The following is a 45,078-nucleotide window of genomic DNA, read 5'->3' on the forward strand; positions in this document are numbered from 1 at the left end:
TGGCTGGTGCCCCCCTTCTTCCGGGCCGCCGAGTACGTCACCGTCCTGGCCCTCGCGGCCAGCGCGGACGTGAACGGAGCCCTTCCTGCGGCTTTCGGGCTGGTGGCCGCCGTCGCCTACCATCACTACGACACGGTCTACCGCATCCGCGGTGACGCCGGAGCGCCACCGGCCTGGCTGGTGCGCGCCGTCGGGGGGCACGAGGGCCGCACCCTGCTCGTCGTCGTCCTCGCCGCCGTGCTCACCGCCGCACAGTTCACGGTCGCGCTCACGGTGGTGGCCGTGGCCGTGGCCCTGCTGGTGCTCGTCGAGAGCGTCAGCTTCTGGGTCGCCTCCCACCGGGACGGCGCACCCGCCGTACACGACGAAGGAGAAACCGCATGATCGGCCTCGTGCTCGCGGCCGGCGCCGGACGGCGTCTGCGCCCCTACACCGACAGCCTGCCCAAGGCGCTGGTGCCGGTGGGGCCCGCGGGGATAGAGGACTCGATCACGGTGCTCGACCTGACCCTCGGCAACTTCGCCGAGATCGGGCTGACCGAGGTCGCCGTCATCGTCGGCTACCGCAAGGAGGCCGTCTACGCGCGCAAGGAGGAGCTGGAGGCGAAGTACGGCCTCACGCTCACCCTGATCGACAACGACAAGGCCGAGGAGTGGAACAACGCCTACTCCCTCTGGTGCGGCCGTGACGCCCTCAAGGACGGCGTGATCCTCGCCAACGGCGACACCGTGCACCCGGTCTCCGTCGAGCGCACGCTGCTCGCGGCCCGCGGCGAGGGGCGGCGGATCATCCTCGCCCTGGACACCGTCAAGGACCTGGCCGACGAGGAGATGAAGGTCGTCGTCGACCCTGTCAAGGGCATGACGAAGATCACCAAGCTGATGGACCCCGCCGAGGCCACCGGCGAGTACATCGGCGTCACCCTGATCGAGGGCGACGCCGCCCCCGAGCTGGTCCACGCCCTGAAGACGGTCTGGGAGGCCGACCCCCAGCAGTTCTACGAGCACGGCTACCAGGAGCTGGTGGACCGCGGCTTCCGCATCGACGTCGCGCCCATCGGCGACGTCAAGTGGGTGGAGATCGACAACCACGACGATCTCGCCCGCGGACGGGAGATCGCATGCCTGTACTGACCCGGCTGATCCCCTCGCCGCTCGTCGTCGACATCCGCCCGGGTGCCCTCGACGACCTGGCCTGCGTCCTCGCCGACGAACGCATCTCGCACTCAGGACGCCTCGCGGTCGCCGTCAGCGGCGGCTCCGGCGCCCGGCTGCGGGCCCGCCTCGAACCCTCGCTGCCCGGCGCCACCTGGTACGAGGTCGGCGGCGGCACCCTCGACGACGCCGTCCGGCTGGCCGGTGACATAAAGGCCGGGCACTACGACGCCGTGGTGGGCCTCGGCGGCGGCAAGATCATCGACTGCGCCAAGTTCGCCGCGGCGCGCGTCGGCCTGCCGCTGGTCGCCGTGCCGACCAACCTCGCCCACGACGGCCTCTGCTCACCCGTCGCCACCCTCGACAACGACGCGGGACGCGGCTCCTACGGCGTGCCCAACCCGATCGCCGTCGTGGTCGACCTCGACGTCATCCGCGAGGCCCCGGTGCGGTTCGTGCGCGCCGGGATCGGCGACGCCATCTCCAACATCAACGCCATCGCGGACTGGGAGCTGGCCAACCGGGTCAAGGGCGAGAAGATCGACGGACTGGCCGCCGCCATGGCCAGGCAGGCGGGCGAGGCGGTCTTCCGCCACCCCGGCGGCATCGCCGACAACGACTTCCTCCAGGTCCTCGCCGAGGCCTTGGTCCTCACCGGCGTCGCCATGTCCATCTCCGGCGACTCCCGCCCCGCCTCCGGCTCCTGCCACGAGATCAACCACGCCTTCGACCTGCTCTACCCCAAGCGCGCCGCCAGCCACGGCGAGCAGTGCGGCCTCGGCGCGGCCTTCGCGATGTACCTGCGCGGAGCCCGCGAACAGGCCGCCGACATGGCCCGGGTGCTGCGCCGGCACGGACTGCCGGTGCTCCCGGAGGAGATCGGCTTCACGGTCGCGGAGTTCGTGCGCGCCGTCGAGTTCGCCCCCGAGACCCGCCCCGGCCGCTACACCATCCTCGAACACCTCGACCTCAAGACCGACCAGATCAAGGACACCTACGCCGACTATGTCAAGGCCATCGGTAGCTGAACTCCGCCCGGTCGTCCACCCCGCGGGGGTGAAGGACCGGCGCAGCGGTGAGCACTGGATGGGGCGCCTCTACATGCGAGAGGTGTCCCTGCGCGTCGACCGTTACCTGGTGAACACCAGGGTCACGCCCAATCAGCTCACCTACCTGATGACCGTCTTCGGCGTGCTCGCCGCCCCGGCACTGCTGGTGCCGGGGATCACCGGCGCCGTCCTCGGCGTCTTCTGCGTCCAGATGTACCTGCTGCTCGACTGCGTCGACGGTGAGGTCGCCCGCTGGAAGCAGCAGTTCTCGCTCGGCGGCGTCTACCTCGACCGCGTCGGCGCCTACCTCACCGACGCGGCCGTCCTGGTCGGCTTCGGACTGCGCGCCGCCGACCTCTGGGGCACCGGGCGCATCTCCTGGCTCTGGGCCTTTCTCGGCACCCTGGCCGCCCTCGGCGCCATCCTGATCAAGGCCGAGACCGACCTGGTCGGCGTCGCCCGCCACCAGGGCGGTCTGCCGCCGGTCAAGGAGGCCGCCGCCGAGATGCGCTCCTCCGGCATGGCCCTGGCCCGCCGGGCCGCCGCCGCCTTCAAGTTCCACCGCCTGATCCTCGGCATCGAGGCGTCCCTGCTGATCCTGGTGCTGGCCGTCGTCGACCAGATCCGCGGCGACCTCTTTTTCTCCCGGCTCGGCGTCGCCGTCCTGGCCGGCATCGCGCTGCTCCAGACCCTGCTGCACCTGGTGTCGATCCTGGCGTCGAGCAGGCTGCGGTGACCGCCCCGAAGGTCGGCGCGGTCGTCATCACCATGGGCAACCGCCCCGACGAACTGCGCGCCCTGCTCGACTCCGTCGCCAAGCAGGACGGCGACCCGGTCAGCACCGTCGTCGTCGGCAACGGCTCGCCCGTCCCGGACGTCCCCGACGGCGTCCGCACCGTCGAACTGCCCGAGAACCTCGGCATCCCCGGCGGCCGCAACGTCGGCATCGAGGCCTTCGGACCCAGCGGCCGGGACGTCGACATCATCCTCTTCCTCGACGACGACGGGCTGCTCGCCCAGCACGACACCGCCGAGCTGTGCCGCAGCGCCTTCGAGGCCGACCCCCGGCTCGGCATCATCAGCTTCCGCATCGCCGACCCCGAGACCGGGGTCACCCAGCGCCGCCACGTGCCCAGGCTGCGCGCCGCCGACCCGATGCGCTCCTCCCGGGTCACCACCTTCCTCGGCGGCGCCAACGCCGTCCGCACCCAGGTCCTCGCCGAGGTCGGCGGCCTGCCCGACGCGTTCTTCTACGCCCACGAGGAGACCGACCTGGCCTGGCGCGCGCTCGACGCGGGCTGGATGATCGACTACCGCTCCGACATGGTGCTGTACCACCCGACGACGGCCCCCTCCCGGCACGCGGTCTACCACCGCATGGTGGCCCGCAACCGGGTCTGGCTGGCCCGGCGCAACCTCCCCGCGCCCCTGGTCCCGGTCTACCTCGGGGTCTGGATGCTGCTCACGCTGCTGCGCAGGCCTTCGCGTCCCGCCCTCAGGGCGTGGTTCGGCGGGTTCAGGGAAGGCTGGACCACCCCCTGTGGACCCCGCAGGCCCATGAAGTGGCGTACGGTGTGGCGGCTGACCCGGCTGGGCCGACCCCCTGTGATCTGACAAGCTCGTCCCTGTGGGGGTCCGGCCCCGGTCCCGGGTCCGGACCCCATGTCATGTCCGCACCCGTTGCGCATTCCGAAGACGAAAGTGTTTCCCCTGGTGAGTGAGACAACGCACGACGGCACGGTCGCCCTCGGCACGCCCGTGTCGCCCGACGACGGCCTCACGTCGGCCCAGCTGGCCGACCGGTACGGGCTGTCCGTGAGCGGCGCCCGGCCCTCGCTCGTCGAGTACGTCCGCCAGCTCTGGGACCGGCGCCACTTCATCCTCGCCTTCTCGCGGGCGAAGCTGACCGCCCAGTACAGCCAGGCGAAGCTCGGCCAGCTCTGGCAGGTGGCGACCCCGCTGCTCAACGCGGCCGTCTACTTCTTCATCTTCGGCCTGATCCTCAAGGCCGACCGGGGCATGTCCCGGGACGTGTACATCCCGTTCCTGGTCACCGGCGTGTTCGTGTTCACGTTCACCCAGTCCTCCGTGATGGCGGGCGTGCGCGCGATCTCCGGCAACCTCGGCCTGGTGCGCGCCCTGCACTTCCCGCGCGCCTCGCTGCCGATCTCCTTCTCGCTCCAGCAGCTCCAGCAGCTGCTGTTCTCGATGATCGTGCTCTTCGCCGTGGCCATCGGCTTCGGCAGCATCCCGGACCTGTCCTGGCTGCTGATCGTGCCGGTCCTCGCGCTCCAGTTCCTCTTCAACACCGGCCTCGCCCTGATCATGGCGCGGGCCGGCGCGAAGACCCCCGACCTCGCGCAGCTCATGCCCTTCGTGATGCGGACGTGGATGTACGCGTCCGGCGTGATGTTCTCCATCCCGATCATGCTGGAGGACAAGCCGGGGTGGGTGGCGGACATCCTCCAGGTGAACCCGGCCTCGATCTACATGGACCTGATGCGCTTCGCGCTGATCGAGGGCTACTCGGCCGACAACCTCCCCGACCATGTCTGGGCGCTCGCCGGGGGCTGGGCCCTGCTGCTCGCCGCGGGCGGGTTCGTGTACTTCTGGAAGGCGGAGGAGAGGTACGGCCGTGGCTGAGCACCAGGAGACCGAGCGGGCGGGCGCCCCGATCCCGACGGTCATCGCCGACGAACTGCACATCGTCTACCGCGTCAACGGCGCCAAGACGGGCAAGGGCAGCGCCACCGCCGCCCTCAGCCGCATCATCAGGCGCGGCTCGGACGACACCGCCCGCGGGGTGCGCAAGGTGCACGCCGTGCGGGGCGTCTCCTTCGTCGCCTACCGGGGCGAGGCGATCGGCCTGATCGGCTCGAACGGCTCCGGCAAGTCGACCCTGCTGCGCGCCATCGCCGGGCTGCTGCCCGCCGAGCGCGGCAAGGTCTACACCGACGGCCAGCCCTCCCTGCTCGGCGTCAACGCGGCCCTGATGAACGACCTGACGGGCGAGCGGAACGTCATATTGGGCGGTCTCGCCATGGGCATGTCCCGTGAGCAGATCATGGCGCGCTACCAGGGCATCGTCGACTTCTCGGGCATCAACGAGAAGGGCGACTTCATCACCCTGCCGATGCGCACCTACTCCTCCGGCATGGCGGCCCGGCTGCGGTTCTCCATCGCCGCCGCCAAGGACCACGACGTCCTCATGATCGACGAGGCGCTGGCCACCGGCGACCGCAAGTTCCAGAAGCGCTCCGAGCAGCGGATCAGGGAGCTGCGCAAGGAGGCCGGTACGGTCTTCCTCGTCAGCCACAACAACAAGTCGATCCGGGACACCTGCGACCGGGTGCTGTGGCTGGAACGCGGCGAACTGCGGATGGACGGACCCACCGACGAGGTCCTCAAGGAGTACGAGAAGTTCACGGGCAAGTAGCGCCCCGCACGACCGCAGGCGACGCGGGCCCCGCCGGACCTCTCCGGCGGGGCCCGGTGTCTGCAAAGGAAGCGTCAACTCGGCCCCGGCGCAGGAATCTTGAGGCCAATCGGTGTGTTGTTGTGATCTGCGGGACACCCCGGCGATCCTCGTTGCGTTGTACAACGTAAGCTGGTCCGGTGCTGAATCGCGGCAATCGGGGCGATAACGCGCGACACCCTCGATCGAGCAGGCCGCGCGCACGGTCGGGCGGCGTGTCCGAAATAGTGTGTATTGGGTCCGCAGTGTAGAACGGGAGATGTGACGGCAATGGCTACGGAAACTCCCCGGCTTCGCGCAGCACGTGCCGTCCCCGCCGCGGGCGGCCGGCGATGACCGGAACCCGCACGTCCCGCCCGGCCGACCCGGAGCGCGACACCCTCGACAAGGCCGCCGCCGAGAACTTCCCGGTGGCCCCCTTCTTCCTGCCCCGGGCCTGGCGCGACGACCTCATGGCCGTCTACGGCTTCGCCCGCCTGGTGGACGACATCGGCGACGGCGACCTCGCCCCCGGCGGCGCCGACGCCCGCCTCCTCGGCGTCGCCCCCCGGGACGCCGACGACCGGCTCCTGATGCTCGACGCCTTCGAGGCCGACCTGGACCGGGTCTTCGACTCCACCCCGCACCACCCCCTGCTGCGCCGCCTCCAGCCGACCGTCAGGCACCGCGCGCTCACCCCCGAGCCCTTCCGCGGCCTGATCGCCGCGAACCGCCAGGACCAGCTGGTCACCCGCTACGAGACCTACGACGACCTGCTCGCCTACTGCGAGCTGTCCGCGAACCCCGTCGGCCGTCTCGTGCTCGCCGTGACCGGCACCTCGACCCCCGAGCGGATCCGTCTGTCGGACGCGATCTGCACCGCACTGCAGATCGTCGAACACGTGCAGGACGTCGCCGAGGACCTCGGCCGTGACCGTGTCTACCTCCCCGCCGAGGACATGAAGCGCTTCCACGTGCGCGAGAGCGATCTCGCCGCCGATCACGCCGGCGCGTCGGTGCGCGCGCTGGTCGCCTTCGAGACGGAACGCGCCGTCGGCCTCCTGAATGAAGGCGCCCCGCTGGTGGGTAGCGTCCACGGCAGGCTGAAGCTGCTGCTGGCGGGGTTCGTGGCGGGGGGAAGGGCGGCGGTCCGCGCGATCGCCGCCGCCGAATACGACGTACTTCCCGGCCCACCCAAGCCCGGCAGGTTCCAGCTGCTGCGCGAGGTGGGCGTGACTCTGCGAGGAGAGGGGTGATCCGGACCGTGGAGTCGGAACACGAGGCCGCGTCCGCGCCGGTGCTCGCCGCCTACCGTTACTGCGAGGCCGTCACCGGACAGCAGGCCCGCAACTTCGCGTACGGCATCCGGCTGCTGCCCACCGCGAAGCGGCGCGCGATGTCCGCGCTGTACGCGTTCTCCCGGCGCGTCGACGACATCGGCGACGGCGCGCTGCCCGACCCGGTGAAGACGGAGCGCCTGGAGGACACCAGGGCGCTGCTCACCCGGGTGCGCGCGGGCGAGGTCGCCGAGGACGACACCGACCCGGTCGCCGTCGCGCTCGCCCACACCGCCGACGTCTTCCCGGTGCCGCTGGGCGGCCTGGACGAGCTGATCGACGGCGTCCTGAAGGACGTGCGCGGCGACAGCTACGAGACCTGGGACGACCTGAAGGTCTACTGCCGGTGCGTGGCCGGTGCCATCGGGCGGCTCTCGCTCGGCGTCTTCGGCACCGAGCCGGGCGCCGGGGGAGCCGAGCGCGCGCCGGAGTACGCCGACACCCTCGGCCTCGCGCTCCAGCTCACCAACATCCTGCGCGACGTCCGCGAGGACGCCGAGGGCGGCCGCACCTACCTGCCCGCCGACGACCTCGCCAAGTTCGGCTGCTCGGCCGGGTTCGCCGGGCCCGTCCCGCCGGAGGGCTCCGACTTTGCGGGCCTCGTCCACTTCGAGGTGCGCAGGGCCCGCGCCCTCTTCGCCGAGGGGTACCGGCTGCTGCCGATGCTCGACCGGCGCAGCGGCGCGTGCGTCGCCGCCATGGCCGGGATCTACCGGCGGCTCCTTGACCGGATCGAACGCGACCCGGAGGCCGTGCTGCGCGGCCGGGTCTCGCTGCCCGGACGCGAGAAGGCGTACGTCGCCGTCCGCGGTCTCTCCGGTCTCGACACCCGGCACGTGACCCGGCGGGCCGTCAGGAGGCGTGCCTGATGGGCCGTGCGCACGACGACGTCCGCCCCGGCGCGCGACGGCGGGCAACCTCCCGCCCGCGCGCCGCGTCCCTGACGGCGACGGCGGGCCCCGGCGACGCGTTCCCGTGCCGCGGCCGGGCGGGGGAGGACACACGATGAGCGACGGCAAGGCGGCAGACGGACCGGGCGCCGTTCCCTCCGACAGCCGCGGCAGGGACGCCGTCGTCATCGGCGGCGGCCTCGCCGGGGTCACCGCCGCCCTCGCCCTCGCCGACGCCGGTGTGCGCGTCACCCTCGTGGAGGGGCGCCCCCGCCTCGGCGGTCTGGCGTTCTCCTTCCGGCGCGGCGAGCTGACCGTGGACAACGGACAGCACGTCTACATGCGCTGCTGCACCGCCTACCGCTGGTTCCTCGACCGGGTCGGCGGGACGGCGCTCGCGCCCCTGCAGGATCGTCTCGACGTGCCCGTCCTCGACCTCGACCGCCCCGAGGGACGACGGCTCGGCAGGCTGCGCCGCGACCCCCTGCCGGTCCCGCTGCACCTGGGCCGCAGCCTCGCCGCCTACCCGCACCTCTCGCTCGCCGAGCGGGCCAGGGTCGGCCGGGCGGCGCTCGCCCTCAAAGGGCTCGACCTGGCCGATCCGGCCCTGGACACCCAGGACTTCGCGAGCTGGCTGAGCGCGCACGGCCAGTCGGCGCGGACCGTCGAGGCCCTGTGGGACCTGGTCGGCGTGGCCACCCTCAACGCCGTCGCCGCCGACTGCTCGCTCGGCCTCGCCGCCATGGTGTTCAAGACCGGCCTGCTCTCCGAGCCCGGCGCCGCCGACATCGGCTGGGCCACGGTCCCGCTGGGCGACCTGCACGACCGGCTGGCCCGCGAGGCCCTCGACGCGGCGGGCGTGCGCACCGAGACCCGCACCCGGGTCAGCGCGGTGAGCGCCGGCCCGGACGGGCGCTGGAGCGTCGAGGTGCCCGGCGAGAGCCTGCGCGCGGACACCGTCGTGCTCGCGGTGCCGCAGCGCGAGGCGCACGAACTGCTGCCGCCCGGCGCCCTCGACGACCCCGACCGGCTCCTGGAGATCGGCACCGCGCCGATCCTCAACGTGCACGTCGTCTACGACCGCACGGTCCTCACCCGGCCCTTCTTCGCGGCCCTCGGCACCCCGGTGCAGTGGGTCTTCGACCGCACCGCCGCCTCCGGACTCACCGACGGCCAGTACCTCGCCGTCTCCCAGTCCGCGGTCCAGGACGAGATCGACGCGCCCGTCGCCACCCTGCGCGAGCGCTACCTGCCCGAACTGGAACGCCTGCTCCCCGGTGCCCGCGGCGCCGAGGTGCGGGACTTCTTCGTGACCCGGGAGCGCACCGCGACGTTCGCTCCCGCCCCCGGCGTCGGACGGCTGCGGCCCGGCGCCCGCACCAAGGCACCCGGCCTCTACCTGGCCGGAGCGTGGACCGCCACCGGGTGGCCCGCGACCATGGAGAGTGCGGTCCGCAGCGGCGTCAACGCGGCCGACGCCGCGCTGAGCGCCCTGGGCCGGCCCCGCCCCCGACGTCTCTTCGACGTGGAGGAGGCGGCGTGACGCGCGACCAGCGCGCGGCAGGCCCCCGCACCCCCGGTACCGCAACAAGAGGAGAGACTGTGCCCACTGTGCCCCCGGCCTCGACCGCCGACCCAGAGACCGCGGTGGACGTGACCGCGCTCCTGGAACGCGGCCGGACCCTGGCCACGCCGGTACTGAAGGCGGCCGTCGACCGCCTGGCCCCTCCCATGGACACCGTCGCCGCCTACCACTTCGGCTGGATCGACGCCGACGGCAACCCCGCCGACGGTGACGGCGGCAAGGCCGTGCGTCCCGCCCTCGCGGTGCTCTCCGCCGAGGTCACCGGTGCCGCCCCCGAGGCCGGTGTGCCCGGCGCGGTCGCCGTGGAACTCGTCCACAACTTCTCGCTCCTGCACGACGACCTGATGGACGGCGACGAGCAGCGGCGCCACCGCGACACCGTCTGGAAGGTGCACGGGCCCGCCCAGGCGATCCTGGTCGGCGACGCCCTGTTCGCCCTCGGCAACGAGGTCCTCCTCGAACTCGGCACCGTCGAGGCGGGCCGCGCCACCCGGCGGCTGACCGCCGCCACCCGCGCCCTGATCGACGGCCAGGCCCAGGACATCTCCTACGAGCACCGCGACCGCGTCAGCGTCGAGGAGTGCCTGGAGATGGAGGGCAACAAGACCGGCGCCCTGCTGGCCTGCGCCTCCTCCATCGGCGCGGTGCTCGGCGGCGCCGACGACCGCACCGCCGACACCCTGGAGAGGTACGGCTACCACCTCGGCCTCGCCTTCCAGGCCGTCGACGACCTCCTCGGCATCTGGGGCGACCCCGGCTCCACCGGCAAGCAGACCTGGAGCGACCTGCGCCAGCGCAAGAAGTCCCTGCCGGTCGTGGCCGCGCTCGCCGCGGGCGGGGAAGCCTCCGAGCGGCTCGGCGAGATCCTCGCCGCCGACGCCAAGAGCAGTGACTTCGCGAACTTCTCCGAGGAGGAGTTCGCGGCCCGCGCCGCCCTCATCGAGGAGGCGGGCGGCCGGGAGTGGACGGCGGAGGAAGCGCGCCGTCAGCACACCATCGCCATCGAGGCCCTCGACGCCGTCGACATGCCCGACCGGGTTCGGGCGCAGTTCACGGCGCTCGCCGACTTCGTCGTCGTACGAAAGAGATGATCACTATCGGCCGAATAATCCTCGCGTAGTCGCCGGCCGGTGTCCCGGGACACCCAGCACCGGCCGACGGCGGACCCACAGCAGCAGGTGACTTACACGACTGCACGAAGGGGAAGCCATGACAGCGACGACCGACGGAAGCACCGGGGCCATGCCTCCCCGAGCAGCCGCGGCCAGCGACACCGCAGGCACCACCCCCGAGACGGCCGGGGTGCACCACACCGCCGTAGACGCCGTCCGGCGCGCCACCGACTTCCTGCTCGCCCAGCAGGACCCGCAGGGCTGGTGGAAGGGCGACCTGGAGACCAACGTCACCATGGACGCCGAGGACCTGCTGCTGCGGCAGTTCCTCGGCATCCTGGACGAGGCCACCCTCCGCGCCTCCGCCCTCCACGTCCGCGGCGAACAGCGCCCGGACGGCACCTGGGCCACCTTCTTCGGCGGACCGGGCGAACTCTCCACCACCATCGAGGCGTACGTCGCGCTGCGGCTGGCCGGTGACCGGCCGGACGCGCCGCACATGGCCCGCGCCTCGGCCTGGATCCGGGCCCGCGGCGGCATCGCCGAGGCCCGTGTCTTCACCCGCATCTGGCTCGCCCTGTTCGGCTGGTGGAAGTGGGAGGACCTGCCCGAACTCCCGCCCGAACTCCTCTACTTCCCCAAGTGGTTCCCGCTCAACATCTACAACTTCGGCTGCTGGGCCCGGCAGACCATCGTCCCGCTGACCGTCGTCTCGGCGAAGCGCCCGGTGCGTCCCGCGCCGTTCCCCCTCGACGAGCTGCACACGGACAAGGACCGCCCCAACCCGCCCAAGCCCCTCGCGCCGCCCACCACTTGGGACGGTCTCTTCCAGCGCCTCGACAAGGTGGTGCGCGGCTACCGGACGGTCGCGGTGCGCGGGCTGCGCACGGCCGCGCTGAAGTACGCCACCCGGTGGATCGTCGAGCGGCAGGAGAACGACGGCTGCTGGGGCGGCATCCAGCCGCCTGCCGTGTACTCGGTCATCGCCCTGCACCTGATGGGCTACGACCTCCAGCACCCCGTCATGCGGGCCGGGCTCGAATCGCTCGACCGGTACGCCGTGTGGCGGCAGGACGGGGCCCGGATGATCGAGGCCTGCCAGTCCCCGGTGTGGGACACCTGCCTCGCCGCGATCGCGCTCGTCGACGCGGGAGTCCCGGCCGACCACCCCCAACTGGTGCGCGCCGCCGACTGGATGCTCGGGGAGGAGATCGTCAGACCCGGTGACTGGGCCGTCCGCAGACCTCAACTCCCGCCGGGCGGCTGGGCGTTCGAGTTCCACAACGACAACTACCCCGACATCGACGACACCGCGGAGGTCGCCCTCGCGCTGCGCCGGGTACGCCACCGCGACCCGGAGCGGGTGGACCGGGCCATCGGGCGCGCGGTCCGCTGGAACCTCGGCATGCAGTCCAGGAACGGCGGTTGGGGCGCCTTCGACGTGGACAACACCAGCCCCTTCCCCGACCGGCTGCCGTTCTGCGACTTCGGGGAGGTCATCGACCCGCCGTCGGCCGACGTCACCGCGCACGTCGTAGAGATGCTCGCCGTCGAGGGACTGGCCCACGACCCGCGCACCCGGCGCGGCATCGACTGGCTGCTCGGGCAGCAGGAGCCGGACGGCTCGTGGTTCGGCCGCTGGGGCGTCAACTACATCTACGGCACCGGGTCCGTCGTCCCCGCGCTGACCGCCGCCGGGTTCCCCGGCTCGCACCCCGCGATCCGCCGCGCCGTCGGCTGGCTGCAGACCGTCCAGAACGAGGACGGCGGCTGGGGCGAGGACCTGCGCTCCTACCAGGACGCGGCCCGCTGGAGCGGCCGGGGCGCCTCGACCGCCTCGCAGACCGGGTGGGCGCTGATGGCGCTCCTCGCGGCCGGTGAGCGGGACTCCAGGGCCGTCGAGCGGGGCGTCGAGTGGCTGGCCGCCACCCAGCGGGAGGACGGCTCCTGGGACGAGCCCCACTTCACCGGCACCGGCTTCCCCTGGGACTTCTCCATCAACTACCACCTCTACCGGCAGGTGTTCCCGCTCACCGCCCTCGGCCGCTACCTCCACGGGGAACCCTTCGCGAAGAAGCCCTTCCCCGAGGTCGAGGGGGGTTGATGAGCCCGCAGCCCGCCCCGGCCCCGCTGCTGATCGCCTGCGCGCTCGGCATCGAGCACCTCGCCCTGCGCGCCGGTGAGCGCGGCGGCGCCGGCGGGCCGGTCACCGTGCTGCGCACCGGCATGGGGCCCAAGGCGGCCGACCGCTCGGTGACCCGGGTCCTCGCCGACCCGCACCTCGCCGACGCCGCCGTGCTGGCCACCGGGTTCTGCGCGGGGCTCGCCCCCGGCATGCACCCCGGCGACCTGGTCGTCGCCGAGGAGACCAGGGACCCGCGCGGGACCGTCCCGTGCGTCGGCACCGAACTGCTCGTCAAGGAACTCGTGCGGACCCTGCCGGGACGCACCGTCCACACCGGGCCGCTCACCGGCTCCGACCACGTGGTGCGCGGGCCCGAACGGTCGGACCTGCTCGCCACCGGCGCGATCGCGGTGGACATGGAATCCGCCGCGACGCTCCTGAGCGCCGTCCGTACGGGACCGCGCCCTGTTGCGGCCGTCCGGGTGGTCGTGGACGCTCCAGAACATGAACTGGTCCGAATCGGCACGGTGCGCGGTGGAATATCAGCCTTCCGCGTCCTTCGTTCCGTCCTTCCCGCATTCTTCGAATGGCACCGATCCTTGTTGCTCCCCCGGAGGTGAGCCAGATGGCCATGCCGCTGCGCCAGTCCATCAAGGTCGCTACATACCTGGCAGAACAGAAGCTCCGCAAGCGTGACAAGTTCCCGCTGATCGTGGAGCTGGAACCGCTTTTCGCCTGCAACCTCGCCTGCGAGGGCTGCGGCAAGATCCAGCACCCGGCCGGGGTGCTCAAGCAGCGCATGCCGGTCGCCCAGGCCGTGGGCGCGGTCCTCGAATCGGGCGCGCCGATGGTGTCCATCGCGGGCGGCGAGCCCCTGATGCACCCTCAGATCGACGAGATCGTGCGGCAGTTGGTCGCCAAGAAGAAGTACGTCTTCCTGTGCACCAACGCGATGCTGCTGCGCAAGAAGATGGACAAGTTCACGCCCTCGCCGTACTTCGCGTTCGCCGTCCACATCGACGGGCTGCGCGAGCGGCACGACGAGTCGGTCGCCAAGGAGGGCGTGTTCGACGAGGCGGTGGCGGCGATCAAGGAGGCCAAGCGGCGCGGCTTCCGGGTCACCACCAACTCGACCTTCTTCAACACCGACACCCCGCAGACCATCATCGAGGTGCTCGACTTCCTCAACGACGAGCTGCACGTGGACGAGATGATGATCTCGCCCGCCTACGCCTACGAGAAGGCGCCCGACCAGGACCACTTCCTCGGCGTCACGCAGACCAGGGAGCTGTTCAGGAAGGCCTTCGCGGGCGGCAACCGGCTGCGCTGGCGGCTCAACCACTCCCCGCTCTTCCTGGACTTCCTGGAGGGGAAGGTCGACTTCCCGTGCACGGCGTGGGCGATCCCCAACTACTCGCTGTTCGGCTGGCAGCGCCCCTGCTACCTGATGAGCGACGGGTACGTGCCGACGTACCGCGAACTCATCGAGAAGACCGACTGGGACAAGTACGGGCGCGGCAAGGACCCGCGCTGCGACAACTGCATGGCGCACTGCGGCTACGAGCCCACCGCCGTCCTGGCCACCATGGGTTCGCTCAAGGAGTCGCTGCGCGCGATGCGCGAGACGGTCTCCGGGAACCGGGAGTGACCCGGTGACCGCCGTCTCCCTGGGCGTGCCCGCGCTCCCGCCCCGGCCGATCGCCGAGCGCCGCCCCTCGCGGCGCATCGACGTCGGTCCGGTGGCGGTCGGCGGTGGCGCCCCGGTGTCGGTGCAGTCGATGACCACGACGCGCACCTCCGACATCGGCGCCACCCTCCAGCAGATCGCCGAGCTGACGGCGTCGGGGTGCCAGATCGTGCGGGTGGCGTGTCCGACGCAGGACGACGCGGACGCGCTGTCGACGATCGCCCGCAAGTCGCAGATCCCGGTCATCGCCGACATCCACTTCCAGCCGAAGTACGTCTTCGCGGCGATCGAGGCCGGATGCGCCGCCGTCCGCGTCAACCCCGGCAACATCAAGCAGTTCGACGACAAGGTCAAGGAGATCGCCAGGGCCGCCAAGGAGCACGGCACGCCCATCCGCATCGGCGTCAACGCCGGTTCGCTGGACCGCCGTCTGCTCCAGAAGTACGGCAGGGCGACCCCCGAGGCGCTCGTCGAGTCGGCGCTGTGGGAGGCGTCCCTCTTCGAGGAGCACGGCTTCCGCGACATCAAGATCTCCGTCAAGCACAACGACCCGGTCGTCATGATCGAGGCGTACCGGCAGCTCGCCGCCCGCTGCGACTACCCGCTGCACCTGGGCGTCACCGAGGCCGGGCCCGCCTTCCAGGGCACCGTCAAGTCGGCGGTCGCCTTCGGCGCGCTGCTGTCCGAGGGCATCGGCGACACCATCCGGGTCTCGCTGTCCGCGCCGCCCGCCGAGGAGGTCAAGGTCGGCATCCAGATCCTGGAGTCGCTGAACCTGCGGCAGCGGCGTCTGGAGATCGTCTCCTGCCCGTCCTGCGGCCGCGCGCAGGTCGACGTCTACAAGCTCGCCGACGAGGTCACGGCGGGCCTCGACGGCATGGAGGTGCCGCTGCGGGTCGCCGTCATGGGCTGCGTCGTCAACGGCCCCGGCGAGGCCAGGGAGGCGGACCTCGGCGTCGCCTCCGGCAACGGCAAGGGCCAGATCTTCGTCAAGGGCGAGGTCATCAAGACCGTCCCCGAGTCCAAGATCGTCGAGACCCTGATCGAGGAGGCGATGAAGATCGCCGCACAGATGGAGCAGGACGGCGTCGGAGCGGGGGAGCCGGCCGTCACCGTGAGCTGATCGAGCACGGACCGAAGGGGGCCCGAGCGTGACGATTCTGGAGACCATCCGGGGACCACGCGACCTTAAGGCGCTGTCCGAAGCGGACGTCGGTCGACTGACCGAGGAGATCAGGGAGTTCCTGGTGCAGGCGGTGGCCAGGACCGGCGGGCACCTCGGGCCCAACCTGGGCGTGGTGGAGCTGTCCGTCGCCCTGCACCGCGTCTTCGAGTCGCCGGTGGACCGCATCGTGTGGGACACCGGCCACCAGAGCTACGTGCACAAGCTGCTGACAGGGCGTCAGGACTTCTCCAAGCTGCGCGGCAAGGGCGGCCTCTCCGGCTATCCCTCGCGGGAGGAGTCCGAGCACGACATCGTCGAGAACAGCCACGCCTCCACCGCGCTCGGCTGGGCCGACGGGCTCGCCAAGGCCCGTCAGGTGCTCGGCGAGAAGGGCCACGTGGTCGCCGTCATCGGCGACGGCGCGCTGACCGGCGGCATGGCCTGGGAGGCCCTCAACAACATCGCGGCCGCCAAGGACCGGCCGCTGATCGTCGTCGTCAACGACAACGAGCGCTCCTACGCGCCCACCATCGGCGGCCTCGCCGACCACCTCGCCACCCTGCGCACCACCGACGGCTACGAACGGGTCCTCGCCTGGGGCAAGGACGTCCTGCTGCGCACCCCGGTCGTCGGCGGCACGCTCTACGAGTCGCTGCACGGCGCCAAGAAGGGCTTCAAGGACGCCTTCGCGCCGCAGGGCATGTTCGAGGACCTGGGCCTGAAGTACATCGGCCCGATCGACGGGCACGACATCGGGGCCGTCGAGTCCGCGCTGCGCCGCGCGAAGCGCTTCCACGGGCCCGTCCTCGTGCACTGCCTCACCGAGAAGGGCCGCGGCTACGGACCAGCCCTCGCGCACGAGGAGGACCACTTCCACACCGTCGGCGTGATGGACCCGCTCACCTGCGAGCCCCTCGCACCCGCCGCCGCGCCCTCCTGGACGTCGGTGTTCGGCGAGGAGATCGCCGCGATCGGCGCCGAGCGCGAGGACGTCGTCGCGATCACGGCGGCCATGCTGCACCCGGTCGGGCTCGGCCCGTTCGCCGCCCGGTTCCCCGACCGGGTCTGGGACGTCGGCATCGCCGAGCAGCACGCCACCGTCTCCGCGGCCGGTCTCGCCACCGGCGGGGTCCACCCCGTCGTCGCCGTCTACGCCACCTTCCTCAACCGGGCCTTCGACCAGCTCCTGATGGACGTCGCGCTGCACCGCTGCGGCGTCACCTTCGTCCTGGACCGGGCCGGGGTCACCGGCGTCGACGGCGCCTCCCACAACGGCATGTGGGACATGTCGATCCTCCAGGTCGTCCCCGGCCTGCGGATCGCCGCCCCGCGCGACGCCGCCCAGCTCCGCGCCCAGCTCCGCGAGGCCGTCGCGGTCGACGACGCCCCCACCCTGGTCCGCTTCCCGAAGGAGTCCGTCGGCCCCGAGATCCCGGCCGTCGACCGGATCGGCGGACTCGACGTGCTGCGCCGCGACGCGCGGCCCCAGGTGCTCCTGGTCGCCGTCGGCGTGATGGCATCGGTCTGCCTCCAGGCCGCCGACCTGCTGGCGGCGCGCGGCATCGGCTGCACCGTCGTCGACCCCCGCTGGGTCAAGCCCGTCGACCCCGCACTGCCCGAACTCGCCGCCCGCCACCGCCTGGTGGCCGTCGTCGAGGACAACAGCCGCGCCGCCGGGGTCGGTTCGGCCGTGGCACTCGCCCTCGGGGACGCCGAGGTCGACGTCCCCGTACGGCGGTTCGGCATCCCCGAGCAGTTCCTCGCGCACGCCGGACGCGCCGAGGTCCTCGCCGACATCGGACTCACGCCCGTCGAGGTGGCCGGGCGGATCGCCGCGAGCCTGGCCGCCGGGGAAGCGACGGACGGCACAGTCAAGGAGAAAGCTGAATGAGCAAGGAGTTCGACCTCGGCGCCCTCCTGGCCGAGCGCGGAGCCGAGCGCTACGAGCTGCACGGCAGGTACCTCAACCACCAGCTCCCGCGCATGCTGCGCACCCTCGGCTTCGACAAGGTCTACGAGCGCGGCGAGGGCGCCTACTTCTGGGACGCCGAGGGCAACGACTACCTGGACATGCTCGCCGGGTTCGGCGTGATGGGCCTGGGCCGCCACCACCCGGTGGTCCGCAAGGCGCTGCACGACGTCCTGGACGCCGACCTCGCCGACCTCACCCGCTTCGACTGCCAGCCGCTGCCCGGTCTGCTCGCCGAGCGGCTGCTCGCCCACAGCCCGCACCTGGACCGGGTCTTCTTCGGCAACAGCGGCACCGAAGCCGTCGAGACCGCCCTGAAGTTCGCCCGCTACGCCACCGGCAGGCCCCGCGTCCTCTACTGCGACCACGCCTTCCACGGCCTGACCACCGGCTCCCTCTCGGTCAACGGCGAGTCGGGGTTCCGCGACGGCTTCGCCCCGCTGCTGCCCGACACCCCGGTGCCGCTGGGTGATCTCGACGCCCTGGCACGGGAGTTGAAGAAGGGCGATGTCGCCGCCCTGGTCGTCGAACCGATCCAGGGCAAGGGCGTGCACGAGGCGCCGCCCGGATACCTGCGCGCCGCCCAGGAGCTGCTGCACCGGCACAAGGCGCTGCTCATCGCCGACGAGGTGCAGACCGGCCTCGGCCGCACCGGCGACTTCTACGCCTACCAGCACGAGGACGGCGTCGAACCCGACCTGGTGTGCGTGGCCAAGGCGCTCTCCGGGGGGTACGTGCCGGTCGGCGCCACCCTCGGCCGGGACTGGATCTTCAAGAAGGTCTACTCGTCCATGGACCGGGTGCTCGTGCACTCGGCGAGCTTCGGCTCCAACGCCCAGGCGATGGCGGCCGGTCTCGCCGTGCTGTCGGTCATGGAGAACGAGCAGATCGTCGCGGGCGCGCGCGCCACCGGCGACCTGCTCAGGTCGCGGCTCGCCGCCCTCGTCGACACCTATGAGCTGCTCGCCGACGTGCGCGGCCGGGGTCTCATGGTCGGCATCGAGTTCGGGCGCCCCAAGTCCCTCAAGCTGCGCAGTCGTTGGACGATGCTCCAGGCGGCCCGCAAGGGCCTCTTCGCGCAGATGGTCGTGGTCCCGCTGCTCCAGCGGCACCGGATCCTCACCCAGGTCTCCGGCGACCACCTGGAGGTGATCAAGCTGATCCCGCCGCTGATCATCGGGGAGCGGGAGGTGGACCGGTTCGTCGAGGCGTTCACCGCGGTCATGGACGACGCGCACAGCGGCGGCGGACTGATGTGGGACTTCGGCAGAACCCTGGTGAAGCAGGCGGTGGCCAACCGGTAGCGGAGGGGCGCGCGGCGGACCCGCTCGGGAGGCGTGCGCCCGGCGGGTCCCTGGCTTTTGCCTCTGAGGCAAGGAAATTGCCCCAGGGGCAAAGTTCGGGCTGAATAGAGGGCATGAACGCTCCCGAGACCGATCCCTCGGGCGGGCCGGACACCGACGTCACGCCCGTCGTCGCGCCTCACCTGCGCGAGCTGCGCCGCAGGGCCTCGCTGACCCTGGAGGCCGCGGCCCGCACCGCGGGTCTCTCACCGGCGCACCTCTCCCGGCTGGAGACGGGCCAGCGCCAGCCGTCCCTGCCGATGCTGCTCGCCCTGGCCCGCATCTACGGTACGACGGTCTCCGAGGTGCTCGGCGAGACGTCCGCCGACCGGGACGCCGTCGTCCGGGCCTCGGACATGGAACCGACCGCCGCGGGCGGCTGGACCTACTGGCAGGCCGGGGCCTCCGGGCGCGGCATGCAGGCCCTGCGGGTGCAGGTGCCGCACGGCGCCCAGGGGGACATCGTGCGGGTGCACCCCGGCGAGGAGTGGCTGTACGTCCTCGGCGGCCGGCTCAGGCTCCGCCTCGGGGAGACCACCCACCTGCTCGGGCCCGGGGACAGCGCGCACTTCGACTCGCTGACCCCGCACCGCATCGCCGCCCAGGACCCCGCCGGGGTCGAGCTGCTGTTCGTCCACACCCTGCTCCAGAGCCCCGCGGCCACGCTGTGCCTGGGACCCACCACCGGAGGTATGTCATGACCGACATGGAGGAGAAGTTCCCCCGCGCCCTGTGGGTACGGCTGATCATCTACATCGCCGTGGGGCACCTCTTCGCGGCCTTCATCTACCTGCTGTTCGAGGTGGGCGCCAAGTAACGGGCGGCGGGGTCAGTCGAGCAGGCGCTCGCGCAGCCGCTCCCGCAGCGGCGGGGTCAGGCCGAGCCCCTGCTCCAGGTAGGCGTCGACACCGCCCCAGGTCGACCCGATCGTCTCGAAGGCCGCCGACAGGTACTCCGCGCGGGCGTCGAAGAGGGGGCTGAGCAGCTCCATCACCTCCGGCGTGTAGGCGGACGGGGAGTCGTCCCCGCGCCTGACCCGGTAGCGGCGGTGCTTCGCGTTCGACTCCAGGTAGTCGGCGACGATCGCCTCGCGCTCCACCCCGAGGGCGAGGAGCGTCACCGCCACGGACAGGCCCGCGCGGTCCTTGCCCGCCGCGCAGTGCATCAGCGCGGGCACGCTGTCCTCGGCGAGCGAGCGCAGGACGCGCCCGTGCTCGGCGGTGCGGTCCCTGATGATCGAGCGGTACGAGGCGATCATGCGCTCGGCGCCCTTGCCGTCGCCGAGGATCGTCCGCAGCTGCGCCAGGTCGCCGTCGCGCACCATCCGCCAGAACTCGGCGCCGTCGGCCGGGTCGGAGAGCGGCAGGTTCACGTTGCGCACGCCCGGCAGCTCGACGTCCGGGCCCTCCAGCCGCTGGTCCGCCGCGTTGCGGAAGTCGAAGACGGTGTGCAGGCCGAGCCCGGCGAGGAAGGCCGCGTCCTCGGCCGTCGCGTGCGCGAGGTGGCCGCTGCGGAAGAGGACGCCGTGCCGTACCCGGCGGCCGTCCGTGGTGGGCAGGCCCCCCACGTCGCGGAAGTTGCGTACCTGGGACAGCTCGGGCTCGGTCGACGGGATCTGCTGCGTCAAGGGGGCTCCCTCCCACTCGGGCCCGCCGACGCGGCTCTGAGGAATGGCCGGCGGATCCGCACCCGACGATACGACATACGTACCGGCGCGCCCGGCGACTCCGGAGGCGTCGTCCACCGCCCCCGAGGCCCGCCCGGATCCGCTCGCGGCGCCCCGGAGTGCGCGGGTCCGTACCCTCCTGTCGCGAGAGTGCCGCATGTGGGCCATCTGTCCGTATTAGGTGTGTGGGTGGCGTTTCCAGCGTCTTCGTGTCAACTCGCTCTGGAATGGGGGAGGGTGGCCGAGTGCCGCGTGAGGAGCGTCATAGTCGTGACCGTCCGTGGCCCGTCATGTTCACGTAATTCAGGTTCTTCGCTTGCGAGTTCACGGCGGGCGCGGCGAACGATATCCACGCAGGGTGACGGCGAATTCCGGTAAGGGATCAAGAGAAAGGCGGGAAAGGGGAACCGCGGCTTGTCCGTTCGCGTCTTCGTCGCTTACGTTCGCCACCACTCCGGACGGACGCCCAATCCTGCCGCCGACCGGAATTCCGCATCAATCACCCGTACTCGGCAGGAGCGGGGGACCCACAGGTACCACCGCCTGTTCCGGTCTCCGGAACGGCTCGGGGTAAAGCCGCGTCGCACGACGCGGCCGGGCATCTCCAGTCCGCACCCGACAGCTCACCTCGCAGGCGCCGGAGAGGAATTCGTCATGCCCGCGAAGGGTAAGCACCGCCGTCCGAAGGCCCTGCGCCTCACCCGCTCGATAGCCGTCGCCGGAACCGGTGGCGCCGCTCTCGCCCTCCCGCTCATGGGAGCCGCGAACGCGCACGCCGCCGCGCCGCACTCCGCCGCCCAGCCGGTCTCCGGAAAGGCCGTCGCGGCCCTCCAGACCGCCGGGACGAAGTCGGCCGCGTCCGCGAATTCGACCGCCACCAGGACCTATTCCGTCCGGGTCGGCGACTGTCTCTCGAAGATCGCCGACGAGCAGAACGTCCAGGGCGGCTGGAAGCGGCTCTACGCCGACAACCGCCAGGCCGTCGGCGGGGACCCGTCGCTGATCCGCCCCGGCCTCGAACTCGCCATCGGCGCGAAGGCCGCGACGACCGGTGACACGCCGGCCGACACGTCCGGCTCCTCGAAGACGGCGGACGCGACGGATTCCGCCGCCTCCTCCGACCCGGCCGACTCCACCGGTTCCGGCGACTCCTCCACCGCGTCGGCCCCGCAGTCCTCCACCGCGTCGACCGGCTTCACCCTCCCGGTCTCCGGCGCCTCCGTCGGCACCGCCTACCGCGCCTCCGGGTCCATGTGGTCCAGCGGCTACCACACCGGCGTCGACTTCGTCGTGCCGACCGGCACCTCCCTCAAGGCCGTCGGCGCGGGCAGCGTCGTCTCCGCGGGCTGGGGCGGCGCGTACGGCAACCAGGTCGTCATCAAGCTCGCCGACGGCCACTACGCCCAGTACGCCCACCTCTCCCAGCTCTCCGTGTCGGCGGGCCAGAGCGTGAGCGCCGGGCAGCAGGTCGGCCTCTCCGGGGCCACCGGCAACGTCACCGGACCGCACCTGCACTTCGAGATCCGCACCACCCCGGAGTACGGCTCCGACGTGGACCCGCTCGCCTACCTCCGTACGCAGGGCGTCCAGGTCGGCTGACCGCACCCACCCGAACGCGCCGAAGGCCGGACCCCGATCCCCGGGTCCGGCCTTCGGTGCACGCGCCCCCGGCGCCGCGGTTGCGGCCTCAACCGCCTTGGACCACGTGTTTATTCCTGGCTTGGGCAACACTTTAGGCGTGGCTTATCTCACCGTTCGTCAACCCTTTCCTACGGTCGCGTAGGCCACATTCGACGGTGTTCCATGGCGGACGTGACAGACGATTCGAAGAGTGACAGCAGAGCGGTGATCGGGTCGTACGTCGCGGTGGGGGACAGCTTCACCGAAGGCGTCGGCGATCCCGGCCCCGACGGAGCACTCGTCGGCTGGGCGGACCGGTTCGCGGTCCTGCTCGCCGATCGGCGCCCCGAGGGCGACTTCACGTACGCGAACCTCGCCGTGCGGGGCAAGCTGCTCGACCAGGTGGTCGAGGACCAACTGCCCCGAGCCGTCGAACTCGCCCCCGATCTGGTCTCCTTCTGCGCGGGCGGCAACGACATCATCCGGCCCGGCACCGACCCCGACGAGGTCGCCGAGCGGTTCGAGCGGGCCGTCGTCCGGCTCACCGAGACCTGCGGCACCGTCATGGTGACCACCGGCTTCGACACCCGGGGCGTCCCCGTCCTCAAGCACCTGCGCGGGAAGATCGCCACCTACAACGGGCACGTGAGGGCCGTCGCCGACCGGTACGGCTGCCCGGTGCTCGACCTGTGGTCGCTGCGCACCATCCAGGACCGGCGGGCCTGGGACTCCGACCGGCTGCACCTCTCGGCGGACGGGCACACCCGGGTCGCGCTGCGCGCGGGCCAGGTCCTCGGCGTCGACGTACCGGCCGACCCGGACCAGGCGTGGCCGCCGCTGCCGCCGCGCGGGACCCTGTCGGTGCGCCGCGACGACGTGCACTGGGCGCGCGAGTACCTGGTGCCGTGGATCGGACGGCGGCTGCGGGGCGAGTCCTCGGGGGACCACGTGACGGCCAAGGGCGCGCTCTCCCCCGACGACATCAAGAGCCGCATCGCCCCGGTCGCCTGAGCGGGGGAGCGGCCCCGGTCACCCCTCGGGCGGCAGGTCCAGCTCGCGGACCAGGGCCGCGTCCGCCCACCGCTGGGCCTGGGCGCGGGAGACGCCGCCCGGGTAGGACGTCAGCTGGACCGCGAGGCCGTCGAGGAAGGCCGTCAGGCGCAGGGCGGACGCGGACGGGTCGGCGCACCGGAACTCGCCCGCCCGCACGCCCTCCTCGATCACCTCGGTGATCGCCGCCTTCCACCGCCGGTCCAGGTCCCGGGTCACCTGCTGGAGGACCGGGTCGCGCAACGACGCGGCCCAGCCCTCGATCCACAGGCGCCACCCCTTGGCCTGGCCGGTCGGCGCGTACCAGCGCACCGCCGCGCGCAGCCGCCGCAGCGCCGTCGTGCGGCGGGCCAGGAGTCCGCGCAGATGGGCCAGGTCGTCCTCGGTGGCGTGCGCGAACGCCGCCGCGACCAGGCGTTCCTTCGTGGAGAAGTGGTAGAGCACCAGCGCGTTGCTCACCCCGAGCGCCGCGGCCACGTCGGCGATCCGTACCGCCGCCACGCCCCGCGATTCGATCTGCTCGATGGCGGCCCGCAGCAACTCCGCACGCCGCTCCGCCACGCTCAACCGCACCCGTGCCACGCCGTCAGACTATGCCGTCGCCGTATGCCGGTACGGGGTGACGGCGGTTCCCGGCCACCTGCCCCTCCGGCCCTCCGGGAGGTCGCCTCCCGCGCGGGACGCCGTCGACCCGGCAGCGGGGGTACTGCGGCCGCCCGCGCGGGACTTCGTCACCGGTACCAGCCGAAGCGTTCCGCCAGGACCGGCAGGCGGTCCGCGACCAGGGCGTGGGCGGCGGCCCGCGGCGAGATGCCGTCCCGCTCGGCACGGGCCAGCGTCCGGTCGATCAGGGCCCGCATCGAGCGCCGGGTGTGCGCGAACGCCTGCTCGGCGTCCGGCCCGATGTCGCCGAAGAGGGTCCACCACCACCAGGCGTTGGTACCGGAGTTGACCACCACGTCGGGCAGGACCGTCACCCCGCGGGCCGCCAGCAGCTCCTCCGCCGCGGGCAGCACCGGCATGTTGGCCGCCTCCACGATCCAGCGCGCGGTGACCGCCCGCTGGTTGTCGGCGTCGATCGCGTACGACACCGCGGCCGGCACCAGCACCTCCGCCCCGGCCGACAGCCAGGCGTCGGCGGGCAGTTCGGCGTCCCCGGGGCGCAGCGCCGCGCGGTCGACGGTGCCGTACGCGTCCCGCGCGGCGAGGAGCGCCTCGACGTCGAGCCCGTCCGGGTTGGCGATCGTCCCCTTCACGTCGGCGACGGCGACCACGGACAGCCCGGCGCGGGAGAGGAAGCGCGCCGTCGCCCCGCCCATGGTGCCCAGACCCTGGACCGAGACCCGGGCCCGCGCGTACGGCAGCCCGGCCCGGTCGAGGGCGGCGAGCGCGGACTCGGCCACCCCGCAGCCGCCGACCAGCGCGTCCAGGCCGATGCCGTCCACCTCGACGGCGAAGGCGTCCGCGAGCCGCCGCCTGGCGGCCCGCTCGTCGTCCAGGAGCGGGTACACGGCCTGGATCGACGAGACGAGTCCGGCCTCGGCCGCCGCGCGGTCCACCAGGTCCTGGGTGAGCCCGAGGTCCTCGCCCGTGGTCCAGACGCTCTCGACGGTCGGCCGCATCGCCCGCAGGAAGCGGACCAGGACGCCGTACGCGGCGGGGTCGCGCGGGTCGCAGTCGATGCCGCCCTTGGCGCCGCCGAGCGGGATGTAGCGGCCGTCGGGGTCGTAGTGGAGCGCCTCCTTCATGGTCATGCCGCGGGCGAGCCCGGTCACCTCCTCCAGGGTGCAGCCCGCGCGCATCCGCAGTCCGCCGCTGGCCACCCCGCGCACCAGGCGGTCGACGACCAGGAAGCCCCGGTGGCCCGTGACGTGGTCGGTCCAGGTGATCGACATCAGGGGCGCGGGCGGCGCCGCGCTCGCGGGGGCGGTCGAAGGGGCGGTCACAGGGGGCTCCTCGCTGGCGGCGGCCGGGACACCGGCCGACCGACGGTTACTGAATCGTCGGTCAGTATCGGAAGCGGTGTCGCGCGCTGTCAACGGCGGTGGGCGGGCGGAGCGCGGGCGCGGGTCCGGACGCGGGACGTTTCCCCGTCGTCACGCTCCGTCGTATCTTTGGGCTTTCCTTGGAAACCGCCCGCCGGGCACCCTCCCGCCGGGTGGTGTCGGCGGGGGCGACCATAATGGAATGCCCCACCGTCTCCCCCTGGAGGTACCGTGTCCGGTTTCCGTTCCCTGAGCTCCGGGCTCAGCTCGCTGCAGCCCGCGGCCTTCGGCGCGGACCCGAGCGGCGCGCGGATGGCCCGTATCCGCAGATCACCGCATTTCAAGGACGGTGTCTTCCAGAACCCCGGGGGCACCGCGAGGACCCGCCCCTCCGGCTCCGTCAAGAGCCTGGCCAAGGTCTACGTCGACAAGGAGAGCAGGCCCCGCCGCGCCCCGCAGGGGACCGTGCCGGTGCACGCCACCACCCTCGCCGACATCGCCCGGCCGCCCGCCACCGGGCTGCGGGTGACCTGGATGGGCCACTCCAGCGTCCTCGCCGAGATCGACGGGCAGCGGGTGCTGTTCGACCCGGTGTGGGGCGAGCGGTGTTCGCCGTTCCCGTTCGCCGGGCCCAAGCGCCTGCACCCGGTGCCGCTGCCGCTGGCCGCGCTGGGGCCGGTCGACGTCGTCGTGATCTCCCACGACCACTACGACCACCTCGACATGCCCACGATCAAGGCGCTGGCCGGAACGGACACCCTGTTCGCGGTCCCGCTCGGGGTCGGCGCCCACCTGGAGCACTGGGGCGTCCCCGCCGACCGGCTGCGCGAGCTGGACTGGCACGAGGAGACGCGGGTCGGCGGCCTCACCCTGACCGCGACCCCGGCCCGCCACTTCTGCGGCCGCGGCCTGCGCAACACCCAGCACACCCTGTGGGCGTCCTGGGTGGTGGCCGGGTCCGAGCACCGGGTCTACCACAGCGGTGACACCGGCTACTTCGAGGGCTTCCGGGACATCGGCGCCGCGCACGGCCCGTTCGACGCGACGATGATCCAGATCGGCGCGTACAGCGACTTCTGGCCCGACATCCACATGACGCCCGAGGAGGGCATGCGGGCCCACCTGGACCTCCAGGGCGGCGAGCCGCGCGGAGTGATGCTGCCCATCCACTGGGGCACCTTCAACCTCGCCCCGCACCCGTGGGCCGAGCCCGGCGAGGGCACCCTCGCCGCCGCGCGCGCCACCGGCTCCCGGGTCGCGCTGCCCCGTCCGGGCGAGCCCTTCGAGCCGACGTCCGCGACGGTGCCCGCCGACCCGTGGTGGCGCGGGGTGGCGCTGCCCCCGTCGGGCGGCTGGACGGAGACGGACGCGCCCGCTCCGCTGGCGGACACGGTGAGTGACGTTCAGGGGAAGAATTCCACGGGCACCGGCGAGCCCGAAACGGTCCAGGCGGGCTGACGACCGGACAGAAAACGGCAACCGGCGCGCGCCGGTGAGGGCCGGGGAGCAGTCGCTCCCCGGCCCTCACGCATGTCCGGGGATCGGTTCTGACCAGGTCTGATCGATTGACGCACCCAGTTCATCCGCTCGCACGTCCGGATTATCGATCGACCGTTCGTCAGCTCATACCAGAGGGGGATGCTCGCGGGGGGAGTTTGCGAACTGCCCCTCACGCACGATCCGTTCGCAACTACTGTGAGTGCCCGTCGAGCGGTACCGGGCCGAGACCGACGGCGTCGGCCGTCCCGCGACCTCTCGACCGACATCGCGATGGCACACACCCGACCGCGCCCCACGCGCGTGCCGGGCACCGACGGACCAGTTCGAGGAAACCGATGGCTCACCTCCGCGCACCGGCCCCCCGCGCAGACCGCCGCGAGGGCGGGCGGCACGGGCGGCCGGCCGCCCGCACCGCGCCCGTGCTGCCCGAGGCCCACATACGTTCGCAACTGCGCAGGCTCGCGGTGCTGCCGCCGACCGCGGTGGCCCTCAGCGCCTGCGCCGCCGTGCTGTTCACCGTCCGCTCCACCGGGGCCCAGCCAGGACTCGCCCTCTGGGGCGTGCTCGCGGGGGCCTTCTCCGTGGCCCTCGCCGGCATCCTGATCGCCGCCGTGGCCGCCGACCGCGCCGCCCGCGCCCTGAGCGACCGCGTCCTCGCCCTGCGCAGGGGCAGCGCCCGCGGCGAGGCCGACCTGCGCGCCCTCGTCACCGCGCTGCGGCGCGGCGAGACCCCGCCCGCCCGCGCACCCCGCGGCGGCCCGCCCGACGACGCCGACGACCTCGACCTCCTCGCCTGCGACCTCGCCCGCGCGCACGACGGCGCCGTCACCGCCGTCGTGCAGGCCGCCCAGCTCTCCAGCCAGGCGGGCGACGAACAGAAGCTGGAGGTCTTCGTCAACCTCGCCCGGCGCCTCCAGTCGCTGGTGCACCGCGAGATCTCGACCCTGGACGAGCTGGAGAACTCGATCGAGGACCCCGACCTGCTCAAGGGCCTCTTCCACGTCGACCACCTCGCCACCCGCATCCGACGCCACTCCGAGAACCTCGCCGTGCTCGGCGGCGCCGTCTCACGGCGGCAGTGGAGCCACCCCGTCCCCATGACCGAGGTGCTGCGCTCCGCCGTCGCCGAGGTCGAGCAGTACAGCAGGGTCAGGCTGGTGCCCCCGGTCTCCGGCACCCTGCGCGGGCACGCCGTCGCCGACGTGATCCACCTGCTGGCCGAACTGGTCGAGAACGCCACGGTGTTCTCCGCCCCGCACACCCAGGTCCTGCTGCGGGCCACCCTCGTCACCTCCGGGCTCGCCGTCGAGGTCGAGGACCGGGGGCTCGGCATGCCCCTCGCCGAGCAGCGGAAGATGAACGCCCTGCTCGCCGACCCCGACCAGGTCAACGTGGGCCATCTGCTCGCAGACGGACGCATCGGCCTCTTCGTCGTCTCCCAACTGGCCCGCAGACACGGCATCGAGGTCCGCCTCCAGAGCAACATCTACGGCGGCGTGCAGGCCGTGCTCGTCGTGCCGCAGGAACTGCTGGGGGCGGACGCCGCCACGGTCGCCGGGGGGACCGGCGGCCTGCTGGTCGGCGACGGGTGGGCCGACGCCTCCCTGACCGGCACCGGCACCGGCGCGGGCACCGGCACCGGGAGCCACCGCGCGGCCGGCGGCTGGAACGACGCCGCCCACCGCACCGCCGACGCCGTCCCGGCCGGAGCCGGGGACTACGGCAGGGCGGGCACGCGGCCCGACGCCCACACGGCGGGGCCCGGCGGACACGCGGCGGCGGGCATGCGCCCCGACGCCCACATGGCGGCAGGCGGTGGGCATCCGACGGCGGACGCGCGCCCCGACATCCTCGCGGCCGGGACCGGGGGACACCCGGCGGGCGCCGGGTACTTCGGCGCCGTCCCGCAGGACATCCCGCCCGGGGCCGATCCGCTGCCCGTCCGCGACGCCCATCAGGAGCGCGCCAACCCCGCCGAGGCCGTCCCCGGCATCGGGCCCGACCACCGGCGGCTGCTCGCCGAACGGCCCGCCGAACCCCTCACCCCCCGGGGCGGGCCGCAGCCCGGCGTCCAGGACAAGCCCCATCTGCCCCGGCGCCGCGCCCAGGAGCACCTCGTCCCCGAACTGCGCGGCGGACCCCTGCCCCGCCCGGCCGACGAACCGCCCGTGGACCACGACCCCGGACTCATGGCCGCCTTCCGGCGCGGGGTCGGCCTCGCCGAGGCCCAGCAGCACCTGAAGGGCGACAACCGCGACCCGGGCATCCTGCGCATGGAGTCCGCCTACACCGGGCCCGTGGAGATGGACCGGGAGTCGCTGCTCGCGGGACACGCCCCGCTGGAGGTGCGGCCCACCGGACCCGGCGCCCGCACCCCCGGTCCCGCCCACGCCAGGACCGTCCCCGGTCCTGGACCGGCCCACGGCGCGAGCGACCCGCACGCGGGTGCCGCTCGGGCCGCGGCCGTTCCCCGGCCGGGACAGACCCACGACGCCGCTCGGGCCGCGGCCGCCGTCCCCCGGCCCGCCCCGGCCCACGACACGACCGTCCCCCACCCCCGCCCACCGCCGACCACCCGCACGGACCGGACCCCGCGGCTCTCGACGTCACCACCGTGGGACCGGCCCGCCCGGCCGACGCCCCGACCGCCTCCGCGCGCGGCGGCGCCGTCTTCCACCGGCACGACGGGAACCCCGGCGCCGGATGACCACCCCCGCTCCCGCAGACCTTCGTAACCCAAGGAGTCGATCCACCATGGCGAGCGACGCGCCGACCAGCCAGGTATCCGATCTCGACTGGCTGATGAGCGGCCTCGTGCAGCGCGTGCCGCACACCAACAGCGCGGTACTCCTCTCCTGCGACGGCCTCGTGAAGTCGGTCCACGGCCTCGACGCCGACAGCGCCGACCACATGGCGGCCCTGGCCTCCGGCCTCTACTCCCTCGGCCGCAGCGCCGGGGCCCGGTTCGGCGACAACGGCGACGTCCGCCAGGTCGTCGTCGAACTCGCCTCGACCCTGCTGTTCGTCACCACCGCGGGCTCCGGCACCTGTCTCGCCGTGCTGGCCGACCGGGAGGCCGACGCCGCCGTCCTCGGCTACGAGATGTCCATGCTGGTCAAGAGCGTCCGCCCGTACCTCGCCACCGCCCCCCGCCGGCACGCCGTCGAACCACCGGCGATGAGGCTTTGAGCGTGGCGACGGCCGGTGACGGGCCCTGGCTCGACGAGGCGGCCGGCCGACTGGTGCGGCCCTTCACGGTCAGCAACGGCCGCACCCGGCCGACCATCACCCTCGACCTCCTGTCGCAGGTGATGGTCACCGGGGCCACCCCGCTCGGCTATCTGGGCCCCGAGCACACGCTGGCGCTCGACCTCTGCCGCGCGCCCGTCCCGGTGGCCGAGGTCGCCGCCCATCTGAAGCTGCCGGCGGCGGTCACCAAGGTGCTGCTGTCGGACCTCGTCGACTGCGGGGCGCTGACCACCAAGCCCCCCGTGTTCCACGACAACCCCACCGACCGGGCCCTTCTGGAGGCAGTGCTCGATGGACTACGACGACAGCTCTGACCCCTTCCCCACCGCGCTGAAGATCCTCGTCGCGGGCGGGTTCGGGGTGGGCAAGACGACCTTCGTGGGCGCGGTGAGCGAGATCGCGCCGCTCAGCACGGAGGAGCTCCTCACCACGGTCAGCGCCGCGACCGACCGGCTCGACGGGATCGAGAACAAGGTCGAGACGACGGTGGCCATGGACTTCGGCCGCATCACCCTCGACCCGCGGCACGTCCTGTACCTGTTCGGCACGCCGGGACAGGAACGGTTCTGGTTCATGTGGGACGAACTCTCCGAGGGCGCCCTCGGAGCGGTCATCCTCGCCGACACCCGCCGCCTGGAGGAGTGCTTCGCGGCCGTCGACTTCTTCGAACAGCGCGGCGTCGGCTTCATCGTCGCGATCAACGAGTTCGACGGCGCCCACCGCTACGACCCCGAGGAGGTGCGCGCCGCCATGGACCTCCCCCCGCAGATCCCGGTGGTCCGCTGCGATGCCCGCATCTCCAGTTCGGGCATCCAGACCCTGCTCACCCTCGTGCAGCACCTCATCGCCCATGCGCCGGCCGCCGCGCCGAGTCATGGCGCCCACACGTGAACCCCGCCCACCGCCAGGGAGCCCGGATATGAACCGCGTCCACCACGACGGAGCCCGCCCATGACGTACGACCCGTTGTCGGGTCCGGCAGGCCGTCTGCTGCTCACCCCCGAGGACAAGGAGGCCCCGGCCAGGACCAGGCGGCTGCGCGGCCTTGGGCTCGGCGAGCGCCCCGACCCGTCCCTCGACGTGTACGCGGACCAGCTCGCGGAACTGACCAGCGCGCCCTACGCCATGGTCAACTTCATCGACGAGCGGGGACAGTTCTTCGCCGGGCTGCACACCCCGCCGCTGCCGCCCGCCGCCCCCGACGGCGGTGCCGCCAAGCCCGGCCTCGGCCGCAGGCTCGCCCGCGACCACGGGTTCTGCCCGCACGTCGTGGTCCGCCGCAGGGCCCTGGTCCTGGAGGACGTGCGCGACTACCCGCGGTTCGCCTGCAACCCCGTCGTGGACGGCTACGGCATCCGCTCCTACCTGGGGGCGCCCCTGATAGAGAGCACCGGCATGGTCCTGGGCACGGTGTCCGTCGTCGACGTGCGACCGAGGCCCTGGGGGAAGCCGGGTCTGGCGGCGATCAAGAACTCGGCGGCGGAACTCGTCGCCCGACTGGAGCACCGGGAGGTGGACGGAACGTTCCACTGAGCGCGGCCGTCCGGGGGAGTGCGTCCCCGGGGGCGCCGGTGCGGGAGATGTCCGGGGCCGCCGCGCGATCGTCCCGCGGGCCGCTTCCGCGGCGCGTGGTCCGGCGGGGACCGGTGGGAGCCATGACGCCTCTCGGGGCCGGGTGCCGCAGGTGTTCTTCGCGCGGTTCCTACAGCCCGCGCCACACGTTCTCGTACGCCGCGTCCTCGACGGCCCTGCGGCGCCGTACGCCCTCCAGCTCCGTCACCGCGCCGCCGACCGCCGCGAGCACCCGGTCCACCGGGTCGTCCGGCTGCTCCCGCTCCTCCGGCGCCGCCTCCACCGACTCGCCCGACGCCCCGACCTCGCCCGTCCCGTCGGACTCGTCCGTGGCTCCCACCTCGCCGGTCCCGTCGGACTCGTCCGTGGCGTCCGTCCCCTCCTTCTCCTCGGTCCCGTCGTCGGCCGGGAGCTGGTCGCGGACACCGACCTCCGCCGCGAGCGCCGCCAGCACCCGCTCGCCCTCCGCCAGGCGCCGCCCGGCCCTGGTCCGTTCCGGCGAGTCGACCAGCACGGCCCTGCGGCCGCCCAGCGAGATCCGGTGCTCCCGCCGGTGCGCGACCAGACCGTCCCGCTCCAGTTCCACGGCGTAGGCCGCCGCGAGCCCGCGGCCCCGGCGCCACAGCCAGTCCTCGACCGTCTCGTACGGCTCCTGGCCCAGCAGTTCCGCCGCCGCCTCCACCAGCAGCCGGTCCTCCGGGGCGATCGCCGCGCCGGGCACGATCAGGTCGCCGTCCAGGACCAACGCGCCCGCGTCGCCCAGGTCGAGCAGCTCGGCGCCCGCCAGCGCCAGCGACAGGTCGCCGGTCTCGACCGGACGGTCCTGGGGCACGTCCATGGCGACGATCACGAGGTCCCGGGCGGTGTTCATGAGCGCCTCCACGTCAGCCGGCCGTGCGGTGCGGGGCGACGGTGTCGGGACCGGCGTCCCGCGTCGGTTCCGGTCGCCGTCCGCCGTCCGTGTGCCGGGTCTCTTCCGGATGTCGTACTACGAGCATGTGGTGCGGGAAACCGATCCGCAGCACGGCCGCCGCTCCCGCCGCAGCGAGCACCACCCCCGAGGCCAGCGGCAGCGCGCCCCGGTAGCCGTGCTGGAGCAGCGGGGCGACGGCCAGCGGGCCCACGATCTGGCCGACGCTGTACCCGGCGGTCAGCAGGGCGACCGAGCGGGGGAACCGCAGGTGGGCGCCGGTCGCCAGGGCGAGGGTGCTGATCCCGATGAACGTGCCGCCGAAGAGGACCGCCGACACCAGCGCGGCGGCCGTGCCCCCGACCAGCGCGGGCAGCGCGATGCCGACCGCCTGCACCAGCAGCGCCGCAAGCAGCAGATCGGGGCGCGACCGGCGCCGTCCCAGCCACGCCCACACCGCCGCCGACGGGACGGCGGCCAGCCCGACGAGCACCCAGGCGCCGTTGCCCACCCAGCCGGGGGAGCCCTGGCCGATCGCCGCCACCAGGAACGTCCCGGCGACGATGTAGCCGACGCCCTCCAGGCCGTAGGAGACGAACAGCGCCCCGAACCAGCGGTGGGTGCGCGGTCCCGGCTCCGCGACGGCGGCGGCCGGGGTCTCGGGCGCGGACTCCGGCCGCAGGTTCCACGCCGCGCAGGCGAGGACGGCGGTCAGCGCGGCCGACGCCCACCAGGCGGCCCGCCAGTCGGTGACCGACCGCAGGGCCAGCACCAGCAGCCCGGACAGGGCGATCCCGCCGCCGACCCCGCCGAACGCCCAGCCCGGCAGATGCGGCGGGCGGTCGCGCAGGTGGTGCAGGAGCGAACTGACGGCGACGACGAAGACGAGGGCGCTCGCCACCCCGGCGACCAGGCGCAGCAGCAGCCACCCGGCGACGGACTCGCCGAGCGGCATCGCGGCGAGGGTCGCGACCAGCGCGAGCAGCGACCCGCGCAGCACGGCGCGCGAGCGGACCAGGGCGGGGGCGAGGATGCCCGCGAGGGCGCCGACGAGGTAGCCGACGTAGTTCGCGGTGGCGACGTTGGCCCCGGCGGCGGCCGACAGGCCCGCCTGGGCGTGCATCAGCGGCAGGATCGCCGTGTAGACGAACCGGCCGATCCCCATGGCCGCGGCGAGCGCGGCGGCGGTCCGCACGACATGCGGCCACGGGGCGGGGGAGGAGAGGGCGGACGCGGCGGACGGGTGGGGCGACGGTATCGGGGTGCTCATGCGGCGGCGGCTCGGATTCCGTGTGGGGGACGAGGGAGGGGCGACGGGGGACAGGAGTGACGGGGGTGGCGGGTGCTCGGTGGAGCGGGGCGTACGGGAGGGGCGGGGATGTCGGCTCACGGACTCCCGAGCCGGGCGTCCGTCGGTCACGGAGTGCCGGGCCGGACGTCCGTCGCTCATGTGCTCCCGGGCGGCCGGGCGCCGTCCGGCGGGTCCTCGGTGGGGTGCGGGGTGAGCGGGCGGGCGTCCTTCGGGTACGGGGCCGTGGGGTGCGGGGTGACCGGGCGGGCGTCCTCGGGGTACGGGTCGGTGGGCTGTGCGTCCTCGGGGTGGGGGTCGTTGGGGTGCGACGTGAGAGGCGTGACCTCCGAGGTCATCCAGCCGTGCAGCGGCAGGGTGTCGAGCACCTTCGCGCGCAGCTCCTCCTCGTCGGCCGCCCGCCACAGGCCGACGCTGGTCAGCTCGCCGACCGGGCGCCACAGCCGCCCCAGGTGCCCGGTGGCGGCCAGCTCCGCCGCCCTGACCGCCTCGGCCGCCCGCAGCCGGTCGACCTCCTCCCGGGGCACGTCCGCCGGGACGTCGGTGGTGATGCGGACCAGGAACTCGCGCATGGCCTCTCCCGCTGCTTCCGTGGGACGGCCGGGGCCCGGCCGGGCGTCGCCGCCACCCCCCATCGTCTCCCCGCCCCCGCGTCACCGCCACGACCCGCTGCCTAGCTGCTGAGAGGCACAGCCTCCCAGTCGCCGTAGCATGGCGGGCGTGGAGCTGCGTCAACTGCGGTACTTCGTCGCCGTCGCCGAGGAGCTGAACTTCGGGCGCGCCGCCGAACGGCTGCTCATCGCCGGGCCGTCCCTCTCCCAGCAGATCAAGGTGCTCGAACGGGACCTGGGCGTCCGGCTGTTCGACCGGGACCGGCGTTCCGTCTCCCTCACCCCGGCGGGCGCCGCGCTGCTGCCGCACACCCGGGCGCTCCTCGACCGCGCCGACGACCTGCGCCGCCGGGCCGGGCGCCTGTCGGGCTCGGAGCCGGTGCGGCTCGGCTACGTCAACTGGCTCCCGCCCGACCTCACCGCCCGCACCGCCGCCGTCGCCGAACTGCACGTCGACGCCTGGGTGGCGCCCTCCCACACCCAGGCCGCCCGGGTGGCCGCGGGGAGCCTGGACCTCGCGGTGTGCTGGGCGCCCCGCGCCGACCTGGAGCGGCTCGGGCTGCGCTCCCGGCTCCTGGGCGCCGACCGTCTCTACGCCGTCGACGTCGGCCTCGGCTCCGACGCCCAGGGCTCCTCCCGCGCCGTGGCGGCCCGCGACACCGTCGTCCTCCTCGACGACGACGCGACCTCGTGGTCGTCGTGGAACGTGTACGGGCGGGAACTGGCCGGGACGACCGGGGCCCGCGCGGTGCGGATCGGCGACGGCGGGGTGACCGGGCCCGCGTTCTTCGACCATGTGCGGCGACTGCGCCGTCCGGTCGTCAACTGCCCCAAGGGACAAAGCAGTCCGCTCCCGCCCGACCTGGTCCGCCGCCCGATCCTGCCGCCGGAGGTGTACTGGACCTGGTCGCTGGTCCGGCGCGCGGGGGAGGAGCGGGCCGCGGTGCTCGGCGTCGTCGACGCGCTCTGCGACGGGGTCGGCGACCTCGGCACGCGCGAGCCGCAGGCATGGCTGCCTGCGGACGACCCGCACGCGCCGACGGGGTGACGGCGGCGCCCGGAGGGCCGGCGGGCGCCGGGGTGGTGGCGGGGCCTCGACCCCGATCGAGCGGATGGCGCGTGGGCTCCCGCCCTTCCGGACGCGCCCCGGGACGGAGCGCGTGTCGTCGTCCCGGGCGCCCCCGTGCCCGGTCGCGCTCCCGATGATCCATGCGCCCCCTTGGCTGGGCGCGTTCCCTGCTTGCGCGCGCCCTCTTGGCTGCGCGCACCCCCGGCCTGCGCGCACCCCCGGCCTGCGCGCACCCCGGCCTGCGCGCACCCCCGGCCTGCGCGCGCCCTCTGACTGTGCGCGCTCCCCCGATTGCGCGCGCTTGCGACGACCGTTGGCTCTCCTCTCCGCGGTCCGGCGCAGGGCTTCGCGGTCTTTCATGATCCTCCGTGGACCCGCGCGGTCCCGCGCGGTCGTTCGTGGTCGGATTCCGGTGGGTCTGAAGTCGATCTACGACGGCGCTTAAGAAATCCTCGATGGACCCGGGGCGCCCGATACGGAAGATTGCACTGCGATTCCATCCCCCTCCCCGGTCGCGGGCCGCTGCGGCGTGCCCTCCGCCGGGTCCTCATGCTCGGGAGCCGCACTGTGAAGGCGCTGGTCAAGGAGAAGGCGGAGCCCGGTCTCCGGCTCGCGGACGTGCCGGAGCCCGCCGTGGGGACAGGCGACGTCCTGATCAAGGTGCTGCGCACCGGCATCTGCGGCACCGACCTGCACATCCGGGCCTGGGACGGCTGGGCGCAGCAGACGATCCGCACCCCGCTGGTGATCGGGCACGAGTTCGTCGGCGAGGTCGTGGAGACCGGCCGGGACGTCGCCGACGTCGCCGTCGGCGACCTGGTCAGCGGCGAGGGCCACCTGGTCTGCGGCAAGTGCCGCAACTGCCTCGCCGGGCGCCGTCACCTCTGCCGGGCCACCGTCGGGCTCGGCGTCGGCCGCGACGGCGCCTTCGCCGAGTACGTCGCGCTGCCCGCCTCCAACGTGTGGGTGCACCGGGTCCCGGTGGACCTCGACGTGGCCGCCATCTTCGACCCGTTCGGCAACGCCGTGCACACCGCGCTGTCCTTCCCGCTGGTCGGCGAGGACGTGCTGATCACCGGCGCGGGCCCGATCGGCCTGATGGCGGCGGCCGTCGCCCGGCACGCGGGCGCCCGGAACGTCGTCGTCACCGATGTCAGCGAGGAGCGTCTCGACCTCGCCCGCAAGATCGGCGCCAGCCTCGCGCTGAACGTGTCCGACGCGCGCATCGCCGACGGACAGCGGGAGTTGGGGCTGCGCGAGGGCTTCGACATCGGCCTCGAGATGTCCGGCCGCCCGGCCGCGCTGCGCGAGATGATCGCCAACATGACGCACGGCGGCCGGATCGCCATGCTCGGCCTGCCCGCCGAGGAGTTCCCCGTCGACTGGGCGCGGATCGTCACCTCGATGATCACTCTCAAGGGCATCTACGGCCGTGAGATGTTCGAGACCTGGTACGCGATGTCCGTCCTCCTCGAAGGCGGCCTCGACCTCGCCCCGGTGATCACCGGACGCTACGCACACAGCGACTACGAGGCGGCCTTCGCCGACGCGGCGAGCGGCCGCGGCGGCAAGGTCATCCTCGACTGGACCCTCTGACGAGACCCAAGGACTGATGATGTTCGACTCCGTGCGCGACGACCTGCGCGCCACCCTCGACGAGATCCGCGCCGCCGGACTGCACAAGCCGGAGCGCGTGATCGGCACCCCGCAGTCGGCCACCGTCGCCGTCACCGCGGGCGGCCGCCCCGGCGAGGTCCTCAACTTCTGCGCCAACAACTACCTCGGCCTCGCCGACCATCCCGACGTGGTGGCCGCCGCCCACCGGGCGCTGGACCGCTGGGGCTACGGCATGGCCTCGGTCCGCTTCATCTGCGGCACCCAGGAGGTCCACAAGGAACTGGAGTCCCGGCTCTCCGCCTTCCTCGGGCAGGAGGACACGATCCTCTACTCGTCCTGCTTCGACGCCAACGGCGGTGTCTTCGAGACCCTCCTCGGCCCCGAGGACGCGGTGATCTCCGATGCCCTCAACCACGCGTCGATCATCGACGGCATCCGCCTCTCCAAGGCCCGCCGCTTCCGCTACGCCAACCGCGACATGGCGGACCTGGAACGGCAGTTGAAGGAGGCGGCGGGCAGCAGGCGCACGCTGATCGTCACCGACGGCGTCTTCTCCATGGACGGTTACGTGGCACCGCTGCGCGAGATCTGCGACCTCGCCGACCGGTACGGCGCCATGGTCATGGTCGACGACTCGCACGCCGTCGGCTTCGTCGGCCCCGGCGGACGCGGCACCCCCGAGCTGCACGGCGTCATGGACCGCGTCGACATCATCACCGGCACCCTCGGCAAGGCGCTCGGCGGCGCCTCCGGCGGCTATGTCGCGGCCCGCGCCGAGATCGTCGCCCTGCTGCGCCAGCGCTCGCGCCCCTACCTGTTCTCCAACACCCTCGCCCCGGTCATCGCGGCGGCCTCCCTCACCGTCCTCGACCTGTTGGAGTCCGCGGACGACCTCCGGGTGCGGCTGGCCGAGAACACCGCGCTGTTCCGGCGCCGGATGGCGGAGGAGGGCTTCGACATCCTGCCCGGCGACCACGCCATCGCGCCCGTCATGATCGGCGACGCGTCCAGGGCGGGCCGCCTCGCGGAACTGCTGCTGGAGCGGGGCGTGTACGTGATCGGCTTCTCCTACCCGGTCGTCCCGCAGGGGCAGGCCCGGATCCGGGTGCAGCTCTCCGCGGCGCATTCCACGGAGGACGTCCACCGCGCGGTCGACGCGTTCGTCGCGGCGCGCACGGAGCTGGACGGCGAGACGGCCGGGGTGTCCGGTGCGACGGCCGACGGGGTCGACGGGGCCGGTGGGGCGCGGGCCGAGGTGTCCGGTGGGGCGTCCGGGGGTGCCTCAGACGGGTCCGGTGGGGCGTCCGGGGGTGCCTCAGACGGGTCCGGTGGGGTGTCCGAGGCGTCCGGCGGGGCGCGGGCCGGGCTGGGCGGCTGACGGGGCAGGCGTCGGGCACCCCGGACATATTGCGATAATCGGTCGCATGATCGAAGCGCGGCGGCTCCACATCCTCCGTGCGGTGGCGGACCACCGCACGGTCACCGCGGCGGCCGCCGCGCTGTACCTCACGCCCTCGGCCGTCTCCCAGCAGCTCACGGCCCTGGAGCAGGAGACCGGCCACCGCCTGGTGGAACGCGGTGCCAAAGGGGTGCGGCTGACCCCGGCGGGCGAGATCCTGCTCGGGCACACCCATGAGGTCCTGGCCCAACTGGAGCGGGCCGAGGCGGAGTTGGCCGCCTACTCCGCGGGCGAGGCGGGTACGGTCGCCGTCGCCTCCTTCGCGACCGGCATCGCCCAGGTCGTCGCGCCCGCCCTGACCCGCCTCGCCCGCTCCGCGCCCGGCATCCGGGTGCGGGTCCTGGACGCGGAGGGTGACGCCAGCCTGCCGATGGTCCTCGACCGGCTGGTCGATGTCGCCGTCGCCGTCGAGTACCGGGGCGCGCCGCCCGCCGACGACCCGCGGCTCACCCCGTTCCCGCTCTACGCCGAGCCCTTCGACGCGGTCGTGCCGGTCGGCCACCGGCTCGCGGGTGCCGCCGAGGTCCCGCTCGCCGACCTGGCCAAGGACGCGTGGATCGGCCCGTACCCCGGCAATCCCTGCCACGACGTGGTCGTCCTGGCCTGCGAGAGCGCGGGGTTCCAGCCGCGTCTCGAACACTCGTCCGACGACTTCCGTGCCGTCGTCGCCCTCGCCTCCGCCGGGGCGGGGGTCGCCCTGGTCCCGCGTTCGGCGCTGCGCGGCGTGGATCTCGCGGGGGTGGTCGTGCGCCCGGTCGACGGGGTGGCGCCCACCCGGCGGGTCTTCGCGGCGGTCCGCCGGGGCGCGGAGGGGCATCCGCTGATCAGGCCGGTGCTGGAGGCGCTGGCGGAGGCGGGCCGCTGAGCCGCTCGGCCGTCGCTGTGGGGTGACGGCCCGGTGTCCGTCCTCGCCCCTTGCGGGTCGACGGCTCGATGGCTGTTGCGGCTGCTTCCGGTGATCGACGGTCCGATGGCTGTTGCGGCTGCCTCCTCGCGGCTCGGCGGCTCGACATCGGGCTGGTCCTCCACCGTCTTCGTCCCGAATATGGGATAGCATCCCGAATATGGGTGACGAAGCGAAGGGTGACGCCGACGCGGTCGAGCGTGCCGACGGTGTCGTGGGCAGAGCAGAGGGGCCGGACGCCGTCGATGTGCGACTGGGGGCCCGGCTGGCCGAACTGCGGGCCGAACGCGGCTGGTCGCTGGGGGAGGTGGCGGAGCGCGGCGGGGTGAGCCGGTCCACCCTCTCCCGCGCCGAACGCGCGGAGATCAGCCCCACCGCCTCCCTGCTCAACCGTCTCTGCCACGTCTACGGCCGGACCATGTCCCAGCTCCTCAGCGAGATCGAACCCGAGCCCGCCCTCCTCGTCCGGGCCGCCGACCAGCGGATCTGGCGCGACCGCGCGGCCGGTTTCGTCCGCAGGTCGGTCTCCCCGCCGCATCCGGGGCTGCGCGGCGAACTCGTCGAGGGCCGCCTCGCCGCGGGTGCCGACCTCGCGTACGACCGTCCGCCCGTCCCCGGTCTCGAACAGCACATCTGGGTCCTGGACGGCACGCTCGACGTGACGGCGCGCGACACCGAGCACCGCCTCGGCCCCGGCGACTGCCTGCGGCTGCGGATCTGGGGGCCGACGCGGTTCAGGTGCCCGGGGCCCGAGGACGTCCGGTACGCGCTCGCGGTGGTGCTGCCGTGAGGGTGCGACGCGTGGGCAGCGCCGAACTGCACGCACGCGTGGAGACGTTGGCGGACCTCCTGATGGACACCGTCGACGGCGGCGCGTCCGTCGGCTTCCTCGCGCCGCTCGACCACCCGACGGCGCTCGCCTGGTGGCGGGAGCGGGCCGAGGGGGTCGCGGCCGGGCGGCTCGCGGTGTGGGTCGCGGAGGACGGCGGGCACCGGGTGCTCGGCACGGTCGGCCTCGACTTCCCGGGTCGGCCCAACGGTGTCCACCGCGCGGAGGTGGTCAAACTGATGGTGCACCGGGACGCGCGCGGACGCGGCCTCGGCCGGACCCTGCTCGCCGCCGCCGAGGAGTCGGCCGCGTCGACCGGGATCACCCTCCTGCACCTGGACACCGAGACCGAGTCGCCCGCGGAGCGCTTCTACGACGCCGCGGGCTGGACCAGGGCCGGTGTCGTGCCGGACTACGCGGCGGCCCCCGACGGTGTGCTGCGGCCGACGTCGATCTACTACAAGCGCCTGGCGGACACCCCTCCGACCAGCTGACTGTCGGTGGCAGCGGATACCCTCCGGGGCATGCCGGATGCCGAAGACGTACGCCGTATCGCCCTCTCCCTGCCGGACACGACGGAGAAGATCGCCTGGAGCATGCCCACGTTCCGGGTCGCCGGGAAGATGTTCGCCACGCTCCCGGAGGAGGAGACGTCCATCGCCGTGCGCTGCCCCAAGGAAGAGCGCGACGAACTGGTCCTGGCCGAGCCCGAGAAGTTCTGGATCGCCGGGCACGAGGCGCAGTTCTCCTGGGTGCGGGCCCGGATCGCCGCGCTGGACGGCGAGGAGGAACTGCGGGACATCCTGGCCGACTCCTGGCGCCAGGCGGCCCCCGTGCGACTCCTCGACGCCCACCCGGAGTTGGGGCTTCCGGACGCCGGCTGACGTCCCCGCGGCCGTTGTCAGTGGCGCGTGGCATGATCCGGAGGCGGGTGGAAATCGGGGCGGGCTGGTCTGCGGCTGCGGTTCGAGTTCAGGTTCGGGCTGGGCTGGGCCGAGGGGCGAGGCTCCGGTGGTGAAGGGATCGGGTCCGGGGGACGGGGCGGGGCGGAGGCGTACGCATGGGGATGCGGTGGGGGGACGAGGAGCGGTCCGGCGACGGGCGGGGGCCCGAGCAGCACGTCGGAGCGCCCGGCGGTGACGCCGGGGACGGCGGGACGGGGGAGGGCCACGGGGGGAGTGGACGCGCGCGGCCCTCGGGGTCGCCCGGAGAGTCCGAGCCGCGGGCGTTCCCGCTGACCGGCGCGCCGGTCACGGAGCCGACGCCGCTCGGACAACCGCCGTCCTCGACCTCGTCCCCGTCCCGGGTCCCGTCCTCGCCCCCACCCCTGCCACCAGCCCGTTTCTCCACACCGTCCCCCTTTCCCTCCGTCTCCCCGGCGCCCGTCTGGTCGCGGGACTTCGGGCTGTTCTTCGTCGCGCGGGCCGTCGCCCGTCTCGGCGACGCCGTCCTGCCGGTGGCCCTCGCCGCCGGGCTGCTCCAGCACGGGTACGGCGCCGGAGCGGTCGGCCTCGCGATGGCGGCGACGGCCGCGGCCTTCGCCGGGCTCGTCGTCTTCGGCGGGGTGATCGCCGACCGCTTCGACACCAGGAAGCTGATGATCGGCTCCGACCTGGTGCGCCTGGGCACCCAGTCCGTCCTCGCGGCCCTCTTCTTCACCGACCACGTCGTCCTCTGGGAGGTCTGCGCGATCGGCTTCGCCAACGGCGTCGCGGGCGCGGTCTTCCAGCCGGGCGTGGCCAGCACGGTCCCCCGCCTCGCCACCGACATCCAGGGGGCCAACGGCGCCATCAGGATCGCCGAGTCCGCCGCCCAGCTCGTGGGCCCGGCCCTCGCCGGAGTCCTGGTCGGGCTGTCCTCGCCCGGCGGTGTCTTCGTGGCGCACGCCGCCACCTACGCCGTCAGCGCCCTGTGCCTGCTGCTGCTCAGGCTGCCGCCCGCGCCCGTGCGCGCCTCCGTCGGCCGGGCCGGTGCCGTCTTCAGGGCCGATCTGGTCGAAGGCTGGCGGGAGTTCAGGGCCAGGAGCTGGCTCTGGGGCGTGATAGCCGTCTGGTGCCTGTACATGATCGCCGTGTGGGGACCGACGGTGCCGCTGGTGGCGACGGAGGTGGTGCAACGCCACGGCGCGGGGGCCTACGGACTGATCAACTCCGCCCTCGGCGCCGGGACGGTCGTCGGCGGCTTCCTCGCCCTGCGGCTGCGCCCCCGCAGGATGCTGCGCGCGGGCGCCGTCTCCCTCTTCCTCTTCGCCGGGTTCCCCGCGACGGTCGGATCGGGCCTCGGGGTCCCGGCGATGGCGGCGGGGGCGGCCGTCGCCGGGGCGGGGATGTCGTTCTGGGGCGTCATGTGGGCGACCAGTGTCCAGACACAGGTGGCGCCCGACGTCCTCAACCGCATCCACGCCTACGACGTGGCCGGTTCGCTCGCGATGATGCCGGTCGGACAGGCGCTCGCGGGCCCGGCGGCCCTCGCGCTCGGCGCCGATCACGTCCTCCTCGGCGCGGGCGTCATGAGCCTGGTCGTGCCGGTCGTGCTGCTGTCGGTGCCCGCGATACGCGATCTCGTCCGGGTCGACGGGACGAAGGTGCGGGCTCCCGAGGAGATACGCGACCGGGTCCCGCCCCGCCGGAAGGGCGAACGGACCTCGTGAGCCGGGCACGTGTCTCCGAGCCGAAGCACGTGTCTCCGACCCGGGGCAAGACCCCCTGAACCGAGGGCGCAGACCCCCCACGCCCGGGGCATGGCCCCCGTGACCCGGGGCGGGTCGGTCGCGCGGTCGGCGGGGGAGTCCGCTCGGGCCCCGCTCGGGCCGTCGCTCAGGACGCTGCGGGGACCGCGTCCCGCCGCGCGAGGAAGGCGCTGATCCGCTCGCGCAGCGACCCCGCGTCGAGCCCGTGCGCGGCCACGTGCTCCTCCAGCGTGCCGTAGCGCCGCAGCTCGCCGCGCCCCACGCCCAGGCCGAGCACCCGGTGCGGCAGGTCGGCGAGGGCGTCGTTCACCACGGCGGTCGAGGTACCGGCCAGGTACGGCTCGACGAGGACGACGTCCGTTCCGGCCGACGCCGTGGCCCGGCGCAGCGCGGCCGTGTCGAAGGGCCGCACGGTCGTCGTGTACAGGACGCTCACGTCGAGCCCCTCGGTGGCCGCCAGGACGGCGTCCAGCATCGGTCCGACGGCGACGACCACCCCGGAACGCCCCTCGCGCACGGTGAGCGGGCGCTTCCCGTCGACGGGGTGCCCGGCCCGGTTGGCCTGGAGGGAGAGCCGGACGTACACCCTGTCGTCACCGGCGGCGATCGCGTGCCGCAGCAGGGTCTCGGCCTCGTCGGGGTGGCCGGGGACGTGCACGGTCCAGCCGTCGAGGGTGTCGAGCAGCGCCACGTCTCCGGGCGCCATGTGGGTGAACCCGCCGGCCGGCCAGTCGAAGGAGGCGGCGGCGCTGACCAGGACGGCGCCGAGGCCCTGGTGCCCGAGGTCCAGCTTGACCTGCTCGAAGGGCCGCTCGACGAGGAAGCTGGCGAAGGTGTGCAGGACCGGCCGCATCCCGGTCAGGGCCAGCCCCGCGCCCGCCCCGACGAGGAGCTGCTCGCGGATGCCGACGTTGACGACCCGGTCGGGGTGGCGGCGGGCGGTCTCCTGGAAGTCGGCGGCGCCGATCTCGGCGAGGACGACCGCGACGCGCGGGTCCTCGTCCAGCACCTGGGAGACGACGGGGGCGAAACGGTCGCGCATGGTGTCCATGGCAGGCGGAACCTCTCTGAAGTGCGGTGCGGCGGACGGGCGTTCAGGAGTTCTTCGGCTCCACCCGGGCGACGACCAGGTGCGGTCGGCCGGGGTGCGGGGCGGTGAAGGCGTCGTACAGGGCGTCGTGGTCGCGGCCGTCGACGGTGGCCGTGGACCAGCCCGCCGCCTCGAACCGGGCGGCGATGCCGCCGGGGCGGGCGTGGCTGGCGGAGGAGTTGTCGACGACGACGGTGTGCAGACGTTCCAGCCCGGCGGGCCCGGCGTAGGCGATCGCCTCGTGGTTGCTGCCCTCGTCCAGCTCGGCGTCGCCGACCAGGACCCACACCGCGGGCTCGTGCCGTTGCCGGGCCCGCAGCCCCAGCGCCGTGCCGACGGCGATCGGCAGCCCGTGTCCGAGCGAGCCGCTGCCGATCTCGGCGCCGGGCACCAGCGTCCGGTCGGGGTGGTGGCCGAGCGGGGAGTCCCAGGAGCCGAACCCGGGCAGCAGGTCGGTGGAGAGGAACCCCTTCGCGGCGAGCACGGCGTAGTAGGCCATCGGCCCGTGCCCCTTGGAGAGCAGGAACCGGTCCCGGCCGGGGTCGTCGGCCGTCTCGGGGCGTACCCGCAGCACGCGGTCGTACAGCACCCACAGCACGTCGAGGGTGGAGGTGGCGGCGGGCCCGTGCTTCTCGTCGCCGGTCATCGTGCCCATGAGGCGGGGCAGGTCCGCGTACCCGTACGCCCGCGCTTCCTCGGTGATCGTCGTCATGGAACCGATCGTGCTACCTCAACCGAACTTCAGGTCAAGGGCGGCCCACGGGAAAGGGGTGCGCGACCACCGACCCGAGTGCGGTATGGTTTCTGTGCACGTTCGGCCAGGGGAAACCCCAGGTCAGACAGCATCGGGACGTGGCGCAGCTTGGTAGCGCACTTGACTGGGGGTCAAGGGGTCGCAGGTTCAAATCCTGTCGTCCCGACTGGAGACAGTCGTTGTTCGAGGGCCGGTATCGGAGACATCCGCTACCGGCCCTTGATCATTCTTGGGGACCAGTTGGGGACCATGCTGCCTTGACCGGTGTCAGCGGGTGAGGACGGTCGTCGCGGGCAGGGTCCGTGGGGCGCGCAGCACGCTGATG

At 73.3% G+C, this 45,078-nt stretch carries 41 protein-coding genes, 1 tRNA gene, 2 pseudogenes and 1 riboswitch; of the genes and pseudogenes, 36 read left to right on the plus strand and 8 right to left on the minus strand.

The window, feature by feature from the left end:
* From GA0115242_RS29840 to GA0115242_RS29930, 19 genes are all read left to right on the plus strand, one after another.
* A partial coding sequence (locus GA0115242_RS29840; RefSeq protein ID WP_237549383.1) for a DUF5941 domain-containing protein occupies nucleotides 1–384 on the plus strand: 384 nt, incomplete at its 5' end.
* Nucleotides 381–1,133, plus strand: coding sequence for a phosphocholine cytidylyltransferase family protein (locus tag GA0115242_RS29845; RefSeq protein ID WP_093833952.1), 753 nt, complete (start codon nucleotides 381–383; stop codon nucleotides 1,131–1,133). The genes GA0115242_RS29840 and GA0115242_RS29845, both read left to right, overlap by 4 nt.
* Entirely contained in the window at nucleotides 1,121–2,182 is a 1,062-nt protein-coding gene (locus GA0115242_RS29850) for an iron-containing alcohol dehydrogenase family protein (protein WP_093833954.1), read from the plus strand. Before GA0115242_RS29845 ends, GA0115242_RS29850 begins: the two co-directional genes overlap by 13 nt.
* Nucleotides 2,160–2,939, plus strand: a complete 780-nt coding sequence (locus GA0115242_RS29855) for a CDP-alcohol phosphatidyltransferase family protein (RefSeq protein WP_093834020.1) — start codon at nucleotides 2,160–2,162, stop codon at nucleotides 2,937–2,939. Before GA0115242_RS29850 ends, GA0115242_RS29855 begins: the two co-directional genes overlap by 23 nt.
* Before the next feature lie 32 nt (nucleotides 2,940–2,971).
* Nucleotides 2,972–3,817 carry a glycosyltransferase family 2 protein gene (locus GA0115242_RS29860; protein WP_202555951.1) on the plus strand — a complete coding sequence of 282 codons (846 nt, stop codon included), beginning with the start codon at nucleotides 2,972–2,974 and terminating at the stop codon, nucleotides 3,815–3,817.
* Between the two features lie 99 nt (nucleotides 3,818–3,916).
* Nucleotides 3,917–4,846: an ABC transporter permease gene (locus GA0115242_RS29865; RefSeq protein WP_093833958.1), complete on the plus strand. Its 930-nt coding sequence runs from the start codon at nucleotides 3,917–3,919 to the stop codon at nucleotides 4,844–4,846.
* On the plus strand, nucleotides 4,839–5,639 hold the full coding sequence (locus GA0115242_RS29870; RefSeq protein ID WP_176729937.1) for an ABC transporter ATP-binding protein: 801 nt from the start codon (nucleotides 4,839–4,841) through the stop codon (nucleotides 5,637–5,639). Before GA0115242_RS29865 ends, GA0115242_RS29870 begins: the two co-directional genes overlap by 8 nt.
* 371 nt (nucleotides 5,640–6,010) lie before the next feature.
* Nucleotides 6,011–6,913 carry a squalene synthase HpnC gene (gene hpnC, locus GA0115242_RS29875; protein ID WP_093833960.1) on the plus strand — a complete coding sequence of 301 codons (903 nt, stop codon included), beginning with the start codon at nucleotides 6,011–6,013 and terminating at the stop codon, nucleotides 6,911–6,913.
* Nucleotides 6,910–7,863 (plus strand): presqualene diphosphate synthase HpnD, encoded by a 954-nt coding sequence (gene hpnD, locus GA0115242_RS29880; protein WP_093833962.1) that lies wholly within the window; start codon nucleotides 6,910–6,912, stop codon nucleotides 7,861–7,863. The genes hpnC and hpnD overlap by 4 nt, the downstream gene beginning before the upstream one ends.
* A 136-nt stretch (nucleotides 7,864–7,999) precedes the next feature.
* Nucleotides 8,000–9,427 carry a hydroxysqualene dehydroxylase HpnE gene (gene hpnE, locus GA0115242_RS29885; RefSeq protein WP_093833964.1) on the plus strand — a complete coding sequence of 476 codons (1,428 nt, stop codon included), beginning with the start codon at nucleotides 8,000–8,002 and terminating at the stop codon, nucleotides 9,425–9,427.
* A 68-nt stretch (nucleotides 9,428–9,495) separates the two neighbouring features.
* Complete coding sequence (locus tag GA0115242_RS29890; protein WP_161353362.1) at nucleotides 9,496–10,560, plus strand: polyprenyl synthetase family protein; 1,065 nt, start codon at nucleotides 9,496–9,498, stop codon at nucleotides 10,558–10,560.
* Between the two features lie 118 nt (nucleotides 10,561–10,678).
* Nucleotides 10,679–12,685, plus strand: a complete 2,007-nt coding sequence (shc, locus tag GA0115242_RS29895; RefSeq protein WP_093833968.1) for a squalene--hopene cyclase — start codon at nucleotides 10,679–10,681, stop codon at nucleotides 12,683–12,685.
* Nucleotides 12,685–13,326: a phosphorylase family protein gene (locus tag GA0115242_RS29900; protein ID WP_093833970.1), complete on the plus strand. Its 642-nt coding sequence runs from the start codon at nucleotides 12,685–12,687 to the stop codon at nucleotides 13,324–13,326. Before shc ends, GA0115242_RS29900 begins: the two co-directional genes overlap by 1 nt.
* A gap of 5 nt (nucleotides 13,327–13,331) precedes the next feature.
* The gene (hpnH, locus tag GA0115242_RS29905) at nucleotides 13,332–14,354 is read left to right on the plus strand and encodes an adenosyl-hopene transferase HpnH (RefSeq protein ID WP_093833972.1); all 1,023 of its coding nucleotides are present in this window, start codon (nucleotides 13,332–13,334) and stop codon (nucleotides 14,352–14,354) included.
* A gap of 4 nt (nucleotides 14,355–14,358) precedes the next feature.
* A complete protein-coding gene (gene ispG / locus GA0115242_RS29910) occupies nucleotides 14,359–15,516 on the plus strand; it encodes a flavodoxin-dependent (E)-4-hydroxy-3-methylbut-2-enyl-diphosphate synthase (RefSeq protein WP_093833974.1) in 1,158 nt (385 codons plus the stop codon).
* A gap of 28 nt (nucleotides 15,517–15,544) precedes the next feature.
* Nucleotides 15,545–17,449 (plus strand): 1-deoxy-D-xylulose-5-phosphate synthase, encoded by a 1,905-nt coding sequence (gene dxs, locus GA0115242_RS29915; RefSeq protein ID WP_093833976.1) that lies wholly within the window; start codon nucleotides 15,545–15,547, stop codon nucleotides 17,447–17,449.
* Entirely contained in the window at nucleotides 17,446–18,831 is a 1,386-nt protein-coding gene (locus GA0115242_RS29920; protein WP_093833978.1) for an aspartate aminotransferase family protein, read from the plus strand. Before dxs ends, GA0115242_RS29920 begins: the two co-directional genes overlap by 4 nt.
* Nucleotides 18,832–18,944: 113 nt before the next feature.
* Nucleotides 18,945–19,571 carry a helix-turn-helix domain-containing protein gene (locus tag GA0115242_RS29925; protein WP_093833980.1) on the plus strand — a complete coding sequence of 209 codons (627 nt, stop codon included), beginning with the start codon at nucleotides 18,945–18,947 and terminating at the stop codon, nucleotides 19,569–19,571.
* A complete protein-coding gene (locus GA0115242_RS29930) occupies nucleotides 19,568–19,687 on the plus strand; it encodes a DUF6126 family protein (protein WP_093833982.1) in 120 nt (39 codons plus the stop codon). Before GA0115242_RS29925 ends, GA0115242_RS29930 begins: the two co-directional genes overlap by 4 nt.
* Nucleotides 19,688–19,699: 12 nt before the next feature.
* On the opposite strand, the gene GA0115242_RS29935 is transcribed toward GA0115242_RS29930, so the two are convergent.
* Nucleotides 19,700–20,497 (minus strand): tyrosine-protein phosphatase, encoded by a 798-nt coding sequence (locus tag GA0115242_RS29935; RefSeq protein ID WP_093833984.1) that lies wholly within the window; start codon nucleotides 20,495–20,497, stop codon nucleotides 19,700–19,702.
* Between the two features lie 529 nt (nucleotides 20,498–21,026).
* Nucleotides 21,027–21,186: riboswitch (cyclic di-AMP (ydaO/yuaA leader) on the plus strand.
* Between the two features lie 4 nt (nucleotides 21,187–21,190).
* Between GA0115242_RS29935 and GA0115242_RS29940 the strand changes: the two genes are divergently transcribed.
* Nucleotides 21,191–22,135 carry a M23 family metallopeptidase gene (locus GA0115242_RS29940; RefSeq protein WP_093833986.1) on the plus strand — a complete coding sequence of 315 codons (945 nt, stop codon included), beginning with the start codon at nucleotides 21,191–21,193 and terminating at the stop codon, nucleotides 22,133–22,135.
* A gap of 246 nt (nucleotides 22,136–22,381) precedes the next feature.
* Entirely contained in the window at nucleotides 22,382–23,167 is a 786-nt protein-coding gene (locus GA0115242_RS29945) for an SGNH/GDSL hydrolase family protein (RefSeq protein WP_093833988.1), read from the plus strand.
* 18 nt (nucleotides 23,168–23,185) lie between these two features.
* On the opposite strand, the gene GA0115242_RS29950 is transcribed toward GA0115242_RS29945, so the two are convergent.
* Entirely contained in the window at nucleotides 23,186–23,788 is a 603-nt protein-coding gene (locus GA0115242_RS29950; protein ID WP_093833990.1) for a TetR/AcrR family transcriptional regulator, read from the minus strand.
* Between the two features lie 149 nt (nucleotides 23,789–23,937).
* A complete protein-coding gene (locus GA0115242_RS29955) occupies nucleotides 23,938–25,101 on the minus strand; it encodes a glutamate dehydrogenase (protein WP_093834023.1) in 1,164 nt (387 codons plus the stop codon).
* Between the two features lie 321 nt (nucleotides 25,102–25,422).
* Between GA0115242_RS29955 and GA0115242_RS29960 the strand changes: the two genes are divergently transcribed.
* From GA0115242_RS29960 to GA0115242_RS29985, 6 genes are all read left to right on the plus strand, one after another.
* Nucleotides 25,423–26,649 (plus strand): MBL fold metallo-hydrolase, encoded by a 1,227-nt coding sequence (locus GA0115242_RS29960; RefSeq protein WP_093833992.1) that lies wholly within the window; start codon nucleotides 25,423–25,425, stop codon nucleotides 26,647–26,649.
* Nucleotides 26,650–27,026: 377 nt separating this feature from the next.
* The gene (locus tag GA0115242_RS29965) at nucleotides 27,027–29,426 is read left to right on the plus strand and encodes a sensor histidine kinase (RefSeq protein ID WP_237549385.1); all 2,400 of its coding nucleotides are present in this window, start codon (nucleotides 27,027–27,029) and stop codon (nucleotides 29,424–29,426) included.
* Nucleotides 29,427–29,445: 19 nt separating this feature from the next.
* On the plus strand, nucleotides 29,446–29,880 hold the full coding sequence (locus GA0115242_RS29970; RefSeq protein WP_093833994.1) for a roadblock/LC7 domain-containing protein: 435 nt from the start codon (nucleotides 29,446–29,448) through the stop codon (nucleotides 29,878–29,880).
* Between the two features lie 2 nt (nucleotides 29,881–29,882).
* Entirely contained in the window at nucleotides 29,883–30,254 is a 372-nt protein-coding gene (locus GA0115242_RS29975; RefSeq protein ID WP_093833996.1) for a DUF742 domain-containing protein, read from the plus strand.
* On the plus strand, nucleotides 30,232–30,831 hold the full coding sequence (locus GA0115242_RS29980) for a GTP-binding protein (protein ID WP_093833998.1): 600 nt from the start codon (nucleotides 30,232–30,234) through the stop codon (nucleotides 30,829–30,831). The genes GA0115242_RS29975 and GA0115242_RS29980 overlap by 23 nt, the downstream gene beginning before the upstream one ends.
* Nucleotides 30,832–30,891: 60 nt before the next feature.
* A complete protein-coding gene (locus GA0115242_RS29985; protein WP_093834000.1) occupies nucleotides 30,892–31,473 on the plus strand; it encodes a GAF domain-containing protein in 582 nt (193 codons plus the stop codon).
* 169 nt (nucleotides 31,474–31,642) lie between these two features.
* On the opposite strand, the gene GA0115242_RS29990 is transcribed toward GA0115242_RS29985, so the two are convergent.
* The 3 genes and pseudogenes from GA0115242_RS29990 to GA0115242_RS41985 all read right to left on the minus strand — a co-directional run.
* Nucleotides 31,643–32,383, minus strand: coding sequence for a GOLPH3/VPS74 family protein (locus GA0115242_RS29990; RefSeq protein ID WP_093834002.1), 741 nt, complete (start codon nucleotides 32,381–32,383; stop codon nucleotides 31,643–31,645).
* A gap of 13 nt (nucleotides 32,384–32,396) precedes the next feature.
* Nucleotides 32,397–33,692 (minus strand): YbfB/YjiJ family MFS transporter, encoded by a 1,296-nt coding sequence (locus GA0115242_RS29995; RefSeq protein WP_237549386.1) that lies wholly within the window; start codon nucleotides 33,690–33,692, stop codon nucleotides 32,397–32,399.
* A 332-nt stretch (nucleotides 33,693–34,024) separates the two neighbouring features.
* A pseudogene (locus GA0115242_RS41985) lies at nucleotides 34,025–34,303 on the minus strand (muconolactone Delta-isomerase family protein); the annotation flags it as partial.
* A gap of 139 nt (nucleotides 34,304–34,442) precedes the next feature.
* On the opposite strand from GA0115242_RS41985, the gene GA0115242_RS30005 reads away from it, so the two are divergent.
* The 8 genes and pseudogenes from GA0115242_RS30005 (at nucleotide 34,443) to GA0115242_RS30040 (ending at nucleotide 42,870) form a co-directional block, all read left to right on the plus strand.
* The gene (locus tag GA0115242_RS30005) at nucleotides 34,443–35,390 is read left to right on the plus strand and encodes a LysR family transcriptional regulator (RefSeq protein ID WP_093834006.1); all 948 of its coding nucleotides are present in this window, start codon (nucleotides 34,443–34,445) and stop codon (nucleotides 35,388–35,390) included.
* 588 nt (nucleotides 35,391–35,978) lie between these two features.
* A complete protein-coding gene (gene tdh / locus GA0115242_RS30010) occupies nucleotides 35,979–37,007 on the plus strand; it encodes an L-threonine 3-dehydrogenase (RefSeq protein ID WP_093834008.1) in 1,029 nt (342 codons plus the stop codon).
* 19 nt (nucleotides 37,008–37,026) lie between these two features.
* A pseudogene (locus GA0115242_RS30015) lies at nucleotides 37,027–38,214 on the plus strand (glycine C-acetyltransferase); the annotation flags it as partial.
* 238 nt (nucleotides 38,215–38,452) lie between these two features.
* A complete protein-coding gene (locus GA0115242_RS30020; protein ID WP_093834010.1) occupies nucleotides 38,453–39,352 on the plus strand; it encodes a LysR family transcriptional regulator in 900 nt (299 codons plus the stop codon).
* Nucleotides 39,353–39,551: 199 nt separating this feature from the next.
* Nucleotides 39,552–40,181, plus strand: coding sequence for a helix-turn-helix domain-containing protein (locus GA0115242_RS30025; RefSeq protein ID WP_093834012.1), 630 nt, complete (start codon nucleotides 39,552–39,554; stop codon nucleotides 40,179–40,181).
* Nucleotides 40,182–40,243: 62 nt separating this feature from the next.
* A complete protein-coding gene (locus GA0115242_RS30030) occupies nucleotides 40,244–40,714 on the plus strand; it encodes a GNAT family N-acetyltransferase (RefSeq protein WP_093834025.1) in 471 nt (156 codons plus the stop codon).
* A 30-nt stretch (nucleotides 40,715–40,744) separates the two neighbouring features.
* Nucleotides 40,745–41,104, plus strand: coding sequence for an MmcQ/YjbR family DNA-binding protein (locus tag GA0115242_RS30035; protein WP_161353359.1), 360 nt, complete (start codon nucleotides 40,745–40,747; stop codon nucleotides 41,102–41,104).
* A gap of 176 nt (nucleotides 41,105–41,280) precedes the next feature.
* Nucleotides 41,281–42,870, plus strand: coding sequence for an MFS transporter (locus GA0115242_RS30040; protein ID WP_237549387.1), 1,590 nt, complete (start codon nucleotides 41,281–41,283; stop codon nucleotides 42,868–42,870).
* Between the two features lie 166 nt (nucleotides 42,871–43,036).
* On the opposite strand, the gene GA0115242_RS30045 is transcribed toward GA0115242_RS30040, so the two are convergent.
* Both GA0115242_RS30045 and GA0115242_RS30050 read right to left on the minus strand, forming a co-directional pair.
* Nucleotides 43,037–43,960 carry a transketolase family protein gene (locus tag GA0115242_RS30045; protein ID WP_093834016.1) on the minus strand — a complete coding sequence of 308 codons (924 nt, stop codon included), beginning with the start codon at nucleotides 43,958–43,960 and terminating at the stop codon, nucleotides 43,037–43,039.
* A 43-nt stretch (nucleotides 43,961–44,003) separates the two neighbouring features.
* Complete coding sequence (locus GA0115242_RS30050; protein ID WP_093834018.1) at nucleotides 44,004–44,711, minus strand: hypothetical protein; 708 nt, start codon at nucleotides 44,709–44,711, stop codon at nucleotides 44,004–44,006.
* A 134-nt stretch (nucleotides 44,712–44,845) separates the two neighbouring features.
* On the opposite strand from GA0115242_RS30050, the gene GA0115242_RS30055 reads away from it, so the two are divergent.
* Nucleotides 44,846–44,919, plus strand: a tRNA-Pro gene (locus tag GA0115242_RS30055).
* The last annotated feature ends 159 nt before the right edge of the window (nucleotides 44,920–45,078 follow it).

Source organism: Streptomyces sp. SolWspMP-5a-2, assembly GCF_900091845.1.
Lineage (GTDB): Bacteria > Actinomycetota > Actinomycetes > Streptomycetales > Streptomycetaceae > Streptomyces > Streptomyces doudnae.

Coding starts and splice junctions, on each gene's coding strand:
- GA0115242_RS29845 (WP_093833952.1), top strand. CDS start 381: ATGATCGGCCTCGTGCTCGCGGCCGGCGCCGGACGGCGTCTGCGCCCC.
- GA0115242_RS29850 (WP_093833954.1), top strand. CDS start 1,121: ATGCCTGTACTGACCCGGCTGATCCCCTCGCCGCTCGTCGTCGACATC.
- GA0115242_RS29855 (WP_093834020.1), top strand. CDS start 2,160: ATGTCAAGGCCATCGGTAGCTGAACTCCGCCCGGTCGTCCACCCCGCG.
- GA0115242_RS29860 (WP_202555951.1), top strand. CDS start 2,972: ATGGGCAACCGCCCCGACGAACTGCGCGCCCTGCTCGACTCCGTCGCC.
- hpnC (WP_093833960.1), top strand. CDS start 6,011: ATGACCGGAACCCGCACGTCCCGCCCGGCCGACCCGGAGCGCGACACC.
- hpnE (WP_093833964.1), top strand. CDS start 8,000: ATGAGCGACGGCAAGGCGGCAGACGGACCGGGCGCCGTTCCCTCCGAC.
- shc (WP_093833968.1), top strand. CDS start 10,679: ATGACAGCGACGACCGACGGAAGCACCGGGGCCATGCCTCCCCGAGCA.
- GA0115242_RS29900 (WP_093833970.1), top strand. CDS start 12,685: ATGAGCCCGCAGCCCGCCCCGGCCCCGCTGCTGATCGCCTGCGCGCTC.
- hpnH (WP_093833972.1), top strand. CDS start 13,332: ATGGCCATGCCGCTGCGCCAGTCCATCAAGGTCGCTACATACCTGGCA.
- GA0115242_RS29920 (WP_093833978.1), top strand. CDS start 17,446: ATGAGCAAGGAGTTCGACCTCGGCGCCCTCCTGGCCGAGCGCGGAGCC.
- GA0115242_RS29925 (WP_093833980.1), top strand. CDS start 18,945: ATGAACGCTCCCGAGACCGATCCCTCGGGCGGGCCGGACACCGACGTC.
- GA0115242_RS29930 (WP_093833982.1), top strand. CDS start 19,568: ATGACCGACATGGAGGAGAAGTTCCCCCGCGCCCTGTGGGTACGGCTG.
- GA0115242_RS29940 (WP_093833986.1), top strand. CDS start 21,191: ATGCCCGCGAAGGGTAAGCACCGCCGTCCGAAGGCCCTGCGCCTCACC.
- GA0115242_RS29955 (WP_093834023.1), bottom strand. CDS start 25,101: ATGTCGATCACCTGGACCGACCACGTCACGGGCCACCGGGGCTTCCTG.
- GA0115242_RS29965 (WP_237549385.1), top strand. CDS start 27,027: ATGGCTCACCTCCGCGCACCGGCCCCCCGCGCAGACCGCCGCGAGGGC.
- GA0115242_RS29970 (WP_093833994.1), top strand. CDS start 29,446: ATGGCGAGCGACGCGCCGACCAGCCAGGTATCCGATCTCGACTGGCTG.
- GA0115242_RS29980 (WP_093833998.1), top strand. CDS start 30,232: ATGGACTACGACGACAGCTCTGACCCCTTCCCCACCGCGCTGAAGATC.
- GA0115242_RS29985 (WP_093834000.1), top strand. CDS start 30,892: ATGACGTACGACCCGTTGTCGGGTCCGGCAGGCCGTCTGCTGCTCACC.
- GA0115242_RS29990 (WP_093834002.1), bottom strand. CDS start 32,383: ATGAACACCGCCCGGGACCTCGTGATCGTCGCCATGGACGTGCCCCAG.
- GA0115242_RS29995 (WP_237549386.1), bottom strand. CDS start 33,692: ATGAGCACCCCGATACCGTCGCCCCACCCGTCCGCCGCGTCCGCCCTC.
- GA0115242_RS30005 (WP_093834006.1), top strand. CDS start 34,443: ATGGCGGGCGTGGAGCTGCGTCAACTGCGGTACTTCGTCGCCGTCGCC.
- GA0115242_RS30020 (WP_093834010.1), top strand. CDS start 38,453: ATGATCGAAGCGCGGCGGCTCCACATCCTCCGTGCGGTGGCGGACCAC.
- GA0115242_RS30025 (WP_093834012.1), top strand. CDS start 39,552: ATGGGTGACGAAGCGAAGGGTGACGCCGACGCGGTCGAGCGTGCCGAC.
- GA0115242_RS30030 (WP_093834025.1), top strand. CDS start 40,244: ATGGACACCGTCGACGGCGGCGCGTCCGTCGGCTTCCTCGCGCCGCTC.
- GA0115242_RS30035 (WP_161353359.1), top strand. CDS start 40,745: ATGCCGGATGCCGAAGACGTACGCCGTATCGCCCTCTCCCTGCCGGAC.
- GA0115242_RS30040 (WP_237549387.1), top strand. CDS start 41,281: ATGGGGATGCGGTGGGGGGACGAGGAGCGGTCCGGCGACGGGCGGGGG.
- GA0115242_RS30045 (WP_093834016.1), bottom strand. CDS start 43,960: ATGGACACCATGCGCGACCGTTTCGCCCCCGTCGTCTCCCAGGTGCTG.
- GA0115242_RS30050 (WP_093834018.1), bottom strand. CDS start 44,711: ATGACGACGATCACCGAGGAAGCGCGGGCGTACGGGTACGCGGACCTG.